This window comes from Halonatronomonas betaini, assembly GCF_015666175.1.
Lineage (GTDB): Bacteria > Bacillota > Halanaerobiia > Halanaerobiales > Halarsenatibacteraceae > Halonatronomonas > Halonatronomonas betaini.
In genome coordinates this window covers 519,044-576,714 of sequence record NZ_JADPIE010000001.1, presented here as the reverse complement: position 1 = coordinate 576,714, position 57,671 = coordinate 519,044, and the positions used below count along the sequence as shown (strand labels likewise).

Here is a 57,671-nt window from a genome sequence, read left to right as displayed (position 1 = left end):
TAATTTCATATTATTCACCTCTTTTTGTGTGGTGAATAATATTTCTTCCTATAACAAAATATTCCTGCATAAAAAGATAAAAAACCTAACCTTTTTTCAGGTTAGGCTAAAATTTAATTTACTTTTAAATGGCCCTTTATCTTTTCAATTAATAAGTCATTGGCAATTTCATTTAAACCGCCATGGGGAATAATTATATCTGCCCTTGATTTGCTAGGTTCTACAAACTGTTCATGCATCGGTTTAACTGTTGAAAGATATTGCTTTTTCACTGATTCCAGGCTTCTACCTCTCTCATTGATATCCCTGGTTATCCTTCTTAATAATCTAATATCACAATCAGTATCTACATAAATCTTTAGATCATAATGTTCACAGAGTTTTAAATAATATAACGAGAGAATTCCTTCAACAATTAAAATTTTTGATGGTTTAACAACCTTTGTCCTGTCTAACCTCCGGTTTGTTTTAAAACTATATACCGGCCTATCTATCTCTTCACCGTTTCTCAACTTATTTAGGTGTTTAATCAATAAATCTATCTCAAATGAATTAGGGTGATCAAAATTAATTTCATCTTCCGGGACATCAAAGTGATCCAGGTCATGATAATAATAATCAAGCCTTAAAATTGTCACATCATCTTTAAAGGATTCCTTTAATATTCTTGCCAGTGTCGTTTTCCCGGACGCAGACCCCCCTGCAATACCAATAAGTAATACACCCATCTGCCTTTATCCTCCTATATATCAATTATATTATACCTTTTCAATGGTTTTTTTATTACCATTCTTTATTATATGATAATAACCCACTGTTTGTACAGTGTTTTTTTCAAGAAATTTTTTGATCTCTTTTATTTTTTTTATATCAAATTCAACTCCAAAACCACAATCTGCTGATATTGATGGAGGAATCGGGCGCATTTCCACTGAATAATTTCTATCTTTCAATAATTTTTCTGCTTTAATTGCATAATGAGTATTGTCAAAGGATATTAGACCATATTCATCTCCAATCATTAAAACCTCTCCATTCATTATATTACTGTAATTCTTGTTACCTCATCTGTAATTTCACCAATGATTTCTGCATCTTCACCACTATCTTTAAGCTGATTTACAAGGGAATTAGATTCAGAAGGTTTAACAGCAATTAAGAGCCCACCAGAGGTCTGGGGATCATATAATAAGTCAGAGAGATTCTCATTACCATCATTTTTTAAATTAACAACTTTAGAGAATGCCTTTTTATTTTTATAAAGGCCTCCAGGAACCATTCCAGTATCCATCATATCCAGTGTATCTGGAAAATAATGAATCTTATTAAGCTCCAGTCTGGCTCCAACTTTACTCCCATTTATCATTTCATTTAAATGACCTATTAGACCAAACCCTGTTATATCAGTGCAGCTACTAACATTATAATCTTTCATAAGTTCTGCTGCATTTGCATTTAATCTGGCCATACTTTTGACAGCAGGATGGCCGGCCTGATCATTTATCATATCAGCTTTAATTGCTGTTGAGATAATCCCTGCACCTAAAGGCTTGGTTAAGATTAATTTATCTCCAATTCTGGCTGTTGAATTAGCCCTAACATCATCAGGATGAGCTAAACCGGTAACTGCCAGGCCGTATTTAGGTTCTTCATCTTCAACAGTATGGCCACCGCCAATAAAAGCACCTGCTTCCTTAACTTTATCATTACCACCCTTTAATATCTGATTTAATACTTCCCCTTTTAGACAGTTTGGGAAGCCAACGACATTCATTGCCATAAAAGGTTTTCCTCCCATAGCATATATATCACTCAAAGAATTTGCTGCAGCGATCTGTCCAAATAAATAGGGGTCATCTACAACAGGAGTAAAAAAATCTATAGATTGGATCATAACTCTATTTTCATCTAACCTGTAAATAATCGCATCATCACCATTTTCTAGACCGACAATCAGGTTCTCATCATTAGAGCTAAAATCTATACCCTTTAAAACCTCGGCCAGTTCCTCTGGCCCAAGTTTAGATGCTCAACCAGATGATTTGCTATATGAAGTTAACTTTAGTTTATCAGCCATATTAAAACCTCCATTACATAAGAAATTTATATTGAATAAATAAAATCTAATTATAATTATAGCAGTTTAAATATATGATAACAAGCTAAAATATATGATTACAAACAAAAATCCCCTCCTGTTAAAACAAAAGGGGATCAAATTACTTTATCAGCCCCTGCTGAGCATTTGTAAAACTAGATATCAGCGGGGCTCAACAATAAATTTAATCGCTGTTCTCTCTTCTCCTTCAATTTCAATATCTGTAAATGCAGGAATACAGACTAAATCCATACCTGACGGAGCCACAAACCCTCTGGCTATTGCTACTGCCTTAACTGCTTGATTAATTGCTCCTGCGCCTATTGCTTGAAGCTCGGCACCACCTTCTTCTCTTAAAACACCGGCTAAAGCACCGGCTACAGAGTTGGGACTAGAATTTGCTGCTACTTTCAGTACATCCATGCTGCAAGAATACCTCCTTATAGATTTAAATGGTATTTTGCCCGGGGCCGGGGCTGATATTAATATAATTATCTATAGGTTGATAAACTCCTGCATCATTTCTAGAAAAAAGATAAAATTCTCAATATTATTTTGGTTTATTGATTAAGCAGCATATATTACCAGTAGTTTTTACATTTATTTTCTCTGATTTAAAATTAAAAATAGGTTTGACTGGAACAGCAAAAAAGCAACCACCATAACTGATGGTTGCTCTTATCCCCAATAAATTTATTTTCATTTGCTTAATATTTTTGTAATTTTTGGGTGGAATGATCTCTTGCTCTTAAGAAAATCATCAATTTTTCTGAGACTAAAAAATGATATTATTAATAAGGTTAGAGCACCTAGCATTCCAGCTGGTTCTACTCCTATTTCAATAATTCGGGGCAGATAAGCTCCAAAGATAAAATACCCGGCAAACATAAAGAGTAATGGTAATAGATAGACTAAAAGGGATGCAAAGTACACCTCTTTATTCCCCATTTCCAGGGCTACCCTCTGGCCTGCTTTTGCACCAATTGGATTTTCAACTTCCACCTCTAATTCTTTAATCTCATGGCTATCCCCTGCCAGTCCACAATCATGATCACAATGCTGACAGGCAGATTGTTTAACCAGTCTGACCTCTGCTTTTCCGTTTAAAGACTTGACAACAACTGCTTCTTCTTCCATTTAATCACCTACTTAAACAACTATATTTACCAGCTTATCTGGTATAACAATTACCTTTTTAACTTCTTTTTCACCGACATATTCCTGAACTTTTTCTTCTTTCAAAGCCTTATTTTCAAGGGTGCCTTTATCAAGCCCTGCTTCAACTTTCATATGCTCCCTGACTTTACCATTTATCTGAATAACAATCTCAACTTCATCTTTTTCCAGAGCTGATTCTTCATATTCTGGCCATTCCTGCTGATGAATACTAAAATCATTTCCAAGTTCAGCCCAGATTTCTTCGGTAAAATGGGGTGTAAATGGAGCTAGCATTAATAAGAGATTTTCAACGACATTTCTAAACAGGTTAGGATTAATCTGATCATTATTTAAATAAGAGTATATTTCATTGGTTAATTCCATGATAGCACTAATTGCTGTATTAAAATTAAATCTTTCTCCAAGATCAATTGTAACTCTTTTTATGGTCTCATGGAGCTTTCGATATAATTTCTTATCCTGATCTTCAAATGAATCTGGATTAATTTCAACTGAAGCATCTTTTAATAGATCCAGATTATCAATAACTGCTCTCCAAACCCTATTAACAAATCTGGCCTGACCTTCTATGCCTTTATCGCTCCATTCAAGATCTTTTTCCGGAGGAGCTGCAAATAGAATAAAGAGTCTGGTTGCATCTGCCCCATAATTAGATAGGATATTTAGTGGATCTACAACATTCCCTTTGCTTTTTGACATCTTGCTGCCATCTTTTAAAACCATTCCCTGTGCTAAATAATGATCAAAGGGCTCAATAGTTTCAGTTAGATTCAAATCCTTCATAACCTTTGTAAAGAAACGGGCATATAAAAGATGTAAAATAGCATGTTCAACGCCACCGACATAGGTATCTACAGGTGTCCAATTATCAGCATTCTCTTTTTCAAAGGGAATCTCTTCATTGCTGGCATCTAAATACCTCATGAAATACCAGGATGAATCCACAAATGTATCCATTGTATCTGTCTCACGCCTGGCATTACTGCCACATTCAGGACAGGTTGTATTAACAAATTCATCAGATTTCTTAAGTGGTGATTCTCCACCTTTTCCTAATTCTATCTCATAGGGTAATTTAACAGGTAAATCATCTTCTGATACTGGCACAATCCCACATTCATCACAATAAACCATAGGAATTGGTGCCCCCCAGTAACGCTGTCTGGAGATAAGCCAGTCCTTTAGCCTATAATTAACATTCCTCTGCCCAATTCCAGCTTCTTCTAAATATGCAGCTATTTTATCAAATGCTTCATCAGAATTCAAGCCATCAAATTTACCAGAATTAACAAGCACTCCTGGTTCAACAAATGCTTCTTCCAGTCCACCAGGTGTTTCACCGGCCTGATCTTCTGGTCTAATAACCTCACGGATATTAATATCATATTTCTTTGCAAAATCAAAGTCCCTCTGATCATGAGCAGGAACTGCCATTATAGCACCTGTACCATAATCCATCAAAACATAATTAGCAATAAAAATAGGGATTTCTTCTCCAGATAGAGGATTAACAGCCTTAACCCCTGTATCTATTCCTATTTTCTCTGAATCTGGAGAGGTCCTCTCTTCCTCTTCCTGCTGGCTAACTCTCTCAATAAATTCATTTAATTCAGCTTCTTTTCCAGAAACTTCAAGGAATTTATCAACAAGTGGATGTTCCGGTGCTAATACCATATATGTTGCACCATAAATGGTATCTGGCCTGGTTGTAAAGACTTCAATCTGATCATCTGTAGCCGGTACCGGGAAATTTATCAATGTACCTTCACTTCTACCAATCCAGTTTTTCTGCATTGCTTTAACTCTATCTGGCCATTTATCCAAAAACCTATGGTCATCAAGCAATCTATCAGCATAATCAGTGATTCTTAAAAACCACTGGGCCAATTTCTTTTTCTCTACGTCTGTTTCGCAACGTTCACAGGCATCATCAACAACCTGCTCATTTGCAAGTACAGTTTCGCAACTCGGGCACCAGTTAACTGCTGCTTTTTTCCTGTAAGCTAAATCGTTCTTAAACATTTGAATAAAGAACCATTGAGTCCAGCGATAATAATCCTCACTGGCTGTTGTAACTTCTCTATCCCAATCATAACTTAAACCTAGACTTTTCATCTGCCTTTTCATTTCAGTTATATTATCCCAGGTCCAGTCTTTAGGATGAATATTTCCATGTTCAATTGCTGCATTTTCTGCTGGGAGACCAAAAGCATCCCAGCCCATTGGATGCATAACATTATAACCCTGCATCCTTTTATATCGGGCAATTACATCGCCAATTGAATAGACTCTAACATGGCCCATATGTAATTTCCCGGATGGATAAGGGAACATTTCTAGCACATAATGTTCAGGTCCCTCCTTGATATCTACTTTGTCCAATTCAGCATTCTCCCATTTTTCCTGCCATTTCTTATCAAAGCTTTGAAAATCATATTGTTCTGCCATTAATATCATCCCCTTGTTTTATTATTATAAATAATTAAAACCCCATCCCAGAAAGAAAAAGGGACGAGGTTTATATACCCGTGGTACCACCCAGATTAACCTTAATAAATAAGGTTCACTCAAAACATTAACGCTGTTAACGTCAGAAGCTAATTTATTCACCTCTGAAACTCAAGAATGAGTTCAGCACAGGGACTGATGCCGGATCCCAGCACCTCCGGCTCTCTTCGATCAGTATGATACCTACTAATTTCTATCATCGTTTATAAGATATTTATATATTAAAATTATATGATTATTTAAATTGACTGTCAAGGAATTTTTTATGCATCTTCTAATAATTTTTTAGCATCTGCCCATAATCTCTCAAGATCATAATACTCTCTTTCCTGGTGATGAAAGATATGAACAATAATATCCTGGTAATCTAAAAGAATCCAGCGTCCCTGATCCCTGCCGGCAATTTTATGAGGTTCTATACCATCTTCAGCTAAACTATCTTCTATCTCTCTGGCAATAGCCTGAACCTGATTTTCATTCTGACCACTAACTATTACAAAATAATCAGCCATTGGTGTAAGTTCATTAACTTCTAAAACTGAAATATTCTGCCCCTTTTTATCATCTGCTATTTCTGAAATTCTTAAAGCTTTTTCCTTACTACTTAAACTTTCCATTCAATTCATACCCCTTCCTCTTCCTGGTCTCTTTCTAAAAAGTCATGTCCTATAATTATTTCAATCTTGCTTTTATTTATCTCTGAATCTTCCTCTTCATTATCAATAAAGATGGCTTCGCCACCTATATAATTTAATAAATTATTAACAGCAGGCCTTTTCTCATCAGAGTAATACCTTATTTCTGTCTCTTCATAATTAAAGTGATCAGCATTGGTTATTCTCTTGATATTAAAGCCAAACCTTTCTAACTCATTTGCCAGATTTCCAGCAACTCCTGCTGTTCCATTGCCATTACTTATAACTAAATCAGTCTGATTGTTAGCAATATATTCTTTGCTATGGATTAGCTTATGCACTAAAGCCTCTGTTTCTTCTTGATCTGGAACCCAGTAACTTGCTCCTCCAATATATTCAGGACTACCTGGAACCATGGCAGTTTCCAGATTGTTTAAATCAATATCTTTGGCCAGAAATAAAAATGATGATATATCAATTAATGGAATATTGGTATCGACTGCCCTATTAATTTCCTGGTAGATAGATGGCAATCTGGCTATTGTTGAAGGGCTTAAAGCCTGGCTAATTACAGCATTGACAAATTTCTGCTGCCTTTCAACCCTGCCAATATCTCCTCGAGAAGATTCTCTATATCTAACATAATCAAGAGCATTCTCACCATCCAGGGTCTGCTGACCTGCAGGAATACTTATATTAAGGTCACCGGCTCTATCAACATAATCTAAGTCTCTCTCAACATTAATATCAACACCACCAATAGCATCTATGATTTTAATAAAACCATCGAAATCTAAATCAGCATAATAATCAATATTTATATCTAAAAAATCTTCTATTGTTTCAATGGTTAAATCTATTCCACCAAAGGCATAAGCTGAATTTATTCGGTTAATGCCTCTACCAGGTATACTTACCCGTGTATCCCTCGGGATAAATACAAGGCCAGCCTGCCGGGTCTCAATATCAATACTTGCAAGAATGATTGTATCAGTTCTGCTAACCCCATAGTGGTCATCATCATGGCCTGTTATTAATACATTTATTTTAGAATCAGGAAATGGGTTATTTTCCTGAGCAGAAAAGTTAGTAGTCAGATATTGGCTGGCAATCCCGCCAAAAAATATTATAATAATAATCGCTATAACAAATAATTTCCCTTTGAGAGGAATTTTTTTATTCATTATTATTTCTACCTCCCAAAATACTATTTCTTAATAAAATCAAATTTGGATGAATTTCAATATTTCTATTCATCAAATATTCCAGATTATGATTAGTAAGCTTTAAAATGGCCTGTTCAATATCATCTAAAGCAAGCTTATAGATTTCTCCTCTTCCAGGATAATCTCGCCCAGGTTCGATTTTATCTGCCAAAAAAATAATTTTGCCAATTAAACCCAGGTCCGGATGACCGATAGTATGATATCTAATTGCTTCTAAAATCTGGTTATCGGTGATATCAAATTTTTTTTCTGTTAAATAAGCAGAGGCAGGTCCATGCAATAATGAAGCTTCTTTATATTCAAAAGACTTTAAAGGCCAATTAGAGTTTTTTACTAATCTCTGCAATTTAGATTCCGGGTATCCCTTACAGAGGTCGTGACAGAGAGCTGCAATTTTTACTTTCTCTAAATAGTCTTTATTACCAGCTATATTTGAAGCCGTTTCAATGACTCTTAAGGTATGTTGATATCTATCATCAGACATATTATTTTTTAAATAATTATCAATCTGTGCAAATTTAGTCTGATCAACTGTTTCTGATTTTAAATATAATCTCTTTCGAACAATATATTCCTCGACCTCAAAAGGTGTCATATATTTAATCCTTTTGTTTGATTTTATTCGTTCTCTAATCTGACTTGATGAAAAATCTATTCTGCCAACAGCTAATTTATTAATATTATCTATATATTTTTTGTATTTATCTTTAGTTAAAATTTTATCTATATTATAATTTTTCCTTGGAAGAACAAGTAACCTGCTATTTGCTAAAATATATTCTGGATCCTTCCAGCTAAATATTTCATCCAGTGAATCAGCACCAATAATAAAAGATACATTAAAACCTTCACTTTTAAAATACCTTAAAGTCTTTGCTGTATATGACAGACCTGTCTGTTTAATCTCAAAATCAGACACATTAAAATATGGATTATCTTTGACTGCAAGCCTGACCATATTTAATCTATCTCTAGCATCAGTTATTTTTTTATTTTTTTTATGGGGAGGATCACCGGCTGGTAAAAAGATAACCTGCTCAGCACTCTGCTCCCTCCTGGCAGCCTCTGCTAAAAAAAGATGGCCCAGGTGAGGAGGATCAAATGTTCCACCATAAATTACACAATTCTTATTTTTTTCAATCAAACCTTATCACCAGCCTAAATTCATGATATCATTATATTAAATGATATGTTTATATGCAAGTAAAGAATATATAAAGGAGGCCATAGTATGAATTACTCTTATAATCAACTAGAACCAGAAATTGACGAATCTGCCTATATTGCTCCAGGAGTCAGATTAATCGGTAACATAAAAATTGGAGCAGATTGTAATATCTGGCCAAATGTTGTAGGTCGTGGAGATATGGATAAAATCATTATTGGAAGTGGTACTAATATCCAGGATAATTCTACTCTCCATGTTGATTTTGACCAGCCTTTAATAGTTGGTGAAAATGTAACAGTTGGCCATTCCGCTATCCTGCATGGTTGCGAAATTGAAGACGAATGCCTGATTGGTATGGGAGCAACTATTTTAAATGATGCAAAGATTGGCTCTGGCAGCATCATTGGTGCAAATGCCTTAATCCCTGAAGGCAAAGAAATCCCGCCAAATAGTCTTGTTGTTGGGCTCCCAGGAAAAATTATTAGAGAGACTACTGAAGAAGAAAGGAAAAAAATAAAAGAATCTGCTAAAACCTATATTAATTTAGGTAGAGAGCATAAAAAGTCTCAAAAAAATAGTTAACTTCTTTTACTTTTCATGATTTCTTCATAAGCAGCCTGTATCTCAGTGAATTTTTCTTTGGCCATTTGCACAAATTCATCTGGTAAGTCTTTAGCTATTATCTTATCTGGATGATATTTTTTAGCTAACTCCCGATACTTCTTTTTGACCTGGCTTTTATCAGCACCAGGTTCAAGGTCTAAAGTTTTATAAGCTTCTTTTAGCCGGTTCCTGCTGGACATCCTTCTGGAGCCGGTTCTATTATTTCTATAACTTCTACTGTCCTGATAATTTTTTTCATGACTGAGTCTGAATATAAATTGTAACTCATCTAAAAATTCTTCCTGCTTTTTACTGGGGCCATCATTGGCATCACTTAAACGGAACAATAAATTCATAATAGAATTTAAAATATTTGGATTATATCTAACTAACTTTGCAATCTTTTCTGCATAATATTTTAAATCATAACCATTTCTTTTAGCCTGATCAAAAAATTTAATGGCCATCTTTCTATCCTGCTCACTTAAATTCAATTCATATCTAACAAAATGATCAACAATATCTATTTCTTCTCTTGTAACAACACCATCCCCCTGAGCAAATACTGCTAGCAATCCAAAAAGATTTTTGTAAAATTCCTGTTGTTGAAGATTACGGCTATTATATGAAAATCTTCTACTTGAACCACCTGAATTGCCTTCAAATAAATAACCTATTAAGGCACCAAGTATTGCTCCTGGAATATTAAAAAATAAAAAACCTATTATTGCCCCTGTCAGGGTAAGACTACAACCCAAAAGAAAAACCTCCTTGTAAACTATAAAGCTAAAATACCATCATCTTATATTATAACATAACAAACAGAAAAAGTTTAATCTAATTACAATATATTTGCATACTAGATAATTTATTGATATTATTATTATGTGGAGTTTTTTACCCATTTAGCCTGGAAGGAGAAATTAAATGAATAAATTATTGAATTTTATACTTTCTGTTTTAGGTCTATTATTAATAATTGTCGCAATATTTGTAATTGGCTTGACTGTCTTTACCAATATAATTCCAGAACACTCTTTAATTTATGTTTTAGATATTCCTGAAATAGCTGTTGTCACTGGAATTGTATTTTCATCTTTTTTATTTTTATTATTACCAGGTTTAATTCTTATTGCATTTACAAGAATAATTAATCTCCTGGAAGAGATTACTAACCTTTAATTATGCAAGGAGTGGATAAAAAATGGAAAAAAACTTAGATGAAAATAGGCAAGCTGCCTTAAAAAGAGCCAGTCAGCTTAAAGATACTATAGATGATTATTTACAGGTAAAATCTAAAATTAAAACCGGTATAAAAATGAAAAATGAGATAGAAAATAATAAAAAATTAATTATGTCTAAGTTGAAAGCTACTGAAGATAACTGGAATGATTGGAAATGGCAACTGGATAATAGAATTACCGATATTAATGATTTAAAAGAGCTGATCAATATCTCAGATGAAACTCTTGAGGAAATAAAACTTGCTGAAGACAAGTATCGCTGGGCAATTTCTCCTTATTTTTTAAGCCTGATCGAACCTGGTGATCCAGATTGTGTAATTAAAAAACAGGCCCTCCCCTCTTCATTAGAATTACAGAATAATGGTGGAAAATTAGACCCGATGAAAGAGGAATTAACAAATCCTGCTGGGACAATAACTAGAAGGTATCCTGATCGTCTTATTATCAAATTAACCAATATCTGCGGAATGTTTTGCAGGCACTGTCAAAGACGAAGGGAGATTGGCGAAACTGATCAGCATCACAATCAAAAAGAGATTAATAAAAGTATCGAATATATTAAAAATAATAAAGAAATTAGAGATGTTTTATTAACTGGTGGAGACCCTTTAACTTTAACTAATGAGCAACTTGAAAAAACACTTAAAAAACTAAGAGCTATTGATCATGTTGAAATCATAAGAATCGGCAGTAGAATGCCTGTATCAGTTCCTCAGAGAATTACTGATGAACTCTGTGATATGCTAGAAAAATATCACCCATTATATATTAATATCCAGGTTAATCATCCTAAAGAACTGACTGCTGAAGTTTACCAGGCAACCAAAAGAATTAGTAAAGCCGGGATACCGATTGGCAATCAGGCTGTATTATTAAAGGGGATTAATGACAACCCCCATGTTATGAAAAAGCTTAACCAGGAACTATTAAAGGCAAGAGTTAAACCCTATTATATTTTTCATGCTAAAAATGTTAAAGGCACTAAACATTTTCAGACTTCTGTAAGTACAGGTATTGAAATAATGGAAAAGCTTAGAGGTTATACCTCTGGTATGGCTATACCGACATATATCATTAATGCACCTGAAGGCCTTGGTAAAACCCCAATTAACCCTATTTATAATATATCTCAGGGCAAAGGTTATATTAAGATAAGAACCTGGGAAGGTAAAGTTATAAATTATCCAGATATATTATAAGTGATCATACTTTAAAATACTTTGAAAATATTTTTTGGCATATTGATTTTTCTATTGACATTGTTAATTTTTATGCTATTATTTAATCAATATCTATCAAGAAATTACTAGGAGGATGATTAAAAATGCCAAAATCAGTTCAGTTCTCTGTGTTCACAAAAAGTTTTGTTATTGTTTTCTCTTTCCTCTTTTTGGTGATGATCACTTCTGGTTTAACAGTTTCTGCTCAGAACCTGGATTGGCAGCTCAATCTAGAAGATTTCGATGCCCAGTCAATAGTTGTAGATGCTGAGGGCAATATTTATATCGGTACTACAGATAATTCTGTTAAAAAATTGGACTCTGATGGCAATCCGATCTGGGTATTTGATGGCCATAGAGGTGTAGTAAATTCAATTACCCTTGACAATAACGGAAATATTTATAGTGGCAGTTCTGACAATACTTTGCGAAAAATTAATTCTGACGGCCAGGAAGTCTGGCAGTATGATCGCCACTGGTCTAATGTAACATCTGTTGCTGTTGATAATTCTGGCTACATCTATACCGGCAGCAGGGATGGTCTTGTCAGGAAGTTTAACCCTGAGGGTACCAGGCTGTGGACATTTGATGGCCATACCGGACCTGTCCATGCTGTTGCTGTAGACTCAGAGGGAAATGTATTTAGTGGCAGCACAGATAATACTTTGAGAAAGATAGATGCAGACGGCAACCAGGTCTGGTATTATGATCGTCACTGGGATGCTGTTACAGCTATTGCAGTTGATGCTGAGGATAATATTATTTCTGGAAGCAGGGATAGTGAGGTTAGAAAATTCAATCAGGATGGCAGAAGATTATGGACATTTAAAGGCCATACTGGGACAGTCCAGTCTCTAGCCACAGACTCCCAGAATAATATCTATACTGCTAATACTGATACAAAGATATTCAAACTGGATCCAGAAGGGTCAGAAATATGGAGATTTGAAGATTTAAGAGACGGAATTTTCTCGATTAGTCTAGATAATCAAAATAATATCTTTATTGCTGACAATAATATGAGAATTAAAATGTTATCTCAATAAAATAACTAAAATTAAGGGCCGATTAAAATCGGCCCTTTAACTCTGTAATACTATTTATATAATTTATTTGCTCAATATAAAATCTGAAACCAGACTTCTAAATTGTTATAATGATAAGAATCAACTGAAAATATAGAGATTAATCTCTCCCTTTTCTCTTAAAAGATCAATTGCAGGCTCTACTCTGTCTAATAAATCTATGCAGTTCTCCTGGGGCCGTAAAGCTGTAACACCAAATTTGAAATTAAAATTACCTATACCATCAAACTTCTGTTTATCAATTTCCCTGCTAATTCTTTTCCCTAAATTAATAGCTGAATTCAATCTGGTATTGGGGTTAATAATTATTAGAATATCCCGACTCCATCTGGCTAAAATATCTACCTTTCGAATTTTTCTGGAGATTATCTCAGAGAGTCTTAAAAACATTGTATCCCAGTATCTGTAATTAGATTTTTCTTTTAAACTTTTTAATAAGTCAAAATGCAGGATAATTAATGAAACATTACCATTATATCTAAGTTGCCGATTAATTTCAGTTTTCAGTTCCTGTTTCAATTTACTCTTATCGCAAATTAAATTGACTTCTTTTTTAAAATCTAATTCCTGAATAAAATCCCTTGAGAGTTCTCTATAATCCGGGTTGATCTGGTAATTATAAATTAAATTCTGGCATTCCGGGTCTTTTTTAAGTGATTTCTGAATTTCCTGATAGATTTCAGTGATATCTTGATAATCCAAAATATTCCCCTCCTTTTTCAAAGTTTATTATAAGACCGAATTATATATAATAATTTTTCTGGAAGGGAACTTATATATTATACTATCATTATACCAAAACCCATCTACAAAATGAAGATTATAATAAATTTATAGACCTTTTACCTGTTTTAAAGTTAAAATTTATTAAATAATGCAGGTAAATAGGTCATACATCAAGAAGTATATCGATAAGACTATTGGAGGTGGTGATATCTTTGGAGATAAAATATTTAGTTGATGCAAAGGAACATTTACCTGAAATTAGTATCTGGTTATATAATCAATGGGGAGTCTATTATGAAGATTCCAGTCCTTTTCAATGGTACCAGGATTTAAAAAGCCGCTTAAATAAAAAAGAAGTTCCAACCTGTTTTGTTGCTCTAATTGATGATAAACCTGTTGGAACTGCATCATTAATCGAAGATGATATGAAAACCAGGCCAGAATTAAGGCCCTGGCTGGCAGATGTTTATGTATTGCCTGAAGAAAGGGAGCAGGGAATAGCAACACAGTTAGTATCTCGAGTAAACCAGGAAGTTAAAGATATTGGTCTGGACAAATATTACCTCTTTACCAGACATGCAACTGGATTATATTTAAAACTGGGCTGGGAGATAATCGAGAATACTACCTATAGAAATAAAAAAGTTGATATTATGGTTTATCATTTAAATTAAGCTAAATTTAGATATATAGATATCTTTTTAAATATAAGGCTAATTAATAAGGCCAATAAAGCTCCTATAATTATATCTAGCGGATAATGAACTCCAACCATAATCCTTGATAAACCGGTGATTGCTGCTAAAAAAAGTGTGTATTTGCCTAAATCTTTATTTACGTAAAATAATATAGATATAGCTATTACAAAAGCACTGATGGCATGTCTACTGGGCATTGAGCCACTGGCTGAATGGTAAATCAAGTTTTCTATATTCAAAGTAATAAATGGCCTTGGTCTATAATATAGTATTCTAATTATTTGCACTGTTATTAATGATGTAATAGGCGCTAATAAAAATGGAACAATTTTTTTGCTTTTATTATATATAAGTACCCCGATACCAGTTATGTAAATTAAAGCAAAGATTATTGAAGACCAATCTGTAATTATAACCATCAACTCTCCAATTAATTGGTATTCTAATGATATATTAAATAACCATTGAAATAAAATTCTGTCTAACTCAAATAACATATTGTATTAACTCCTTTTTTGGACTAAAAATTAATTGTAAACTATATTAATTATTTTATCAAGATTATATTTTGAAATTATTGTATGTATTTTTTTAGACCTCTGATGAAATTCATCAGAGGTCTAATATTATTCAATAGTTAGACAATATTAGTCTGTAAATATTACTGCAGCTCATCCAGGGTTAGTTTTCCATCCGGGATATCATAATCTAGTTCTATCTCATCTATCTCATAGATAGTCTCAGTATCTTCAAGCAGTTTATCTTCCATTACCATTTTAGTTGGAAGCCAGCGATCATCATCAATTTCAGTAACTTCTTTTATAATCATCTCTTTAAGCAGGCGTTCATCTCTGGAATACATCTCTTCATGAAGGATTACAAATCTTTCAACATCAACCCAGAGTTTCCGCTGATAATAAGCTGGCTCTTCATCTTCTTTAGCAGTTGCAGATATTAAATATGCCTCTCTTTCATTTATCGTTTCTCTATCAACTTTTTCAAACTCATATAATTTAGTTAACTGTTCTGATTCCAGTAAATCCTGATAGGAAAAATCACTCCCCATCATTCCCTCTTCGAGCATATGGCCTGAGATCCTGACTAAGTCTTCAGCATCAGGGAAATACATCCAGAGCTCATCATCCTGCATGAGATACCTGGTTCCACGGTCTCTAGGATTATGAAATTCAGTTAATGCATCAGTTATTTCTCCATCACTTCTTATATATGATTTCATCTCTTTTACACTTTCTCGATCACCATCTATAATCGTCATTTCTGAAACGACTCTAGCTGAGGCTAAAAATTGATTATCATCAACTAATTCCATAATTTCTTCTCCTGTCAGTTCATCAGCCAAAATATCTTGGTTAAATAATCCAGAGACTAAAATCAATATTACTGTTAATACAATTATTAATAGTTTTTTGTTCATTGATTATGCCCCCTTCTATTTATATTATAGCATTTCATAAGTATTTTAAAAGAGAGCATTATAATTGTTTTTTAATATTAATATGTTATAATGTTAGGGATGAAGGAATAAATATAATTTCAGAATCAGGTGAGTAATTTTTATGAATTTTTATTTTAAAGAAAAAATAAAGTCTAATTTATTGAGGGGTCTTCCAGAATCGAAAGCCGATTTAAAGGCAGATTTTATATCAGGTTTATCGGTAACTGCATTGGTCTTACCCCAGACAATGGCATATTCTTTAATTGCCGGTCTCCCACCTGTCTATGGTTTATATTCTGCCATTATTGGGATGATTACTGCATCAATTCTTACATCCTCGAAATATTTGATTGTTGGGCCTGCTAATATAACTTCCCTGGCTATTGCCAGTGTCCTCTCAGGTATACCAGAGGAAAATTATCTCCAGGCAGTATTATTATTTACTTTTATGGTTGGCATCATGCAGATGCTAACAGGTCTTTTAAAATTAGGTGAGTTGGTTAAATATATTTCTAGATCAGTAATTAATGGACTGTTAACAGGAGTCGGCCTCCTGATTATAAGCGGACAATTAGGTTATTTTTTCGGTTTTAAGCACCCATCTGGTTCAAATATATTTATGGAATTCTATTATTTTATAATTAATATAAATGAGATTAATATCCATGCCATTATAATTTCCAGCCTCAGTTTAATTCTTATAATTTTTATCAAAAGATATAAAGCCGATATAGCTTATCTCATACCTATGACTATTTCAGTTATTCTTGTTTATTTTCTAGGCTGGGAGAGTAATTTAGAGGTGGCTGGAGCATTTCCACCTGGAGTACCAACTTTTAACCTATTTGAATTTGAAAGCAGTTTTATGCTTAATTACTGGTCAGCAGCTTTATCTACGGCGCTGTTAGGTTTGATGTATACCTTAAGTACGATTAAGGCATTAAAGTTAAAAACAGGCCAGGATATAGATTTTAATCAAGCATTTTTAAATCAGGGTTTTGTTAATATAGCCTGCTCTTTTTATGGAGGTTTTATGACCTCTGGCTCAATGACAAAAAGTTTTGCCAATCTCCAGGCCGGGGCCAGGAGTAAATTATCTCAACTTATTTCGGCTATAAGTATATTACCAGTCTTGATATTTTTCCGATCCCTTGGAACCTATATCCCAATACCGGCTCTAGGAAGTATTGTAATAGTAGTTGCAGCTGGAATGATTGATTTTGATGAAATAAAAAATAGCTTTCAGAATAAATTTGATGGCATTATCTTTACAATTACTTTTATTACAACAATTTTTGCGCCAAGAATCGACTATGCAATTTATTTTGGAATTGGAATTTCATTAATTTTAGTTTTAAAGAATTCAAGCGGTTTAAATTATTCATATTTAACTTATCAAAGTCAAAGTGATGAATTTATAAGCAATAATACCTGTTCAACTTTAAATAAAGAATATATATTAATTAATCTTTCAGGTAATATTACTTTTAATTCTATTAATCGCTTAAAAAAAGAATTCAATAACCATGAAAGTTTAAAACAAAAATTTATTATTAGAATGCAGGATGTAGAAAATATTGACCTATCTTTTATCAAAGAGTTAGAGTATTTTATAAATAAAGTTCAAAGAAATAACGGAAAGGTAATATTTGCAGGCTTAAATGAAAATATTGCAAATACCTTAAAAGATTATGGTCTGGACAGTCTAATAGGTAAAGAGAATATTTATTTATCTAAAGATAAATTGTTTGCCTCAACTAAAATGGCTATTAAGCAGGCTACAAGAATTTCTTTATCAAAATCTAATAGTTAAATTCTCTATTTAATTACTTGAAAGGCTGGTTATAATATCTAATGTGCTTTCTAACTCATCTATTTCAGCCTGCATTGAGGAGATGGAGTTGAGTCTGTAATTCTTTTTTCTTTGCAGTTTATTGAGCCGGTCAGTTATTTTTGATTTAAATAGTTCCAGTTCATCTTCAGTAAACTTTTCTGCTTTAATATCCAGTTCTCCTTTTAATTCATCTAAATCAAGCTCGGAGACTGCATTTTGCTTAATCTCATCGAGCTGCCCCTCTGCTAATTTTATATCCAGATGATTTTCTAAACCTCTAAAGAAATCAAGGGAGCTATACATATGGAAGAGAGTTTTTCTTTCTTCCATCTCCTTTTTCATAAAATAGGTTGGTCCAAAATTAAGGCCACCTGCCTGCTGCCACCAATCTCCATTTGTTTCATCTGTTATAAATATAATTGGCTTCTCAGTTGTTTCTGCTTTTTTAAGAATCTGTTTCCAGATAATGAGATCGCCATATTTTCTATTATCATCAAAATTATAATCTAATTTGCTGTTTTTATTTTTATCCTTATAACCAGGGGAAATTCCCTTTTCATATCTGATCTCCCCCTCCTGGTAAATTTCTTCTAATTCTTTCTCTGTAAGTTTCTTTCCGATTCTACCTTGAAATATTTCTGAATAGCTGGAGCGTATATCATCATCTCTGAATCTATCTGGAAGCCTTTCTACCTGGGCCTTAATGTTATCACTGAATTCTGATTTCATCTTTAGGATCATGTCTTCTATCTCATCCCAATTTAGAACTGGGTTATACTGATCTCTATTATCAACTAGCTTCGATTGAATATAATTGGTGAAACCTTTGATTAGATCGCTTTTTAGATTTTCTGTTTGTTTATAAACTGACATAATTACATTTAATCTATTCTGATGATATTCATAGAGGACATTATAGGGAAGCCAGATCCTCTCCTTTAATTTTTCAAAAATATTGAGTATCTCCTGGCTGGTTTCCTGGCTTAAATTGTATAAACTCAATAATATATTGGTATCAAAGATAAATATACCTTCCTGCCAGATTTTATTAAGCTCTGATTCAGTCGGATAATAAAACTCAGAAAATTCTTCCTTCATCATAATTCTCCTTTCAGTAAAGCTTAAAATTTTGATAGCTGTTCTAAAATTTAATAAATTCTATAATGATTAATAGTTACTTAAAATCTTTAAAGAGCAGGCTTTTCTGGATTCCCTGATTGTTCTGATATTTCCCACTTGAGTATTTATCATAATCGCCCTCGATCGTATGATAATAAATCTGGCAGATCTCTATATCTGGATAGATTTTAACTGGCTGAATGCAAAAGATCTCCAGAGTCCAGAAACCACTAAAGCCGATATCACCAAAGCCTGCTGTAATATGAACAAATAGACCGAGGCGGCCAATGGAAGACCTGCCTTCCAGCATCGGCACATATTTATCTGTACTTGTATATTCTACTGTTCTGCCTAAATAAAGTTTTCCAGGCTCCAGAATTAAACCATCCTGAGGAATGGTTATTGTTTCTGTTGAGTTTTCTTCTTTTAAATCTAAAACCTCGTCTTTATAGACAAGCAGTTGATTATGGAGTTTTAAATTGTAACTATTTGGATTGACCTGGTCTTCTGAAAAGGGATCGATAATTATCTCATCATCTATTTTCCGTTTAATCTCTCTACCTGAAAGTATCATGATTATTCACCAATAATCTTTACAAGGACCCTTTTTTCTCGCTGTCCATCAAACTCACCATAGAAAATCTGCTCCCAGGGGCCAAAATCAAGCTTGCCATCGGTTACAGCAACAACTACCTCCCTGCCCATGATTTGGCGCTTTAAATGGGCGTCTGCGTTATCCTCAAAGCCGTTATGGGCATACTGTGAGACTGGTTCATGGGGTGCAAGTTCTTCCAGCCATTCGATATAGTCCTGATGAAGACCACTTTCATCATCATTAATAAAGACACTTGCTGTTATATGCATAGCATTGACAAGACATAAGCCATCCTTAATTCCGCTTTCTTTCAAGATTGATCTCACCTGACCGGTAATATTGATCAGTTCCATTCTGTTATCGGTGTTGAAGTATAGATATTTTCTGATTGATTTCAACTTCTATCACTCCCTGATTATATATTTAAAAGCTTAATTATATTATTAAAGATCAGAATGGTTTTATCCTTTATTTGATATCAGATTCATTTATAAAATATTGATTTTGATTGGATGAATGTAGTGTTGATGTAGGGTTGGTGTAGGAGGGATATAATATCAAAAAAGACCCAACCCTATTTAGGATTGCGCCTGGAAAATAAATATTATTTAAAGTGGTACCCCCAGTAGGAATCGAACCTACGCTCCTGGCTCCGGAGGCCAGTGCTCTATCCACTGAGCTACGGGGGCTTATTAATGTAATTCCTTAATAATATTAACAGATAACCTCCTTTATGTCAAGATGATACGGGAGCTTAAATAACCTCTTCCCACTGAGAATACAGCTGATTGAGTTCATTATCTAACTCTTTCTTTTTCTGCTCGAGATTATTTAATTTTTCAATATTACTATTATAACTGGCTGAAATCATTTCTGATTCAATTTCTTCTTTTTTATTTTCAAGTTCTTCAATTTTACTTTCGAGCTGGTTAATCTTTCTCTCTCTTTTTCTTTTAGCCCTCTGTCTTGCTTTTTGTTCATAATAAAATTTTTCATCTTTTCCAATCTTTTCACTTTCAATCTCTTCAGTATTAATATCTTGATTATTATAGAGGTCATCTCTTTTTCTGAGATAATAATCATAATCACCAAGAAACTTAATCATTTCTTTGTTTTTAATTTCATAAATTTTATCAACAACTTTATTTAAAAAATAACGATCATGGGAAACTACAAGAACTGTTCCCTGATAGTCCTTTAATGATGCTTCAAGTATCTCCCGTGAATCAAGATCAAGATGGTTGGTTGGTTCATCTAATATTAAAAAATTGGCTTTACCGTGCATTAATTGTAGAAGACGCAATCTAGAAATTTCCCCACCACTTAATGCTCCAACTTTTTTATATACATCTTCACCTTTAAACAAAAATTTAGCTAACAAATCTCTGGCTTCACCGGTTTTAAGACCGGTCTTCATTTGCAATGCATGTAACATTGTATCATCAGGGTTAAATACTGGCTTCTGCTGGGCATAATAACCTATTTCTACTCCATGTCCAATTTTTACTCTTCCAGAATCAGGCTCTAAATCTGATAAAATCATCTTTAAAAGAGTAGTCTTACCAGACCCATTGGGCCCAATTAAAGCAGTTTTTTCTCCCCTAAAAAGTTCTAAATCCACTCCATCTAAAAGCTTTTCTCCTGGAAAACTAAACTCCAGGTTTTCAATTTTTAAAACTTCATCTCCACTTCTAGTTGATGGCTGTAAATTTAGTGATATATTATCTTTTTTACGGGGCTTGGGAATTAGTTCCATCTTTTCAAGTTTATTTTCTAAACTTTTTGCCTGTCGATGAAATTTTTCATTGTCCCCGGCTCCAGCATTACCGAAAACTCTATATTGCTCAATCTGTTCTTTAATTTTCTTAATCTTTTTTTGCTGTTCCTGATACTTTTTAAGACGGATTCCATATCTACGTTCCTTTTCCTCTAAATAAAATGAATAATTTCCTGGATAATCCTCATTCTCTCCAAATTCAATTTCAACAATCCTGCTTATAGTTCTATCTAAAAAATATCTATCATGGGAAATTATAATAACTGAGCCTGGATAATTATTTAAATATTCTTCAAGCCATTCAACTGATTCAATATCAAGATGGTTTGTAGGCTCATCAAGTAATAATAAATCTGGTTCTTCTAGTAATAATTTAACGAGGCCAACTCTTGTCTTTTCACCACCACTTAACATTTCTATTGTTTTATCTAATTCTTCATGTTTGAAACCAAGACCAATCGCTACCTGCTTTATTTTACTCTCATAACTATAACCAGCTGATTGTTCAAATTTTTCCTGAATCTTACTATACTCTTTTAATAAATTGTTTGTTTCTGTTTTTGAGTCTGAAGAGGAGATTTTTTCTTCTAGATTGCTGAGTCTTTTCTGTAATCTAATTTCTTCAGCAAATACAGTTAGACATTCTTTAAAAATTGTATTATTTTGATTTAAATCTGGTTGCTGACTTAGTAATCCAATTTCGATATCATTATTAATATTTATTTCACCTGAATCTGGTTCTTCCAGGCCAGCTAATATTTTAAAGATAGTGGTCTTACCAGTTCCATTTCTTCCAATTAAGCCGATTCTCTCTTCTTTTTGAAGGGATAGACTAAAATCTGTTATTACCTCCTCGATTCCAAATGATTTTTCTATAGATTTTAATTCAAAAATCAACATTTCATTCACCTCAGAAATTTTAAATATATTAATTATTTGCTTGCATTTATTTATTAAAAGATATATAATTATAAAAGATTTTAATCAGCATCATTGAGGAGGATAATTTTGACTCAACTTGATAATAATCAACACTTAATCCTAAATGGAAACATAACAAAAGCAATCATGATTCTTGCTGGGCCTATAATGATGAACAATGTTGTCCAGTCTACTTATGATATTACAGATACTTACTTTGTCAGTCAACTTGGCTCAATACCAATGGCAGCTATGACTTTAGTCTGGCCAGTGGTTTTCTTCTTTTTAGCCATTGGAATGGGTATGAATATAGCTGGAACTTCTTTAATAGCTCAGTATATTGGCAATGGCCGAAAAGATGAAGCTAAAAGGACAGCTGGAGAACTGATTTCTATCTCAATTATTCTTTCATTAGGTTTAGGTATCCCTGCTGCTTTAGCCAGTCATAGAATTGTCAGTCTAATGGGAGCAGAGGGCGAAGTCCTGACAAATGGAGTAGCCTTTTTAAGGATTATGCTATTTGGAATGCCAAGCCTCTTTTTATTTTTAGCCTATGCTGCCATATTACAGGGCCAGGGCGATACGATGACACCAATGAAATTAAAATTAACATCTTTAATCTTAAATATTATTTTAGACCCTTTACTAATCTTTGGTTTAAATTTTGGAATAGCAGGGGCTGCTATTGCCACAGTATTTTCTCGAGGAATCTTTGCAGCCTACGGTCTTAAAACATTATTTAATGCTCAAGATGATAAACTAGTGCTTAGTTTTAAAGATTTAATACCAAGTGATCGGATTATAAGTCTCTTTAAAGTTGGTTTACCTAATTGTATTGGACAATCAATGGCTGCTTTCGGTTTTATGTTTTTAAATATGTTTATTATTGCCTATGGCAATGAAACTATAGCTGCTTTTGGAATCGGTAATAGAATCTCATCTTTTGTTTTAATGCCAGCTATGGGTATTGGAACAGCCCTGGCAACAATAGTTGGTCAAAACCTGGGTGCTGATCAAATAGAAAGAGCAAGATCTGCTATAAAAAGAAGCGCTTTCTTATCAACAGTAATAATGGGCGGTGCTGGCTTATTATTTTATAATTTTATTCCTAATTTAACAGGCTTTTTTACTGAAGATATAACTGTATTTAATCAAACAGTGGATTATCTCCAATTAATAATTCTAACACTTCCTTTAATGGGCTTCTTTCAGGTATTTATCGGTACATATCAGGGTTCAGGCCATACTATTTATTCAATGATAATGATGGTAGGCCGGTTATGGGCTTTAAGAATACCTTTGATTTTATTCTTCAGAGAATTTACAAACTTTGGGCCTACCGGTGTCTGGTATTCTATGATATTAAGCAATTTTATTATCACTTTAGTTGGGCTGGGAATTTACCATTCTAGAGTCTGGGAATCAAAGGTCATTTCCAGCGAAGCCAGAGATCTTAAAAGTAAAAATGTTTATCAAAATTAAATTTAAATAACTACTGGCTCAGCAATTTTTTCTTTGCCTCTAAAGAAAACTGAAACAGTGCCTGGGCCAGCATGAGAACCAATTGCTGCTCCAATTTCTCCAATTAAAAATTCTTCTGTACCAAATTTATTTTCTATTTTTGACTTAATTTTCTCAGCAAGCTCCGGGCTGGCTGAATGATTTATCCCAATCATTTCTTTGTCAGGTCTTTCTCCGGCTTCCTTCATTTCATCTATTAAAAATTGCATCATCTTCTTTTTTCCCCTTACTTTTGAATATGGTAATATCTCACCGTCTTCAAAGTGGAGTATTGGTTTAATATTAAGGACGTTAGCTATCATAGCCTTTCCTCCTGAAATACGCCCTCCTCGCTTTAACATTTCGATAGAACCAACTGCAAAGATATGTTCCATATAAGCAGCACTATCAACAGCTATCTCTATTAACTCAGAGAGTGTTTTACCCTCTTTAATAGCTTTTGCAACTCTTAATACTGTCATTCCAAACCCTATCGATGCACTGCGGGTATCTACCACTTTAATATCATCACTTCCAATATTCTTTTTAGCTAAAGCGGCAGATTGAAAAATACCACTTAATTCTCCTGAAAAACAGAGAGCCAAAACCTGATTGTCTTTTTTTAATTCTTCTCTAAATACCTGCTCATATTTACCTGGTGAAATCTGAGAAGTAGATGGCATAGCACCATCTTCTAATTTTTGATAAAATTCATCTGTACTTAAAGTTTCTCTATCAAGAAAACTTTCATCACCTATATGAACTGGAGTCGGTAGCATCCTTATGTCATATTTTTTAATTATATGATCCGGGAGATCTGAACAACTATCTGTGACTATTTTAATTTTATTCATTATAAGCCTCCTTTTATCTATGCTACCTTAATTATTCAAGCTAACTCCAAAAATTCCTCCTTATTGAGGTATATTATATCCAGATATTTCGGGATTTTCTCTATAAAGTAAAGCTACATGACCAATTACCTGAACTACACTGGAATCTGTTTCATCTGCTAATTTATGGGCTGATTCCCTGGCTGATAATTGATTATTATCAAGAACTCTTATTTTAATTAATTCATGATCTGTCAAAAGTTCTTCAGTCTTTTCAATAGTTGACTCTGAAAGACCATCTTTTCCAATCTGTAAAAGTGGGTCCATGCCATGGCCTTCTGCTCTCAAATAACTTCTATCTTTGCCTGTTAATTCCATTAATAACACCTCCTATTTTATAGTATATAATCAAACTCAAGTCCCCCAACTCTAACTGTGGCTCCAGAAGGAATGTTTTTATCAGCTAAAATTTCATACAAACCTTCTTTTCTTAATATATGAAGCATTCTTCTAACGGCTGCATCATTACTCATATCAGTTCTACTTACAAGTCTTTCAACTAATTTACCCTTAACTTCATAATATTTATCCCTGATCTTATTTACAATTAATTCAGGTTCTTCATCTTCAAAGTCAGGAGTAATAACAACCATATCATCTTCTTTTGAATCAATGGTTTCTTCAGGCAGTTCATATTCATTAATTAATCTACCTAATTCTTTTTTCAAAACTTTTATTCCCTCTCCAGTAATTGCTGAAACAGGATAAACTTCATAGCCTCCGTCCTGAAAATACTTCATTAATTCAGCAACTTCCTGTCGATCGTTAAAGAGATCGACTTTATTTAAAACCACAATTTGGGGAAGTCTTGATAACTTTTTGCTAAAACTTCTTAATTCATTACTTATTTTTTTAAAATCATCTTTTGGATCTCGTCCTTCAAGTCCTGAAGCATCTAGAACATGGGCTAGGATTTTTGTTCTTTCTAAATGACGTAAAAATTCATCCCCAAGACCTTCACCTTGATGTGCTCCTTCAATTAAGCCAGGAACATCTGCTACTACATAGGAAGAATACTGATCATATTCTACAACTCCAAGGTTTGGAGTGATCGTTGTAAAGTGATAGCCTGCAATCTTTGGTCTGGCAGCTGATATCTTTGATATAATTGTAGACTTGCCAACATTAGGAAAACCAACAAGGCCAACATCAGCTATAAGCTTAAGTTCCAGTCTAATATTTTTTTCTTCTCCAGGTTGACCCTCTTCAGCAAATTTAGGGGCCTGTCTTGTTGAACTTTTAAATCTAGCATTTCCACGGCCACCCTGACCTCCTCTGGCAATAACAAATTCTGATTCTGGTTCAGTTAAATCTATAAGTTCTTTTCCGGTAGAATCATAAACTATAGTTCCAGGAGGAACATTTAAAATTAAATCTTTACCTTCTTTTCCAGTTTTGCCTTTTTCCTGGCCTCTTTTACCATCTTTAGCTTTATATATATTGTTATATCTTAAATGGCTTAAAGTATTCAAGCCTTTATCGACTTTTAATATAACATCGCCGCCATCGCCTCCGTCACCGCCATTAGGGCCTCCTTGAGGTTCATATTTTTCACGGCGAAAACTAACTGCTCCATTTCCTCCTCGACCAGCTTTTACTTTAATTTCTATATTATCTATAAACATATAATCACTCCTGTTAGCTCGATATAAAAATCCCCCAGCACCATGTACTGAGGGAGATAAAAAGTCTATTCAAAACAGTACTTACTGAGCCATTGCTTCATACTGTTCTGGAGTGTAAACGCTTATTGTACGCTTCTTCTTACTTTTTCTTTCAAAATTAACGTAACCGTCTACTTTGGCAAAGAGGGTATCATCATTGCCTCGTCCAACATTAAATCCAGGGTGGAATTTAGTACCACGCTGTCGGACCAGGATGCTGCCGGCAGTAACAAATTCTCCACCGAATTCTTTTACTCCAAGTCGTTTCGATATGCTATCGCGACCATTCTTAGAACTACCAACACCTTTTTTCGTTGCCATTTATCCTCACCCCCTGTATCTGAATATAAAATTTATTAAAATTGTTTTTATTATCCATTAATTGAATCTATTCTAATTCTGGTGAAAGGTTGTCTATGTCCAGTCTTTGTCCTTTGACGACTTTTTGGCTTATATTTAAAAACAGTAACCTTTTTGTTTTTACCATGTTCTAAAACAGTTGCTTCAACCTTAGCATTTTCTAAATAAGGCTGACCAACATTTAAGCCTTCATCATTGGAAATAGCTAATACCTGATCGATATCAAGCTTCTCTCCTTCTGGAGTGGTTAGCTTTTCAACCTTTAAGATATCACCTTCATTAACACGATACTGTTTACCACCAGTTTTTATAATTGCATACATAAAAATCCACCTCCTTTTCCTCAGACTCGCCAGTTCAGGGAGAGATCTCTCTCATTTTAGTTAGCCCTTTCCTGCGCGGTTTTGGTCAGGCAGGCACTAATTTTAGTCCCTACAGAATAAAATATTATCATATAAATCTGTTAAAGTCAAGAATTAGATAATAGTTCTGCTTTAGCATAAGTTCTATGAACTGAATCAATTTTGACCCTGCATTCCTGGCCTACTCTATCACCAGCTTTTTCTACGATTATTATATATCCTTTATATCTGCTAATACCTGCGGAGCGATTTTCAGAATGCTGATCTTCTATCTTTAAACGATATTTTTGGCCCTCTTTTACTGGTAATGCCAGTTCTTTCAACTCTTCTTTGCTACCTTTTTTAATCACTTCAAAATCTTCACGATGTAATTTATTATTTCCTCTTATATAAATATCTTTATCAAGATCTTTTTCTAATTGGTTTAATTTTTCTCCACCATTACCAATTAAAACTGCAGCAACATCTGGATGGACTTCGCATAAAATTGCTTCAAAATTCTCCCTTGAAGCCAGTGAATTTAATTCTCTAATTACTTTAAAAGCCATTGTAGTTTCAGCAACAATCCTACCTGTTCCATCACAATATGGACATTCTTTTTGAACTAACTCACTTAATCTTTCTCTTACTTTCTTTCTTGTCATCTCAACTAACCCTAGCTTAGTTAAGCCTAATATTGATGTTCTAGTTCTATCTCTTGCCAGTTCCTGTTCCAGTACTTCAAGAACTTTGTTCCTATTAGACTCAATATCCATATCTATGAAATCTATAATTATTATTCCACCAATATCCCTTAACCGTAACTGTCTGGCAATCTCTTTTGCAGCTTCTAGGTTAGTTTTAAAAACAGTATCCTGTAAGTTCTTTTTACCGACAAATTTTCCAGTATTGACATCAACAGCTACAAGAGCTTCTGTTGAATCAAAAACAACATGACCACCTGATTTAAGCCAGACTTTACGACGCATTAATTTGTCTAGCTCCTGCTCGATACCATAGGTCTCAAAGATTGGTCTTTCTCTTTGATATAAAAATATTCTAGAATTAATATCTGGATCAAGTCTTTCAGCAAACTCAGAAAGATTTTTATAATCTTCTCTATCATCAATAACAACTCTGTCAATATCGGACCCTAAATGGTCTCTAACAATCTGATGAATTAAATTTATATCACTATGGAGAAGTTTCGGAGCTTTTGATCTTTTATAGCGGGATAAAATTCTCTGCCATAACGAATTCAAAAAGTTATAATCCATCTTTAAAATTTTCTTTTCTTTATTGGCAGCATTAGTTCTTATAATTACCCCTGTGTTACCGTTCTTTAAACCTTTAGTTATATTTTTTAATCTACCCCGTTCTCCATGATCTCTTATCCTTCTAGAAATATTAATCCTATTTTCATTTGGAAGAAAAACATAATATCTTCCTGGAAGACTTACTCTACATGTTAATTTCGGACCCTTTTCCCCAATAGGTTCCTTTGTCACCTGAACCATGATTTCCTGGCCAGGACTTAAAACATGATTTATCTTTAATTTTCTCTGGGAAAATCTTTTTCTTTGCTTTTCATTAAATAATGGGTAAGCATCGTTTATATGAAGAAAACCATTACGCTCACTGCCTATATCTACAAAAGCAGCCTGCATACCAGGAAGCACATCTTTAACTTTTCCTCGATAAATACTCCCTTCATTACGTTCATAGGTGTCTCTTTCAAAAAATAGATTATCTAAATTGTCATTTACTAAAATTGCTGCTCTCTTTTCTCGAATACCTGAATTAATTAAAATCTTCTTACTCACATCTTATCTCTCCTCCAATACCTGGTCTGTTAATGGGGAAATTATTTTATCCCCCTTCTCCACAAAAAGTCCTGACCTATAAAAATCAATTACAGAATGGTCAGGAACCTCTGGTTCTAATGTCTGTAAAGCTTTAACAATTTCTTCAGGACGGACATTGCCTGAACTGCCCGTGCTTACTATAAAAGATATTTTATTATCTTTTAAAACTTTTGCTTCAAATATTAGTGGCCTAATATCATATTCTCTATCAGGCTTATTTCTCCTTTTCCTGATTACTATTATTTTATTTTTTGCCATTAATTTTTCAATTAATACTTCTCTTTTTTCCTTTAATTTACCCCTGGCACTAATATGATATTCAGCTCTATTTAAGAGGGCCTGCAAAGACTTTAATCCAGTCTGATCAGGAATATATCTGGCATCTAATATCTTTAAGCCTTCTGGTAAAAAAGAATTCAGCCTGGCTTTAAAACCCTCTCCATTAATTGGTCTTGTTAATTCTAAGTCTAAATACTCTCCTCCGCCAGCCATACCAACAGGCAAAGGTTGAGAAAGTGAAAGGTTCAATGTTGGATTAAAGCCCTGACTATATGCACCTGGTAGACCGGCTCTCCTGATTCCTTTTCTGAAAGTATCCATTATTTCCAGATGAGAAATGTATCTCAAATTATAATCTCTTGCAAACTTAGCTCTAATTAACATTGTCAATCACCTGGTTACTCTCTAAACAAAGTTCTGAATATGGTTTATAACATACTCCACAGTCACTGCAATAATTCCAACGACAGTCAGGAGTTTCTTCAGACAAAAATGATTTCCTATATTCTTCCTTTAAGAACTCTTTGTTAACTCCTGCTATCAAATGATCCCAGGGCAACGGTTGATCTGGGCTTTTTTCACCAATTATACTTTCAATTTCTATATTATATTTATCTAAAGCTTCAAACCATCTTTCAGGATAAATATGCTCATTCCAGCCTTCCAGGCGACTTCCCTGCTGCCATACATGATATATTACCTCTGACATTCTTCTATCACCTCTGGCAACTAAACCCTCAAGTCTACTTACTTCAGGATCATTCCAATCAAAATTTATACCTTTTTTCCTTAAATTTTTCTGTAGAAAGTTAATTTTATCTCTGATCTCCTCCATTGATGCCATCTTAACCCACTGAAACGGTGTAAATGGTTTAGGAATAAATGTAGTCACATTTACCTGTACTTCTACTTTTTTCATTCTACGATCAGTGTTTCTTCTGATTTCCTGACCAATATCCAGGACATTTTTTGCCATATTAGCAATGCCTAATAAATCTTCTTCAGTTTCTCCAGGTAAGCCCAGCATAAAATAAAGTTTAATTCTGTGCCAGCCATAAGAAAAAGCGGCCTTTACAGATTTATACAAATCTTCTTCTTTTATTCCCTTATTTATTCTTTCCCTTAATTTATCGGTTCCTGCTTCCGGGGCAAAGGTCAAACCACTTCTTCTAATCTCTTGAACGTTTTTAGCCATTTCTACAGAAAATTCATCCACCCTTAATGAGGGCAATGAAATACTAATATTACTGGAATTATAACGTTCAGTTAACTGGTCTAATAACTCTTTAATTTTAGTATGATCAACTGTACTCAAAGAAGCCAGGGCAAGCTCATCATAACCTGTGCTTGCAAGGGTCTTATCTGCTAATTCAATGATTTTTTCAACAGATCTCTCTCTAGTTGGCCTGTAGGTCATTCCTGCAGCACAGAACCTGCATCCACGCTGACAACCTCTAGAAACCTCTATAACGGCTCTATTATGGACTATTTCCATATAAGGGACTATATAATCTGTAGGACAATACGCATTGTTTAAATTATTAACCCTCTGTCTTTTAATCTCAGGTTTAATACTATCTTTTAAAGGTCTAATACCACTAAATTCCTGTCCATCAAACTGAGTTTCATATAGTGATGGAACATATACTCCAGATAGTTGGGCTAATTTAAATAGTATGTCATCTCTATTCAAATTTTGCTCTTGCCATTTTTTTAATGATTTTACAACGTTCAATAAATTCTCTTCTGCTTCACCAATATAAAAGAAATCTATAAATGGAGTAATCGGTTCAGGATTAAATACTGTTGAACCACCAGCCATCACAAACGGATCTTCTTTGCCTCTTTCAGAGCTATATACCGGTATCTTTCCTAGGTCAAGCATATTTAAAATAGTTGTATAACTCATCTCGTACTGCAAAGTAAAACCAAGCAAATCAAAATCCATAAGCTCTCTTTTATTTTCTAAAGAAAAGAGGCCAATATCTTTTTCTTTTAAAAGATCTTCCATATCGGTCCAGGGAGCAAAAACTCTTTCACATAAGAACTCATTTTCTTCATTCAGCATATGATAAATTATCTTCAAACCAAGATGGGACATGCCAATTTCATAAGTATCTGGAAACCCAACACATATTTTAAAATCAGTGCTATCCCAGTCCTTAACTATCTGATTCCATTCCTGACCGATGTATCTTTCAGGACTATCCACTTCTATTAAATAATCATCAATTTGACTAAAAACTTCAGCCAAAAAAAACACCACCTTAAAACTCTAAAATATAATCTTTTTCCTTCTCATATTAATATTAATCACAAGCCCAATTGAAATTAAAGATATAACCATTGAGCTCCCCCCATAACTTATAAACGGCAAAGGTATACCTGTTATAGGCATAATTCCAAGTACCATGCCAACATTTTCAAGAACATGGAATAAGAAAAGTCCCATAACACCAATTGCTATAAGTTGACCAAAACCATCTTTGGCTCTGGCAGCAACTTTTAATATTTGTAATAAAAGAAGTAAGTAGATTATTAACACTACTGCAACTCCTATAAAACCAAACTCTTCTCCTAAAACAGCAAATATAAAGTCTGTATGTTTTTCTGGAAGAAAATTTAACTGAGTCTGAGGTCCTGAAAGAAATCCTCGACCAGTTAATAATCCTGATCCTACGGCTATTTTTGACTGAATAATATTATATCCAATCCCAAAAGGATCAATATTTGGATTAACAAAAGCAATCAATCTATTTAATTGATACTGTTGCAAGAAGGGTAATGGAGTTTCAAAAATAACATGACTTGTTATAATTAAAACAACTATTAAAAACCCCCCACCAAAAACTAACAAAATATGTTTTAACTTCCCTCCTGCAGCATAATACATTACAACAAATATAAACATCAATACTAAAGCAGTTCCTAAATCATTCTGCAAAACAATTAAAATAAACGGTGGGAAAATAAATAAAAGACTTTTAAAAAGATCTTTTAAAGTATTTAATTTATTTCGATTTCTATCTAAATATGATGCTAGAAATAAAATCATAAATATCTTAGAGACTTCAGAAGGTTGAAAATTTACTGGTCCAATTGAGAGCCAGCGCCTCCCCCCTGAAACAGTTATACCTAAAATAAATATAAAACCAAGCATTATAATTGTTAAAGCATAAATAATTATATCGTAATCCTTAAAGATTCTATAATCCAAAAAAAGTAGAAGAATTATAAAAACTATTCCTAATACAGTAGCTGCTATTTGAGTTCTAATAAATGGCTGATGATTACCATCAGCCATCCCGGTAGCACTACTAATAACAAAAAGGCCTATGATTATTAAAGAAAGCACCAGAATGGGAATATAGATGTTTATATGTTTTAATAATTTTTTATTCCAGTGCATAAGTAAATCTCCTTACTCCCTTTTCTTTAACGGAAAATTAGCAATCATTGCCATCATTTCTTCTTCTCTAGATATATCCATTTCAATATCATTATCATCAACATCAATATATTTTTTAATAACATCTAATAATTCCGCTTTCATTTCTTCCATCTGCTGTGGTGAAAGTTTAATTCTATCCTGAACTAAAATAAATTGAAGGCGCTCTTTAGCAATATTTTTACTACCTTCTCCTTTAGTTTCAGTTTTCTCATCTGATATAAACAACTCTTTTATCTTTTCAAATATACTACTAATATTAATCGCCCCCTATGATAGACCAACAATTCTCTTAACTTTATTAAATAAAGATTCTTTCTCAATTGTCATCAATGGTATATCCTGACCCTCAATCCTTTTAGCTATATTATTAAAAGCCTTACCAGAATAAGTCTTATCTTTTAATACTATTGGTTCTCCCTTATTAGTTGAAATAACAATATTTTCATCTTCTGGAATTACACCAAGAACTTCAACAGCTAAAATTTCAACTATATCATCAATATTCATCATATCACCACGACCAACCATATCTCTTCGCAGGCGATTTATTAATAATTGTGGATCGTTTAGGCCCTCAGCTTCTAACAAACCAATTATTCTGTCAGCATCTCTAACCGAAGATACTTCTGGCGTTGCAACAATTAAGCCTAAGTCTACACCTGCAATTGCATTCCTAAAACCCTGTTCAATTCCTGCAGGAGAGTCAACAAGAACATAATCCATTTTTTCTTTAAGTTCCTTAATTAAATTTTTCATCTGTTCTTCACTAACGGCGTCTTTATCTCTTGTCTGGGCAGCAGGGAGCAAAAATAAATTAGGATTTCTTTTATCTTTAATCATTGCCTGTTCCAACCGACAATTCCCTTCTACAACATCAATTAAATCATAAACTATTCTATTCTCTAAACCTAAAACTACATCCAGATTTCTAAGACCTATATCTGCATCTATTAAACAGACCTTCTTATCAAGCATTGCCAGGGCTGTTCCTAGATTTGCAGTTGTTGTAGTTTTGCCAACTCCACCTTTTCCTGATGTAATAACAATAGCTTTTCCTTCCAAAATTATCCCTCCTGCTTATCTAAAAATCAATCTTTTCAACAATAATTCTTTCTTCTTTAATAAATGCTTTCTCAGGGCTAAATATTTGGTCATCATTATCCTCTGGTGGCCTTGAGATCTTATTAGCTATTCTAATCTGAGTAGGAGCAAGCCTTAATGCTGCAACTTGAGCCTCTTTCTTGCCTCCTGCCCCTGCATGAACAAGTCCCATTAACCTGCCAAAAACTATGATATCTCCTCCTGCTTTAACTTCAGCTCCAGGATTAACATCTCCCATAATCACCAGATTATGAGGATGTTCAACTGCCTGTCCAGATCTAATTGTACCTTTAACCAGGACAGTATCTCCTTTAAAAGATACTTCTTCAATTATAGCTTCTTTTTTAGGTCTGTTTTCTTTAGAAATATCACTACTCTCTTTATTATCTTCTTGACCGACAAGATATATTCCTGTTTCTGAACTCAAAAAATTCTCTGCTATTTCAAATAATTCCTTAAAGTAATTTAATTCTAATTCATTTTGCCCTACTTTAAAAAATAAATCAGTCCCTTCATAGAAAGAACCAGCTTCTTCAAAGTGACTTTTAAGAGAATCTTTAATCACATCAAAATCATATTTCCAATCAAAGTCAATTATTACACCTTTAGCTGTCATTTTCGTATTAATAATTTGCATTAATTATACCCCTTTGCTTACTCTTCATCTTCTAATTCTTGATCTTCAGGGAAGAGATCAAAATAATAAGAGAATATATCAGCTGCTACCGGTACAGCATTCGAGCTGGTCTCTCCCTGATCAATGAATACAACAACTGCTATTTCAGGATCTGGAACAGGACCATAAGCAACGAACCAGGCATGACTTGTTCCAGTTCCTCCAATCTGAGCTGTACCAGTTTTACCAGCTATATCAATTGGAAAATCAGAAAAAGGAGTTGAAGCAGTTCCCCTTTCATGCATTACCGTCTCTAACATTCCATCTTCAATAATTTCAAAAGTATTATTAGAATATGGCATCTGGCTCACTAATTCAGGTTGATATTTATTAATTACCTCTCCCTGGGCAGTTCTTATTTCATCTACTAATCTAGGCTTATAAATATTACCTCTATTTGCTACGGCAGCTGTCATTTGAACTGCTTGTAATGGAGTTAGAAGGATATCTCCCTGGCCTATTGACATATTAACCGAATCACCAGGATACCAGCCTTCTCCTCTTGTTTCTCTTTTCCATTGACCATCAGGTACTAAACCATCCCTTTCCTCTGGGAGGTCTATACCTGTTTTCTTGCCTAAACCAAATTCCCTTGCTGTCTCTATTAATTTTGAACCACCAAACTCCTCATATAATTCATAGCCTAATTTATAAAAAATAATATTATTGGATCTAGCCATAGCTCTGGTAAAACTTAACTCGCCTTCTCCATATCCAAGCCAGTTTGTAAATGCTCTACTCCAACCTGGGATATTAAATCTTCCTGTGCTATCATTAAATTTGGTATCTGCTTGAACTCCCAGATTTTCAACAGCTGCTGTACCAGTTACTAATTTAAAGATTGAACCAGGTGGCTCTGTAGTCATAATATTTCTATTTATTAAAGGTCGTAGAGGATCCTGAAATAACTGGTTAACATCACTGGACCTAAAGCCTTCAGCAAAATAATTAGGATTAAAATCTGGATAACTTACCATTGATAGAACTTTACCTGTATCAACTTCCATTACAACTGCAGAACTTCCCTGAGGCATTGCTATATCATCATCTTCTTCAGATTCTTTCTGTAACTCCGAAAATTTATCAGCTAAAATTCTTTCAGTATATTGCTGAAGTTCCCAATCAATGTTTAAAAAAAGATCATGCCCAGGCTCTGGACTTTTTTCATCTATAAGTTCTGTCCTATGCCCTAAATGATTAACCTGTATAGATTCAAAACCTTTATTTCCTTTTAAATATTCCTCATATTGCCTTTCCAAACCTGTAATTCCAATGATATCTCCTCCAGAATAATCATGCCCAAGGTCAGTGAGATTTCGTAAATCTGCCAACCCAATTTCTCCTACATAGCCGAATATATGAGAACCAGTATTATCAAAAACATAATCCCTTAATGCAGCTTCTCTAACATCTATCCCAGGTAAAATATCTCTATTTTCTTCTAATTTAACCATAGACCGATTATCTAGATTTCTCTTTATAAGAATGCCTTCACCAGGGCTACTTCTTTCTCTTCCCCTTTGAAAATCCTCTTCTAATTCTTCTCTAGAAAAATCTGTTACACTAGCCATTCTATTAAAAATATCATCTCTAGTTAAACCAGGAGGTAATTCATTCGGTTGGTAATAAAGATTATATGAAAGCTTATTAGATACCAGCGTCTGGCCTTCAGAGGAAAAAATTCTACCTCTTGGAGCATTTACCGGTCTAATTGATATTCTATTATTTTCAGCAAGCCGAAAATATTGAACTCCCTGTATAACCTGCAATTGAAAGGCTCTCCCAATCAAAACAACAAAGATTATTAAGATTAATATTTTGAAAAGCCTAATTCTTTTGTTCATCCTGGAATCCTCCAACTGGAATCAAGTAAATCATTAAAATATAAAGCAACATACCTACCAGCATATTATAAAAACTTGCAGGCAAAAGCCTATTTACTAAAACAGTTTGAAAACCAACTCTTAAAATCACCTGTTCTGAGAGAAGAAAAATTAATATTTCATGAAAAAATGTTACAAAAAATAGAATCAAACATAACAAAGCCAAACTTTCTTTATATACATTGCCTTTTAAAAGCCCTGCAGCTGCGCCGATCAACATTCTTGAAATAGTATATAAGCCAAAGCCACTACCTAATAAAATCCCCTGAAGGAAACCGGCTAGAAATCCAATTGCTATTCCTGTCTGACTTCCTGATAAAAACCCAGCGGTGAAAACTACTACAAGGATAAGATCTGGTCCATAAGAAGCAGCAGGAAGCCTATGGAAAAAGGTTGTTTGTAAAATTATAATTAAAAATAATGCTAAAATATAAAATGCTTTCTGGCGCATTAAATTCACCCTAATATTCTAAAATAATTAATAATTCTTCTAGATCCTGATTGCCCAGATTATAATCTATGTATGCAGATTTTGATAATCCAAAATTATCAGAGAAAACTTCTACAACTTTTCCTATTGGCAAGCCCCTGGGATATTGATCAGAGATTCCTGAGGTTATAATTAAATCCCCTTCTTCAATATCAGCATCCCAATCTATTCTTTCCATTATAAGCTGGCCTGTTTCTCCTGGCTGACCTCTAACTACACCTGTAGCCCTTGATGTTTCCCTTAATACTCTTGCACCAACAGAAAAGTCTGGATCATTAACCATCATTATTTGGGAAGAGTTAACACCGGTATTAATAATTTTTCCAACAAGATGACCATTAAAAGATATAACCGGGAACCTTTCTTCAACCCCCTGATTACTTCCTTTATTAATCATAATTCGTTGTTCCCAACTTGAAGGAGCCTGACCAGTAACCCTACTACCTAAAAGATCTAAATCATCTATATGGGCAGAATCCAAATTATACATTTCTCGCATTCTTTGGTTCTCTCTTGCTACCTCATTGAGACTTATATTTATTATTACCTGCTCTGAAAGTTCTTGCCTTAACCTCTGGTTTTCTTCGAGTAGCTCTCTGGATTGGAAAAATGACTGATATATTCCACTTAAATAATTGCCTGTAGAGTCAAGAAGATTGAAAAAAGGTGACATTATATTATAAATTCCATTTTCTAACCAGGTGAAAATATAAAAATCAAGCTCAAAAATATTCACTGCTAATATTGAAATTAAAACCAGAAGAAATATTATAATTATTTTTATTCTGAAATCATTAAAAAAATCCATTATTTAATACTCCCTATCTATTTCAGGAAATTTTCTTTGGAGTGATAAGAACACTCTTTAAGGAATCTATCTCTTCTAAAGCAATACCAGTCCCCTTAGCCACACAATCAAGTGGTTCATCAGCAATATGTACCGGTATCTGAGTTTTATCTGAGAGCAACTTATCCATGCCATGTAATAAAGCTCCACCACCTGTTAGAACAATACCAAAATCCATTACATCTGCTGATAATTCTGGAGGGGTCTTCTCAAGTGTAATTTTTACAGCTTCAACAATACTCTGAACAGGCTCCGAGATAGCCTCTGAAATTTCTTCAGAATTAATATCGATATTTTTAGGTAAGCCACTGACTAAATCTCTTCCCCTGATTTCCATAGACTCACTTAAATATTCAGGCCTGGCTGCACCTATTTCCATTTTTATCTCTTCAGCAGTTCTCTCACCGATCATTATATTATATTTTCTTTTTATATACTGAATAATAGACTCATCCATTTCATCTCCACCAATTCTAATTGACCTGCTACTAACGATACCACCAAGTGAAATAACTGCTACTTCAGTTGTTCCACCGCCAATATCTACAATCATATTACCTACAGGTTCATTAACTGGTAATTCTGAACCAATAGCAGCTGCCATAGGTTCTTCAATTAAATATGCTTTTCTAGCCCCTGCCTGTTGAGCTGCATCCAGAACTGCTCTTTTTTCCACTTCTGTTACACCAGAGGGCACACAGACAATAATCCTTGGTCTTACTAATCTAGTTCTTTTATGAGCTCTGGTAATAAAATACCTTAACATAGCTTCTGTTACATCAAAATCAGCAATTACTCCATCTTTCATTGGGCGAATAGCTGTTATATTACCTGGAGTTCTACCTATCATTTTCTTTGCTTCTGCTCCTACTGCCATAACATCGCTGCTACCCTCTTTTAAAGCTACAACTGATGGCTCCCTAATAATTATTCCTTTGCCTTTAACATACACAAGAGTATTTGCAGTTCCTAAATCTATTCCCATATCTCTGGAAAACGGTGCACCTAATAACTTACTTAACATTATATTTTCACCTTCCTGACTATAATAAAAACTTAACAATTAATCAAACCTTCTTCTCTCATACTCAAATAACTATTATCACCAATAATTAAATGATCAATAACTTTTATTCCTATAATATTTCCTGCTTCTATTAATTTATTAGTAATATTAATATCTTCAGAGCTAGCTGTTGTATTTCCACTGGGGTGATTATGACCAAGTATTATACCTGCTGCACTGGCTCTTATTGCAGTTTTAAAAACTTCTCTTGGATGAACTATAGATTTAGCAAGCCCTCCTTTAGAAATTTCTTCAACTTTTATAACCTGACTCTTAATATCGAGAAGAACAACTAAAAATATTTCTTGCTTTTTCAGCTTTAACCTGGATTGCATATAATCAACTGCATGAATAGGAGATCTTAAAATAGTTTTTTTGGCAGGGGAAAAGTCTGAAAGTCTTCTCCCTAGTTCAAAGGCTACTTTTAAGCGGCTTGCCTTGCTCTGGCCAATCCCCTTTTTCTGAGTTAATTCATCAATACTCAGGTCTGCAAGGCCTATTAAACCACTAGATTGACATAATATATCCTGTGCCAGCTCTATCGCTGTTCTCCCTCTGGTTCCACTACCTAAAAGAATTGCTATTAATTCAGAGTTTGATAATTTTGATTCACCATAGGAAATTAATTTTTCTCTCGGTCTGTCTTCTAAAGGAAGCTCTTTTATTGTATAATTTGTCTTTCTCAAAGAAATTGCTCCTATAAATTATGAAAGTTCCTCAAACTATGTCCGTTTAGATTTTTTATATAAATCAATATTAAATTCTGGTAGGATTTCTGCTAATTTATGAACTGGAAAACCCATAATTGTAAAGTATGAACCCTTTATCGCTTCTACCAAAAGGCTGCCATAGCCTTGTATAGCATATGAGCCAGCCTTATCTTTATACTCGCCTGTATTTAAATAGCTATTTATCTCTTTATTATTATAATTCCTCATTTTTACTATTGAATAGTCAAGATCAGATATTATTTCTATAGTTTTATCTTCAATTATGTTAAATGCGATACCTGTATATACTAGATGTTCTGATCCAGAAAGTTTTTCTAACATATCAAATGCATCTTTTTTATTTTTGGGTTTCCCTAAAACCTGGTCATCACAAATTACAATTGTATCAGCAGCAATAATTATAGCATTATTATATTTCCTGCCTACATCTTTTGCTTTTTCTTTCGCTAATAACTTAACTAGTTCCGAAGGAGTATCTGCTGTATATTTATCTTCATTTATCTCACTGGGATCAATCTTAAAATCAAGAGATACCCTATTTAATAATTCTTTTCTTCTTGGAGATGAAGAAGCCAGGATTATAAGTTTTTTTTCTTTCATTTTACAGCAACTACTTCTTTGGGTAAATAATTCTCAGTAAATTGAACTATTAAACCAATGCCAATACCTGAAGGAATTGCCAAAAGAGTTAAATAAGGAAGATAGTACAAAAGTCCAAAATTACTAATAATGAATGAAGCTGCAATTATCTGACCAAAATTATGAAATACTGCACCTATAATACTCACACCTATTAAACTAAAATAATTGTCAAAAATAAGATAAATTATGCTCATTAATATAAAACCAGCTACTCCACCACTTAAACTCATAAAAAAATTAAAAGAGAGAAAAGTTCCACCTAGCAGAGATCCTGCTAATATTCTAGCAAATAAAATTAACAAACCTGCCTTAAAACCAAAGATTATAAGCCCTAAAAGGCTAGCTATATTAGCTAAACCAATTTTAGCACCAGGCACAAAAAAACTTAATGGCAATAAGCTTTCTACTACATGAAGAACTAAACCTACAGATATTAAAAGGCCTAATATTACAATCATTCTTACACGGGTACGTCTCATTTAGTATAACACTCCTAATTTAATTTAACACCTATTATTGTAACATTTATAGCCTTTATTGTCCATAAGTATTATATATTAAAGGCCTGGCCATAAGAGGCCAGGCTTTATACTTTAATTTAATACAATTTTAAATTAATATTCTTTTTCAATGGCACCATCTACTTTACAAACATCATAGCAAATTCCACATTTCACACATTTTTCTTGATCTATAATATGTTTTTCTTTTAATTCTCCACTAATAGCATCAACTGGACATTCAGGAGCACATCTAGTACAGCCTACGCAATCATCAGTGATCTCTATATGTTTAATCTTCTCGCCATAAAAATCTATTGTGTTTGTAGGACATTTTTCTGCACAAAGACCACAATTAATACATTTTTCATAATCCAGTACAGCCAGATTATCCTGCATCTCTATTGCATCTACTGGACAAACTCGAACACACTGAGTACAGGCTATACAGCCTACTTCGCAGATTCCACGTACAAACTTACCTCCATCATGGGATGAACACCTAATATGATTTTCCCCGGAAACTGGAGCAAGTACAAATAAATCATGGGGACATTTTTCAACACATTTATTACAGGCAGTGCATTTATCAGGATCCACTTCAGGAAGTCCATTATTATTCATTTTGATGGCATCAAAGGGACATACATGAGCACAATCCCCAAGGCCAAGACAACCATAACTACAACGTTTTTCACTGATACCAGCTACACTTGCGGCTGTACATGTTTCTATTCCCTCATATTCAGCTGCTCTAGCAGTCTCTTTAGTACCACCTTTACATAGAACCTGAGCAACTTGCTCCTCAGACTCTCCAGCTTCTGCCCCCATAATTTCAGCCAGTCTTTCAGCTACACTTTCTCCTCCAACTGGACAACCAGTTATCGGAGCATCTCCGTTAGCTACTGCTTCTGCAAAGGCATCACAACCAGCATATCCACAGGCTCCACAATTTGCCCCTGGGAGAGCTTCATTTACTTCATCAATTTTAGGATCCCTTTCAACATGAAAGGCCTTAGAAGCAATACCAAGACCTAATGCTAGCAGGGCTCCCAGTCCGCCCATACTAAGAACGGAATAGAAAAAAGTCGATTGCATCAATTCCACCTCCATTTAATTATATAGTAACCAGACCGGCAAAGCCCATGAAAGCCATAGCCATGATACCTGCCAGAATTAATGTTATTGGAACACCCTGTAAAGCTTCAGGTACATCTGAAAATTCTAGTTCTTCTCTTAATCCAGCTATTAAAACTATTGCCAGTGTAAAACCAACTCCAGCACCAAAACCAAATACTATACTTTCAATAAAGTTATATTCGTTTAATGGTATTAAAAGTGCCATACCCATGATTGCACAATTTGTTGTTATTAAAGGAAGATAGATACCTAATGCTTTATAAAGCACAGGACTGGCCTTTTTAATGAACATTTCAACAAACTGAACTAATGAAGCTATTACAATTATAAATGAGACATATCTTAAAAATGGTAAATCAAGAGCTACAAGAATATATGAATTTATAAAATATGTAGCAAAAGCTGTAAGAGTCATAACAAAAGTTGTAGCTAATCCCATACTAAAAGCTGTATCTACATATCTGGATACTCCCAGAAATGGACATATCCCTAGAAATCGGATTAAAACAAAATTGTTAATTAAAACAGTACTTATGAAAAGAAGTAATATATATTGTACACTATCCATTCTGAGATTCCACCTTTCTATTTATGACATTCATAATTCCAACCAGAACTCCTAAACTGATAAAAGCTCCACCAGGCAAAATCATAATAATCATCGGCTGATAAGCAGCTCCTAATATTTCAAATCCAAAAAATGTGCCCATACCTAAGATCTCTCTAACAGCACTTAACAATACTAAAACCCAGGTAAAGCCAATTCCCATTCCTACACCATCAAAAATAGCTCGATGAGTTGGGTTCTTAGAAGCAAAAGCTTCCTGGCGTCCTAAAATCAAACAGTTAACTACTATTAAAGGAATAAATAAACTTAATGAATCAGCTATTTCAGGAAAGAAAGCTGCAAGAAAATAATCAGTAAATGTAACAAAGGTTGCAATGATAAGAATAAAACTTGGTATCCTCACATTATTAGGAATCCATTTCTTTATAAGAGATATTACAATCTCAGATGAGATTAACACAAATGAGGTTGCAAGACCCATTGCAAGGCCATTTTCAACTGTATTTGTTACAGCAAGGGTTGGGCAAAGACCAATTACAAGCTTGATAATTGGATTCTCTTTCCATAATCCATTAGTTAATATTTTTAAGAGGTTCATTTAATTTCCACCTCCATAGTGTTCTTCAAATGTAAAACCGGCCTCAGAAACAATATTTTTAACTGCTCTGGCTGAAATAGTTGCTCCAGCTATTGTTTCTACTTCATATGGTTCGGTTGGCTCTCTACTAACCAGTTCATATTCACCTATAGGTTTATTAGCGAAATTCTCTTTAAATTCTTCTTCAGTGATTCTAGCACCTAAGCCAGGGGTTTCTTCATGATTTAATACCGATATACTTAAAATTTCATCATTAGCCGGGTCATAACCAACCATGATTTCTATCGCCCCCTGATAACCAGATCCTGTAGCTATAAATGATACACCAACTAAGTTTCCGTCTTCATCAAAACCTTCAAAAAAAGTAATCCCATTTCTAGTAGTCTCTTCATAATCAACTGCACCCTCTAAAACACTAAAAATAGCTTCTTCTCTTGCCCTAGCCTGATGTTCTTCTATATATGGTGTTGTCCATTGATAAACTACAGCCAGTGCTAATGCAGAAATAACACCAATAATTGTTAGAGTAATTACCAATCTGGATAAATTGTTATTTTCCTGAGCCATCTATTTCACCTCTCCCAGACTACGAGGTCTTGTATATTTATTTAATAAAGGTACAGTCATATTCATAAGAAGTATTGCATAAGTTACTCCTTCTGGATAGCCGCCCCAAATTCTTATAATAATTACTATAGCTCCAGCGCCAATACCAAATATCCAGCGACCAGTTTTAGTAATTGGACTTGTAACCATATCAGTAGCCATATAAAAAGCACCGAGAATAAGACTACCGGCAAATAAATGGAATATTGGGTCCTGTCCAAATACCCAGCTTAAAACTACAACAGTAGATATCATACCTGCTGGAATTCTCCAATTCAAATAGTTTTTATAAATTAAGTAAGCAGCCCCTATTAATAAGAAAAAAGCTGAGGTTTCACCAATAGAACCTGGAATATTACCAATAAATAATTCCCAATATGGTGTAGCTTCGCCCTCCATTAACATCAAATTTAGAGGTGTAGCCTGTGTTACACCATCAAAAGTCCAGGTTGTCATAATCACTGGATAAGCTGAGGTAATAAAAGCTCTACCAACAAGAGCTGGATTAAAAGGGTTATGACCAATTCCTCCAAAAACCTGCTTTCCTAAACCAATAGCAACTATAGCTCCGACAACTACAACCCAGTGAGGAATGGAGGGTGGCAACGTCATTGCTAATAATAAGCCTGTTAATACTGCACTACCATCAAAAACAGCAACTCTCTTCTTCCTTATCCTCTGAAATATATATTCTGTCAGCAAGCAGGTTGCAATACTAATACCTACAACAGTTAAAACTCTTAAACCAAAAATATATGTAGCTGCTAATAAAGCAGGTAATAATGCCATTACAACTGACCACATTATTTCTGCTACTGACGATTTATCCCTGACATGAGGGGAAGAAGTTACAATAAGATCCTGACTTTGCATTAATTGACCTCCTTATTCTGATTTATTTCTAGCCGTTACTTCGGCTTTACCAATTCTAATATTATGGACAAGCGGCCTTCTAGATGGACAAATATAGCTACAGGAACCACATTCAATACAGTTCATTACCTGCATCTCTTCCATCCTATCAAGCTTTTCTAATTGAGCTAATTTAGCTAATTTTGTAGGCACCAAATTAGTAGGGCAAACATCAACACATCTTGCACAATTTATACATGGTACTGGTGAATAGTTTTCAACCTCATGTTTTTGAAGAACCAGGATACCTGAGGTTCCTTTTACAACATGAACATCCAATGAAGGCTGGGATTTACCCATCATAGGTCCACCCAGGATTACTTTTCCTACCTCTCCATTAAAACCACCGGCCTGATCAATTATTTCACTAACTGGCGTACCGATTTTAACTCTGATATTCATAGGCTTAGTTATCCCTGAACCTGTAATAGTCAAAGGTCGATCTATTAATGGTTTTCCTAACTTCACAGCTTCATAAACAGCTGCTGCTGTTGAAGTATTATTTACAACAACTCCTACATCAAGAGGCAAACCCCCAACTGGAACCTCACGATTTAGAAGAGCTTTTATAAGCATCTTCTCTCCACCTTGAGGATATTTTGTTTCTGTTTCTTTTACCTCAATATTTGTTTCATCAGCCACAAGAGATTTTAATGTTCTGATGGCATCTGGTTTATTATCCTCGATACCAATAAGGCCTTTGGGAGCACCTGTTGCCCTCATCAATAGTTTCAGTCCTTCTACAATTTCTTTAGCCTTTTCTATCATCATCCTGTGATCTATAGTCAGATAAGGCTCACATTCTGCTCCATTTAAAACTACATATTCAACTTTTTTCCCATCAGGAACAGCTAATTTGACATGAGTAGGGAACATAGCTCCCCCCATTCCGGCTATACCAGCTTCCCTCACTCTTTCTCTAATATCATCAGGGTTTATATTTTCTGGTTTAGCAGTTAAAGGTTCCATAAAATTATTTGTATCTTCTTCAGATACTTCAATTTTAATAGCCTCAACTCTTCCTCCACCAGAATCGTTGACTTTTTCAATTCCTTTAACAACGCCAGAAACTGAAGAATGTACTGGTGCTGCAACAAAACTATCAGTATCAGCAATTTTTTGTCCTCTATCTACCTGATCTCCTCTCTCTACAAGAGGTTTGAGGGGGGCGCCGATATGCTGTTGCAATGGAATAAAAATCGTATCTGGTCTTTCAGCATCTACTATTTCCTTATTTTTCGTTTTTTTCTTATTATAAGAAGGGTGGATGCCCTGCTTAAAAGTTAACAAGCCCATATTATTTCACCTCACAATAAAATTTCCACTACTATTATAAACTAAACATATTATAATAGCAAGACGTTACATCAGTAACATATATAAATATTAAAATAACACGAAATTGATTGTCCAAAATTTTACTGACTAATAATCAAAGTTTCAAACCCAAGATTCTGTAATTCAGATGCGATTTCCTCTGCACTATTTCTATCATTACCGCCAGCAACCTGTACTCTAAAGGGTTCTGTACCTTCAACTCTTGCCTGAAAATCTCTATTTTCTAAATCATTTTTCAGGTTTATGGCATTTTCTTCACTGCCAAAAGCTCCTACCTGAATATAATAATTTGAAGTTGCATCTTCTTCTATAGAGCTTTCTACTGGCTGCTCCTGATCATCTGGCTCATCATCAAGGACAGCTTCACCTGGAATATCATTATCGTCCTCTTGAGAAACTATCTCTTCTTCAGTTATATCTTCTTCAATTCCATTATCTTCTATCTCTTCAGCTTCAGGGACGGCCTCATAAATTTCCATGTCTTCTTCTTCAGTTGCTACCTGACTGGCAAAAAAACTGTTGCCTATCTGAAAACCTAAAAATACTGCAATCATTGAAAGTAATATTAACAAAACTATAAATCTAAAGTTACTTTGTTTATTTTTTCTTCTGTCTGTTCTTCTACCCAAGCTATTCACCCCCTGATTCTATTTAGAAGATGCTCTCTCAACTCTATAATCGATGAAAGAGATCCAGTAATACATAAAATTTCATTATCTACCTGTTTTTCTAACTCCTGATCTACTGTCTCTAAAAGCTTTTGATTACTTTTAATTATATTAACTTGAGATTTAATTTTAAAATCACTTACTTTTAATGCCCTAAATGAATTGTTTTCTGTAAATATAAGCTCAACTCCTGGTCTAAATAAGAGCTTATCTATCATTGACTCAATATCTTTATCTTTTAGGACGGCTAATATTATTTTAATCTTATGATCCTCTGAAAAATTATCTTTTAAAAAGTTTACTAATTCCTCTATACCAGCAACTGTGTGCGAACCATCAAGTATTACTGGTGGGGCTTTCTTTATAACTTCCAGCCTGCCAGGCCAGCTGACATTTTTAAACCCTTTTTTCATTGATTCAAAACTAACAGGATATTCTCTTTGAAGTAATTCAGTTGCTGATATTGCTACTTCTGCATTTTTAAGTTGATACCTGCCTTTAAGGGGCATAGATAATTCATAGGTCTTATTATGATATTTAATTTTAAATATTTGTTTGTCTAAATTCTCAGTAACAGGGACTAGACTAAAAAAATCCTTGCTTTCATAAAAATTTGCAGATACTGAAGCTGCTTTATCTCTAATTACTTTTAAAGCTTCCTCTTCAATTTCTCCTACCAACACTCTACTGCCTTCTTTTATTATACCAGCTTTTTCCCTGGCAATTAAAGCTAACTTATCTCCTAAATATTCAGTATGTTCCAAAGTAATTGTTGTTATTATTGCCAGTAAAGGACTAGGTATTACATTAGTGGCATCAAATCTACCCCCTAATCCTGTTTCTAATAAAATCAGATCTGGTTTTTCCAGATAAAAATGATAAAAAGCTAAAACAGTAACTACTTCAAAAAATGTTGGCTTGCCAATATCATGCCAGTACTTATCATTATCATAAAGAGGTTTAATCTCTTTAATCAGTTTAGTAAGTTCCTTATCAGTAATATCCTGCCCGTTAACTTGAATCCTTTCATTGAATGATCTGACATGGGGTGAAATGTATCTTCCTACTTTATAACCAGCCTGATTATAAATAGAATTTAACATTTCTATTGTAGAACCTTTTCCATTACTGCCAGCAACATGAATAAAATCAAGGGACTTTAGATCAATATTTAAAAGTTCAATTAACTTGCTAACTCTGTCTAAGCCAGGTTTAAACCCTTCTTCTGTACCAAACATCGGTAATGAGTTTATAAAGTCTATAGCTGAATTCATCTTTTCACCTATCTTTTTTTAATAAATACTAATATAGCCTTGTCAATCTCACTTATTATATTATAAAATAGTATTACTATCAACTTTTAAATTTATAAAAGAACTTATAAATTCGGAGGTATTAATATTAAATGCAACCTTTAACTGCCGCTTTAACAGCTTTATTAATAGCCCAGGCTTTGAAAATATTTACTGTCTTCCCACCAAGGTTTTACAGAATCATTGGTTCAGGAGGAATGCCCAGCTCCCATGCTGCCTTCGTAACAACTTTGACTACAATGATTGGTATTGAATATGGTATTAATTCTGATTTGTTTGCTATAGTTACAGTTTTTTCATTAGTTATTATATATGATGCAGGTGGAGTCAGAAGAGCAGTTGGTGAACAGGCTAATGTTATCAACAGACTAATTCAAGATCTTGATCTCAGTAGATTGGAAGAAGAAAGAGAATACATTAAAAGTGAACTAAAAGAACTAGTTGGTCATACTCCATTCGAAATATTTGCTGGAATTATCCTGGGAATTATTATTGGATTTCTTGCAAGCTAATATTTAAATGAAAGTTTGAATTTCCAGGGTATAACCAGTTGGATCTTTCAGGAAAAAGTGATAGATCCCAAATTCTCTATTAAGTTCAGGTGCCCCTTCAGTTTCGACCATGGCTTCTTCAAATCTTTCATAAATTCTATCAACAGAGGCTTTACCCTCTGTTAGAAGGGTAATAATTGGGCTTTTCTCAGAGACAGTTATATCCAAATGTTTGCAGAAGCCTAGATAACCACCTCCATCAACACTGAAAATCAGGCATTTACCCTGATCCTTATAAATTTCTATACCAGGGATCTGAAGATAAAATTCTGAAACTGCTTTTAAATTATCTGTACCATAAAAGCTTATCATTCCATTTAATTTAGCCATTTTAAACTCCCCCTAACTAATTTAAGAATTTAAGCTTAATTCGATCGCCTGACTTTAATCTATCTTCAAATTCTCCTTCTTCTCCATTAATAAGAATCTTTGCATTCTCTTTCATCTTCTCTGAAAGACTATAATTAATTAAGTCTAAAGTTTTATCTAGTGTCAGATTTTTTTTGAAAAACTCTATTTTGTCACCATTTTTTAAACTATAATTATTGTCTACATTTTCTCCATTAATCTTAATAGATGCAATTCTGTTATCAAGCTTTAAACGATTGCCATTAAAAATTATTTCTGTCTTATTGCTTTTAAAATCTAAATAATCAACTAGATCTTTAACTGTTTCAACTTTTTCTTTTCTTTCAATTACAAGTTTTTGATGAGATTTAAGTGGTTTTGAAAGATCTAAAGGTTGAGAACCATCAGTAATAAACCATTCACTCTGTGGTAAAAATTTGTCTTTTCCAGAAACATTAACTTTAATTAAATTATTTTCAGGAATATAATCTAATTCAAGTAGATTTCTAACTGCCTGACCTATTGTTTTTACAGGAAAAAACTCTATCTCCATTCCATCCTCTACCCTTAGATCAGGTGCAACCTTTTTGTCATTAATTTTTATTTCTGGTTCTACAGATATCTCTTCACCCTGGTATCGGATGATTTTTTTCTCTAACAAATCATTAGAAAACAGATCTCTAATTCTTGCTCTTGCATCATTACCTTTACGACCTGCTTTAAATTCTATTGAATCTCCATTTTTAAGCTCCTGATCAAGCTCAACTTCATTTCCATTTAATTTAACATAGCCAGGAGAGCCAAATTCACCAGGAATTGTTTTTAACTCACCATTAACAGTACAGGTTATACCTTTACCTGGTCTGCCCTGGATTGATTTAGGATCAACACTTGCTGATATTAAGGCATCTCTTACCAGTGGCTGTTTCAAAGAAAATAAACGAACATCTTCACCATTAACTGAGACTCTAGTAAAAATTGTTTTCTCTCGATTCTGATCTGCAACTATACCAATACCTATAGGAGTTATAGTCTGGGTACCTGCAATATCTTTGACCTTCCCCTTAATTTTTCTTAAATCATCTGCATCCCGAATACCTACCCTATCAATTGGTAAGTCAAGAAATTCTGCCAATTTATCTGTGAAACCAGGAGTTAAACTACCTCCACCAATACAAATTACTGCTTTAGGAGATTCAGTATTTATCTTTAAAATCTCTTCAGCTATCATGCCTGCCATTGCTTCTATCTGCCCGGAAATAACTTCATTTATTTCATCTTTTTGAATCTCAGTAGTCATACCAATAGCATTTTTTACTTCAAATTTATCAGAAGAAGCAAGGTTACATTTTATTTCTTCGGCTGAATGATAATCGATCAAATAATTTTCAGCAATCTTTTCAGTGATCTCATCTCCAGCAACAGGAACCATACCATAACCGATCATAGATCCTGACTTAGTTACTGCTATATCAGCAGTTCCAGCTCCTATATCAACTAATGCCAGGTTGAAATTATACATATCCCGTGGAATAACAACTTTTGAAGCAGCTATAGGCTCTAAAGTTAAACCTGAAACTTCCAGACCTAATTCATTAATAACTGCCAGCAAAGAATCTACTACCACCTGAGGTAAGAAAGTAACAATTAAATCTGCCTGAATATTACTGCCTCTCTGCTGATTAAGATCAGTTAAAAACATATCATCTAAACGAAACTCTCTGACTGAATAACCGACAAAGTGATAATCTGCTTTGCTATTTTTATCTGATCTTTCTACAACTTTTTCCTGGGCTTGCTGGATAGCAGAAAACTCCAGGGCATTTATATCTTCAGCTGTCACTGTTTTTTTCTGATTGAAATCAATCTCTCCTGTAACAGTAGCTGTTTCTAAAGCTCTACCTGCAGCTGCCAGGGCAACTTTATTTATTTTGAGACCAGATTCTTCTTCTATATCAGCAATTAGTGAGCTACAACGGTTTGCAACCTCCTGGATATTATGAATCTGGCCATCCATCATTGCTCTGGTTGAATGATAAACTACTTTAGATGTTAATACTTCATACTCTTCCCCTTCTCTTACCATTAAAACACCTATTAAAGTCCTGGTGCCAATATCTAAAGCAAAAATATAGTCGTCCTGTTCCTGCTGGGCTGTCAATTCAATCATTCCTCCTTGAAGTTCATTGGAATATTGATTATTTCTAAAAGACTAAAAATCCAATGAAATTATAATAATATAATAAAATAATAAAAGCTGATCCTACAAAAATTAGAATTAATTGAGATATAAATCTTTTTGAAAGTGGACCAAACTTTATTAACTGATAGACCATTAATAATAATAACAAAATCATTAAAACTGGAACTAAGCTTAATAAACCTGTATATTCTGGCCAGCTAAAAGGATTCTCCATTAAATATAGAAAAGTTCTTGTCTGGGTAATACTATAGGCTAAACCTATCACTGAAAGAATAATCCCTGGCCACGCTGGTATTTTATCTCTTTCACCAAAAGACGATACCTTTTCATTTTTAAATAGCAAAATTAAATTAGAGATAGGAGTGATTAAAAATACCAGTAAAGCAAACCCTAAAATTGATAAGTGGAGACGACTTGATTCTAACAAAGAAACCTTTGTAAAAACATTTGTAGGATTATTTTTATATGCAAAATAATCTATTGAGCCATCTTCATCCCTATAAAATTTAATTTCTGCATCACCTGATTGATTAATAAACCTGTCTTCTTCTAACTTGTAGTACTTATCCTTTTGATGACCATCCACAATTAGATGATTATCAACGACAGAAATTCTAATCTGAGAAAACCGGGAAATTAACTTCTCAGGAGTTGAATAATTTCTTCTTGATGGTAAATATTCTCCCTGATAATCATTGCTGTCTATTTCTTCACCACCGACAACTGGTTGATAGCTTTCACTGGCAAAATACTGTCTATCAAGTGCATTTATTAGATCGAGCCTGGCCATAGTTCCACCTGGACCATTATAAGCAACGAAAATTGCTTTTTCCTCTTCAGGTATAAAAAATATTCCTGTATGGAATTGGAGGGTATCTCCTCCATGCCAGTAAATTGTCTGATTTTTAAGATTAAATTCCATTAAGCCATGGGTCCAGCCTGCCATCTCTTCATCAATTGAAAAGACTCTCTCAAATAATTTATCATTATATTCCTGGCTTAAAAACCTCCAGCCCAGTAACTCTCCATCATTTAAAATGCCAAACATAAGATTGGCCATATCATATCCTGTTACAGTATGGCCACCTGCTGGATATTCCTGAAATATCTCAAATTCTCCTGGCTGTAAAAACCTATTATCACTAAAATAGCCAGTAGAGATATTTGATGCAATCTCTGAATCTGTAAAAATATCCTGGCGGGAACTTGCATTATTCATTCTTAGTGGTCTAAAAATATTTCTCTCTAAATATTCATGATAACTGAGCCCGGTTACTCTCTCAATAATATAACCTGCCAGAGTAGTTCCATAATTAGAATAAGCTGGAACTTCTCCTGGATTTCTAACGATTTCTGGCCTTGTATCCCCTAGATAATCTTCTAAACTAACTAGATCTTCTATTGAGGAAACCAGAATGCCCAGTTGAATATCTTCAAAACCTGGGGTATGGGTCATAAGGTCGATTACTCTAATTGGTTCATTTTCATCATAATCAAATTGAAGATTTTCCGGTAAGTAATAGTTAATATCTTCTTCTAGGTCAATATTTCCTGCTTCAGCCTGCTGTAATAAAGCTAACCAGGTAAATATTTTGCCAGTCGAGCCTGTTCTCATAAGTGTCTCACCTGGATCTAACTCTTTATTTTCTGCAAGATCAGCATGGCCAAAACTATTGCTGTATATCAAACCATCTGTATCTACTGCAACAGCTATAATTCCAGGTATATCAGAGTCTTCCAGTTGTTGCTGGAAGACTCCATCTAAAAAATCCTGAAACCCATTATTATGAGAATTAGCTTCTAATATTTCTGAGCCACTAAATAATAATAGCAAAGCTAGAATTATAATGAATGATATTTTCAGATTCTTATTTTGCACATATATCTCCACCTGACTAATTTTTTTCAGAACTACTCTTCTAGGTTATCTTTTATATCTGCAACTATATTGTCAACTGAAAAACCATAATCTTTTCCTACTTCCTCACCTGGAGCACTCTTACCAAAGGTTTCAACAGTATAAAGCAGATCCTGAGAGCCCAGGAACTTAAACCAGCCCTGACCAACACCGGCTTCAAGGACAACTCTAAGAGCTGTTTCTGGTTCAAGGAGAGAGCTGTCTTCTGAGAGAGTTTCAGTGAACTTCTCTCTATCTGGAACTGAAATAACCCTGGAAGAGATCATATCCTGTTCTAATTGATGAGCAACATTAACAGCTAGTGAAACTTCACTCCCACTGGCCATCAGAATTACATCTGGATCATTTGAATCTTCAACAGGGTAGCCCCCCTTTTTATAGCCCTCTGGATTTGATTCATCTAACTGTTCTAAACCCTGTCTGGTTAGAACAAGTGCTGTTGGACCAGATTTATTTTCAAGGGCCTGCTGCCAGGCTAAGGCTGTTTCCCTGCCATCTGCAGGTCTTAAGACAGTTAGGTTAGGAATTAACCTTAATGACTCAAGGTGTTCCACAGGTTGATGGGTTGGACCATCTTCACCAAGATAAATAGAGTCATGGGTAAAGACATAAATAACTGGCTGTCCCATTAATGCTGCCAGTCGGATTGCCGGACGCATATAATCAGAAAACACAAGGAAGGTAGCTGTAAATGGTCTTAATCCTCCATGTAAGGCAAGGCCGTTAGCAATAGAACCCATTGCATGTTCCCGGACGCCAAAGCGGAGATTTTGTCCATCATAACTGTCTTCCTGAACTTCTCCATACTCTTCAAAATAAGTCTTAGTAGAAGGAGCTAGATCTGCTGAGCCACCTACTAAATAATCTATCTCTGCAAATAATTTTTTAAGAACTTTACCACTGGCTTTCCGGGTAGCCTCTTTGCCAGTGAAATCAAAATCAGCTATTAGTTTATCAAAATCAGCTGGAAGATTACCTTCATAGGCTTCATCCCACTTCTTTGCAAGCTCAGGGAATTCATCTCTCCATTCTGAATATAATTCTACCCAGTTATCATAGGCTTCCTCTTTTGCAGCAACCTGTTGTTGCCAGAATTCTTTAACTTCATCTGAAATATAAAATTCCTGGTCGACTGGAAGACCGATATTTTCCTTTAAACCTTTAACTTCATCTGGTCCTAAAGGAGCTCCATGGGATGAAGCTTTACCTTCCTTTGTAGGAGAACCATGGGCAATTTTTGTTTTAGCTACAATTAAGGTAGGTCTATCCTGATCTGCCTTTGCTTTTCTAATAGCATCTCTAACTTGATCAAAACTATGACCATCGACATCATCTATAACCTGCCAGTCATAGCTCTTAAATCTTTCAGCAACATCTTCAGTAAAGGCCAGTTCCGTACTGCCTTCAATTGAAATCTGATTGGAATCATAAAATGCAATTAGTTTGCCAAGTCCAAGATGGCCTGCCAGGGAAGCAGCTTCACTACTTACACCCTCCATCATACAGCCATCACCAGCAATGGTATAAGTATAATGATCTACTATTTCATAACCTGGACGATTGAATTTTGTTGCCAGCATTTCTTCAGCTAGAGCCATTCCTACAGCATTGGCAATACCCTGGCCTAATGGACCGGTAGTTGTTTCAATACCAGGGGCATGGCCATATTCTGGATGACCAGCAGTAGGTGAATTGAGCTGTCTAAAATTCTTTAAATCATCAAGGCTAAGATCATAGCCACTTAAATGCAAAATACTATATAATAACATCGAACCATGACCTGCTGAGAGAACAAATCTATCTCTATCTGGCCAATCTGGATCCTGGGGATTATGTTCCATTACCTCTGTATATAAGAGTGTTCCAATTTCAGCACAACCAACTGGCATTCCAGGATGGCCGGACTGAGCTTTTTCTACAGCATCAACAGCTAAACCTTTAACTATGTTTGCAGATTTCTGTAACATAAATTATCTTACCTCCTATTAAATTATATCTAACTTTCTTCGTTCATTATATCATTAATTTCATTTTCATCAAAACTATATGATTGATTGCAGAAGTGACATTGAATTTCAACTTCTCCCAGTTCTTCTAGCACAGAATCTATCTCTTCCCTGGATAAACTTCTTACAATTGATGAAATTCTATCTTCACTACAGCGGCAGTGATATTTTACATCTGTCTTTTCTAATATCCGATAATAAATATCTCCCATCACTAAATCTAAAATTTCTTCTGGACTCTTACCTTTACTGATATGACGACTTAAAGAACCTATATTTGCTATATTTTCTTCAAGTAAATCTATATCTTCATCAGCAGCATCTGGCATTACCTGAAGCAGAAAACCCCCGGCTGCTTTAACAGATGAATCTTTATCAACTAAAACTCCAAGTCCAACTGAGGATGGGATCTGTTCTGAGACAGTAAAATAATAAGTCAGGTCTTCCCCAATCTCGCCACTAATAAGCTTTGTACTACCTTCATAGGGTTTCCCATCAGCAAGCATTTTTCTAACAGTTAATTCACCCTGGCCAACTCCACTGGCGACATCTAATTTCCCATCTTTAAGGGGGAGATTGGCACCTGGATTCTTTAAATAGCCCCTTACCTCTCCTTTATAATTTGCTTCTGCTACAATTTTACCTAAAGGGCCATTTCCATCTATAGAAAGGGATACTTCATGGCCTGACTTTAAAAGTGAAGCAACAAGCAAAGCGCCTGTAAGAGTTCTACCAAGTGCTGCAGTAGCAAGGGGTGAAGTTTGATGTAATTTTCTTGCCTCTTCAACTAAATCAGTCGTTCTGGCAGTCAAAATTCTGATCTGTCGGTCTTTAGTTATTGCTCTAACTAATCGGTCTTGATTATCTTTCATTCTATCACCTACTTATTTTGGGTTTGCTAACTTCTTATTCTGTTTATTTCTGCGCATAGTATATAATAGTCCATAAATTATAAAAGTACCACCAACTATTGTTAGAGGTGGAATTTTATCTCCTAATAAGATCCAGGCCAATAAACTGGTTAATACAGGCTCTCCGATTATTGTCGTTGAGACTAAAGTAGCCGGCACATATCTTACAGCTAAATTTAAAACTGAATGTCCAATTACTGTCGGCCCTAAAGCAAGACCAATAAATAATAGCCAGTTTGTCTGACTGTAGCCTGTAAAACTATAGCCGCTAAAGATAACTGCAATTAATAAAAAGGCTGTAGCATAGGTATAGACAGTATAAATATAAGGAAAATAATCCAGTTTCTTTCTTAAGCTCCTACCTGAAAATAGATAGAGACCAGCAAAGAAAGCAGCCATAATAGCCAGAGTATCTCCTCTTATACTGGCAAAAAGATTATTAAGGTCTCCAGCACCAACAATTATACTGCCTGTGATTGCAATAAATAACCCTCTATAAATACCTGGCCTCAGGTCTTCTTTAGCCCATAACCTTTCAAATAACAGGGTGAAAAGTGGCTGGAGGGCTATAAAGATTACTGCATTGGCCACAGCAGTATATTCAAAGGCTGTTACCCAGAGAATAAAATGAATAGCCAGAAAAAAACCAATAATAACCGGCCTTCTATCAAAGAACAATTCAAGTCTGCAGTCTTTACGATAGATAAAAACAGGTGTAAGAACTGCAATAGTAAAAAACATTCTATAGAAAGCAATAATGATTGCCGGTGCATCTGCCATTGCTACAAACACACCTGCAAATGAAATTACAAGGATTCCTGCTGCCAGTATTAGATAAATTCTCTTTTCTATAGATTTATTTATCATCTTTATTCCCGCCAGGGCAACTGGCTAAAGTCCCTATTATCAAAATTATATTCTCTACCTGGTTCTAGATCATACCTTTCGCCGCAATGATGGATATAAAGAGGTTGATCAGAATAAAGTCGATAACTGGTCTTTTCTGGTCCTACTTTTACTCTTAAATGCCTGCCTTTAAAGAAGATTGTAAATTGATATCCCTTTAGTTTTTCTGGCAAATAGGGGTTAAACTGAATCTCGCCATCATAATTTCTCATTCCTGCAAAACCGTAGACCAGAACCATCCAGGCACTCCCCATGCCTGCAGTATGAAGTCCCTGATGGGCATTTTCATTGAAGTCATCAAGGTCAAGCCGGGCTGTCTGGATAAAGTAATTATATGCTTCATTTAAATAACCGACCTCAGAAGCTATAATACTATAAACTGATGGTGATAGTGATGAATCATGGGTAGTCTTTGGTTCATAATAATCATAGTTTGCCTTCTTTTCTTCCAGACTGAATTTATTGCCCATCATCAACATCAATAATATTACATCAGCCTGCTTAATTACCTGGTATCTCCAGATAGTAAGCGGGTGCCAGTGTGCTACTAGAGGCATTTCTGAATGGGGTATATCCCTATCTATATCAATTGGATCCTTTTCCATAAAGGAATCATCCTGGGGATGAACACCTAATTCTTCATTAAAGGGAAGAAAAACCTTACTGGCTGCCTGTTGCCATTGATCTGGCTCTTTGTCATCTAAATTAATTTTATTCTTTAAGTTTTCATATCTTTCTGGTGCATCTTCCTGCATCTCTTTTAGTGTCCTGGCAGCATACTCAAGATTGAATTTAGCCATATAATTATTATAGCAATTATTATTGACACCTGGTTTATATTCATCTGGTCCAGAAACTTCATTAAAACAGAATTTACCACCGTTTTCATGGATATAATTGCCTCTACTACACCACATTCTGGCTGTTTCAGCAAGAATTTCTACTCCTTCTTTATAAAGAAAGTCCATATCCTCAGTAGCTGTAACGTATAGATAAATTGCGTAAGCTATATCAGCATCAATATGAAATTGAACTGTTGAGCCCATAAAAAAGCCAGAAGCCTCTTCACCATTAATTGTTCTCCATGGGAAAAGGGCACCTTCAAGTCTAACTCTACCTGCATTCTTTCTTGCCTGTTCTAAAGTATTATATCTATATTTCAATAATTTTCTAGCCATTTCAGGACGGTTAAAGATATAAAAAGGGATAATGTAAGTCTCAGTATCCCAAAAATAATGACCTTCATAGAATTCTCCTGTTAAACCCTTTGCTGCAACATTATTATATTCATCCTGGCCAGTTGA

At 34.3% G+C, this 57,671-nt stretch carries 60 protein-coding genes, 1 tRNA gene and 1 other annotated feature (2 of these 62 running past the window's edge); of the genes, 8 read left to right on the top strand and 53 right to left on the bottom strand.

Features of this window, described 5'->3' with window-relative positions; translation table 11 throughout:
* The 10 genes from I0Q91_RS02845 to nadD form a co-directional block, all read right to left on the bottom strand.
* Positions 1-9, bottom strand: the 5' portion of a protein-coding gene (locus tag I0Q91_RS02845; protein ID WP_270452743.1) for a helix-hairpin-helix domain-containing protein. The gene continues 585 nt to the left of window position 1, outside the view; the window shows 9 of its 594 coding nt (coding positions 1-9); its start codon is at positions 7-9; the stop codon falls past the left edge of the window.
* Between the two features lie 104 nt (positions 10-113).
* Positions 114-728 carry a uridine kinase gene (gene udk, locus I0Q91_RS02840; protein WP_270452742.1) on the bottom strand — a complete coding sequence of 205 codons (615 nt, stop codon included), beginning with the start codon at positions 726-728 and terminating at the stop codon, positions 114-116.
* Between the two features lie 30 nt (positions 729-758).
* Positions 759-1,022, bottom strand: a complete 264-nt coding sequence (locus tag I0Q91_RS02835; protein WP_270452741.1) for a putative Se/S carrier protein — start codon at positions 1,020-1,022, stop codon at positions 759-761.
* Positions 1,023-1,039: 17 nt separating this feature from the next.
* Complete coding sequence (gene selD, locus I0Q91_RS02830; protein WP_270452740.1) at positions 1,040-2,077, bottom strand: selenide, water dikinase SelD; 1,038 nt, start codon at positions 2,075-2,077, stop codon at positions 1,040-1,042.
* Between the two features lie 183 nt (positions 2,078-2,260).
* A complete protein-coding gene (locus tag I0Q91_RS02825) occupies positions 2,261-2,521 on the bottom strand; it encodes a stage V sporulation protein S (protein ID WP_270452739.1) in 261 nt (86 codons plus the stop codon).
* A gap of 276 nt (positions 2,522-2,797) precedes the next feature.
* Entirely contained in the window at positions 2,798-3,235 is a 438-nt protein-coding gene (locus I0Q91_RS02820; RefSeq protein WP_270452738.1) for a SoxR reducing system RseC family protein, read from the bottom strand.
* Between the two features lie 12 nt (positions 3,236-3,247).
* Positions 3,248-5,725, bottom strand: coding sequence for a leucine--tRNA ligase (gene leuS, locus I0Q91_RS02815; RefSeq protein ID WP_270452737.1), 2,478 nt, complete (start codon positions 5,723-5,725; stop codon positions 3,248-3,250).
* 56 nt (positions 5,726-5,781) lie between these two features.
* Positions 5,782-5,994 (bottom strand) — a binding site (T-box leader).
* A 54-nt stretch (positions 5,995-6,048) separates the two neighbouring features.
* Complete coding sequence (gene rsfS / locus I0Q91_RS02810) at positions 6,049-6,402, bottom strand: ribosome silencing factor (protein ID WP_270452736.1); 354 nt, start codon at positions 6,400-6,402, stop codon at positions 6,049-6,051.
* A gap of 5 nt (positions 6,403-6,407) precedes the next feature.
* Positions 6,408-7,604 (bottom strand): LCP family protein, encoded by a 1,197-nt coding sequence (locus I0Q91_RS02805; protein WP_270452735.1) that lies wholly within the window; start codon positions 7,602-7,604, stop codon positions 6,408-6,410.
* Positions 7,597-8,790 (bottom strand): nicotinate-nucleotide adenylyltransferase, encoded by a 1,194-nt coding sequence (gene nadD, locus I0Q91_RS02800; protein WP_270452733.1) that lies wholly within the window; start codon positions 8,788-8,790, stop codon positions 7,597-7,599. The genes I0Q91_RS02805 and nadD overlap by 8 nt, the downstream gene beginning before the upstream one ends.
* Positions 8,791-8,877: 87 nt before the next feature.
* On the opposite strand from nadD, the gene I0Q91_RS02795 reads away from it, so the two are divergent.
* Entirely contained in the window at positions 8,878-9,396 is a 519-nt protein-coding gene (locus I0Q91_RS02795) for a gamma carbonic anhydrase family protein (RefSeq protein ID WP_270452731.1), read from the top strand.
* On the opposite strand, the gene I0Q91_RS02790 is transcribed toward I0Q91_RS02795, so the two are convergent.
* Positions 9,393-10,175 carry a DnaJ domain-containing protein gene (locus I0Q91_RS02790; protein WP_270452730.1) on the bottom strand — a complete coding sequence of 261 codons (783 nt, stop codon included), beginning with the start codon at positions 10,173-10,175 and terminating at the stop codon, positions 9,393-9,395. The two genes, I0Q91_RS02795 and I0Q91_RS02790, sit on opposite strands and share 4 nt — an antisense overlap.
* A 169-nt stretch (positions 10,176-10,344) precedes the next feature.
* Between I0Q91_RS02790 and I0Q91_RS02785 the strand changes: the two genes are divergently transcribed.
* The 3 genes from I0Q91_RS02785 to I0Q91_RS02775 all read left to right on the top strand — a co-directional run bounded on the left by I0Q91_RS02785 (position 10,345) and on the right by I0Q91_RS02775 (position 12,927).
* On the top strand, positions 10,345-10,599 hold the full coding sequence (locus I0Q91_RS02785) for a hypothetical protein (protein ID WP_270452728.1): 255 nt from the start codon (positions 10,345-10,347) through the stop codon (positions 10,597-10,599).
* A 22-nt stretch (positions 10,600-10,621) separates the two neighbouring features.
* Positions 10,622-11,860, top strand: a complete 1,239-nt coding sequence (locus I0Q91_RS02780) for a KamA family radical SAM protein (protein ID WP_270452727.1) — start codon at positions 10,622-10,624, stop codon at positions 11,858-11,860.
* A 125-nt stretch (positions 11,861-11,985) separates the two neighbouring features.
* Positions 11,986-12,927 (top strand): WD40 repeat domain-containing protein, encoded by a 942-nt coding sequence (locus I0Q91_RS02775; protein WP_270452726.1) that lies wholly within the window; start codon positions 11,986-11,988, stop codon positions 12,925-12,927.
* Between the two features lie 120 nt (positions 12,928-13,047).
* Here the strand turns inward: I0Q91_RS02775 and I0Q91_RS02770 are convergent, their stop codons facing one another.
* Positions 13,048-13,668 (bottom strand): diguanylate cyclase domain-containing protein, encoded by a 621-nt coding sequence (locus I0Q91_RS02770; protein WP_270452725.1) that lies wholly within the window; start codon positions 13,666-13,668, stop codon positions 13,048-13,050.
* Positions 13,669-13,904: 236 nt separating this feature from the next.
* Here I0Q91_RS02770 and I0Q91_RS02765 point away from each other — a divergent pair, with 236 nt between their 5' ends.
* On the top strand, positions 13,905-14,366 hold the full coding sequence (locus I0Q91_RS02765) for a GNAT family N-acetyltransferase (RefSeq protein ID WP_270452724.1): 462 nt from the start codon (positions 13,905-13,907) through the stop codon (positions 14,364-14,366).
* On the opposite strand, the gene I0Q91_RS02760 is transcribed toward I0Q91_RS02765, so the two are convergent.
* Complete coding sequence (locus I0Q91_RS02760; protein WP_270452723.1) at positions 14,363-14,887, bottom strand: phosphatase PAP2 family protein; 525 nt, start codon at positions 14,885-14,887, stop codon at positions 14,363-14,365. The genes I0Q91_RS02765 and I0Q91_RS02760 overlap by 4 nt on opposite strands.
* A 164-nt stretch (positions 14,888-15,051) precedes the next feature.
* Positions 15,052-15,825, bottom strand: coding sequence for an outer membrane lipoprotein-sorting protein (locus tag I0Q91_RS02755; RefSeq protein WP_270452722.1), 774 nt, complete (start codon positions 15,823-15,825; stop codon positions 15,052-15,054).
* Between the two features lie 142 nt (positions 15,826-15,967).
* Here I0Q91_RS02755 and I0Q91_RS02750 point away from each other — a divergent pair, with 142 nt between their 5' ends.
* Positions 15,968-17,659 (top strand): SulP family inorganic anion transporter, encoded by a 1,692-nt coding sequence (locus I0Q91_RS02750; RefSeq protein ID WP_270452720.1) that lies wholly within the window; start codon positions 15,968-15,970, stop codon positions 17,657-17,659.
* Between the two features lie 9 nt (positions 17,660-17,668).
* On the opposite strand, the gene I0Q91_RS02745 is transcribed toward I0Q91_RS02750, so the two are convergent.
* The 5 genes from I0Q91_RS02745 to abc-f form a co-directional block, all read right to left on the bottom strand.
* Positions 17,669-18,778 carry a PIN-like domain-containing protein gene (locus I0Q91_RS02745; RefSeq protein ID WP_270452718.1) on the bottom strand — a complete coding sequence of 370 codons (1,110 nt, stop codon included), beginning with the start codon at positions 18,776-18,778 and terminating at the stop codon, positions 17,669-17,671.
* A gap of 76 nt (positions 18,779-18,854) precedes the next feature.
* Complete coding sequence (dcd, locus tag I0Q91_RS02740; protein ID WP_270452717.1) at positions 18,855-19,373, bottom strand: dCTP deaminase; 519 nt, start codon at positions 19,371-19,373, stop codon at positions 18,855-18,857.
* Positions 19,374-19,375: 2 nt separating this feature from the next.
* Positions 19,376-19,792 (bottom strand): secondary thiamine-phosphate synthase enzyme YjbQ, encoded by a 417-nt coding sequence (locus tag I0Q91_RS02735; protein ID WP_270452716.1) that lies wholly within the window; start codon positions 19,790-19,792, stop codon positions 19,376-19,378.
* A 216-nt stretch (positions 19,793-20,008) separates the two neighbouring features.
* A tRNA-Arg gene (locus tag I0Q91_RS02730) sits at positions 20,009-20,083 on the bottom strand.
* A gap of 65 nt (positions 20,084-20,148) precedes the next feature.
* Entirely contained in the window at positions 20,149-22,071 is a 1,923-nt protein-coding gene (abc-f, locus tag I0Q91_RS02725; protein WP_270452714.1) for a ribosomal protection-like ABC-F family protein, read from the bottom strand.
* 108 nt (positions 22,072-22,179) lie between these two features.
* On the opposite strand from abc-f, the gene I0Q91_RS02720 reads away from it, so the two are divergent.
* On the top strand, positions 22,180-23,574 hold the full coding sequence (locus tag I0Q91_RS02720) for an MATE family efflux transporter (RefSeq protein ID WP_270452713.1): 1,395 nt from the start codon (positions 22,180-22,182) through the stop codon (positions 23,572-23,574).
* A gap of 2 nt (positions 23,575-23,576) precedes the next feature.
* On the opposite strand, the gene I0Q91_RS02715 is transcribed toward I0Q91_RS02720, so the two are convergent.
* The 27 genes from I0Q91_RS02715 to I0Q91_RS02585 form a co-directional block, all read right to left on the bottom strand.
* Positions 23,577-24,446, bottom strand: a complete 870-nt coding sequence (locus I0Q91_RS02715; RefSeq protein ID WP_270452712.1) for a DegV family protein — start codon at positions 24,444-24,446, stop codon at positions 23,577-23,579.
* 60 nt (positions 24,447-24,506) lie between these two features.
* The gene (locus I0Q91_RS02710; RefSeq protein ID WP_270452711.1) at positions 24,507-24,803 is read right to left on the bottom strand and encodes a YhbY family RNA-binding protein; all 297 of its coding nucleotides are present in this window, start codon (positions 24,801-24,803) and stop codon (positions 24,507-24,509) included.
* Positions 24,804-24,820: 17 nt separating this feature from the next.
* Positions 24,821-26,110: a GTPase ObgE gene (gene obgE / locus I0Q91_RS02705; RefSeq protein WP_270452710.1), complete on the bottom strand. Its 1,290-nt coding sequence runs from the start codon at positions 26,108-26,110 to the stop codon at positions 24,821-24,823.
* Positions 26,111-26,191: 81 nt separating this feature from the next.
* A complete protein-coding gene (rpmA, locus tag I0Q91_RS02700; protein WP_270452709.1) occupies positions 26,192-26,470 on the bottom strand; it encodes a 50S ribosomal protein L27 in 279 nt (92 codons plus the stop codon).
* 50 nt (positions 26,471-26,520) lie between these two features.
* The gene (rplU, locus tag I0Q91_RS02695; RefSeq protein WP_270452708.1) at positions 26,521-26,832 is read right to left on the bottom strand and encodes a 50S ribosomal protein L21; all 312 of its coding nucleotides are present in this window, start codon (positions 26,830-26,832) and stop codon (positions 26,521-26,523) included.
* Between the two features lie 146 nt (positions 26,833-26,978).
* Positions 26,979-28,673 (bottom strand): Rne/Rng family ribonuclease, encoded by a 1,695-nt coding sequence (locus I0Q91_RS02690; RefSeq protein ID WP_270452707.1) that lies wholly within the window; start codon positions 28,671-28,673, stop codon positions 26,979-26,981.
* Positions 28,674-28,676: 3 nt separating this feature from the next.
* On the bottom strand, positions 28,677-29,378 hold the full coding sequence (locus I0Q91_RS02685) for a TIGR03936 family radical SAM-associated protein (RefSeq protein ID WP_270452706.1): 702 nt from the start codon (positions 29,376-29,378) through the stop codon (positions 28,677-28,679).
* Positions 29,368-31,248, bottom strand: coding sequence for a TIGR03960 family B12-binding radical SAM protein (locus I0Q91_RS02680; protein WP_270452705.1), 1,881 nt, complete (start codon positions 31,246-31,248; stop codon positions 29,368-29,370). Before I0Q91_RS02680 ends, I0Q91_RS02685 begins: the two co-directional genes overlap by 11 nt.
* A gap of 21 nt (positions 31,249-31,269) precedes the next feature.
* Complete coding sequence (rodA, locus tag I0Q91_RS02675) at positions 31,270-32,403, bottom strand: rod shape-determining protein RodA (protein WP_270452704.1); 1,134 nt, start codon at positions 32,401-32,403, stop codon at positions 31,270-31,272.
* 12 nt (positions 32,404-32,415) lie between these two features.
* Positions 32,416-32,670: a cell division topological specificity factor MinE gene (gene minE, locus I0Q91_RS02670; protein WP_270452702.1), complete on the bottom strand. Its 255-nt coding sequence runs from the start codon at positions 32,668-32,670 to the stop codon at positions 32,416-32,418.
* Between the two features lie 42 nt (positions 32,671-32,712).
* Entirely contained in the window at positions 32,713-33,507 is a 795-nt protein-coding gene (gene minD / locus I0Q91_RS02665; protein ID WP_270452701.1) for a septum site-determining protein MinD, read from the bottom strand.
* Positions 33,508-33,526: 19 nt separating this feature from the next.
* The gene (minC, locus tag I0Q91_RS02660; protein ID WP_270452700.1) at positions 33,527-34,183 is read right to left on the bottom strand and encodes a septum site-determining protein MinC; all 657 of its coding nucleotides are present in this window, start codon (positions 34,181-34,183) and stop codon (positions 33,527-33,529) included.
* 17 nt (positions 34,184-34,200) lie between these two features.
* Positions 34,201-36,066 (bottom strand): penicillin-binding protein 2, encoded by a 1,866-nt coding sequence (gene mrdA / locus I0Q91_RS02655; RefSeq protein ID WP_270452699.1) that lies wholly within the window; start codon positions 36,064-36,066, stop codon positions 34,201-34,203.
* On the bottom strand, positions 36,050-36,556 hold the full coding sequence (gene mreD / locus I0Q91_RS02650) for a rod shape-determining protein MreD (RefSeq protein WP_270452697.1): 507 nt from the start codon (positions 36,554-36,556) through the stop codon (positions 36,050-36,052). Before mreD ends, mrdA begins: the two co-directional genes overlap by 17 nt.
* A gap of 10 nt (positions 36,557-36,566) precedes the next feature.
* Positions 36,567-37,403: a rod shape-determining protein MreC gene (gene mreC / locus I0Q91_RS02645; RefSeq protein ID WP_270452696.1), complete on the bottom strand. Its 837-nt coding sequence runs from the start codon at positions 37,401-37,403 to the stop codon at positions 36,567-36,569.
* 22 nt (positions 37,404-37,425) lie between these two features.
* A complete protein-coding gene (locus I0Q91_RS02640; RefSeq protein ID WP_270452822.1) occupies positions 37,426-38,466 on the bottom strand; it encodes a rod shape-determining protein in 1,041 nt (346 codons plus the stop codon).
* A gap of 32 nt (positions 38,467-38,498) precedes the next feature.
* Complete coding sequence (radC, locus tag I0Q91_RS02635; RefSeq protein WP_270452695.1) at positions 38,499-39,194, bottom strand: RadC family protein; 696 nt, start codon at positions 39,192-39,194, stop codon at positions 38,499-38,501.
* Positions 39,195-39,230: 36 nt separating this feature from the next.
* On the bottom strand, positions 39,231-39,839 hold the full coding sequence (locus I0Q91_RS02630; protein ID WP_270452694.1) for a Maf family protein: 609 nt from the start codon (positions 39,837-39,839) through the stop codon (positions 39,231-39,233).
* Entirely contained in the window at positions 39,836-40,360 is a 525-nt protein-coding gene (locus I0Q91_RS02625; RefSeq protein ID WP_270452693.1) for a Gx transporter family protein, read from the bottom strand. The genes I0Q91_RS02630 and I0Q91_RS02625 overlap by 4 nt, the downstream gene beginning before the upstream one ends.
* Before the next feature lie 135 nt (positions 40,361-40,495).
* Complete coding sequence (locus I0Q91_RS02620; RefSeq protein WP_270452691.1) at positions 40,496-41,479, bottom strand: RnfABCDGE type electron transport complex subunit B; 984 nt, start codon at positions 41,477-41,479, stop codon at positions 40,496-40,498.
* Positions 41,480-41,498: 19 nt separating this feature from the next.
* Entirely contained in the window at positions 41,499-42,089 is a 591-nt protein-coding gene (gene rsxA, locus I0Q91_RS02615; protein WP_270452690.1) for an electron transport complex subunit RsxA, read from the bottom strand.
* On the bottom strand, positions 42,082-42,687 hold the full coding sequence (rsxE, locus tag I0Q91_RS02610; protein ID WP_270452689.1) for an electron transport complex subunit RsxE: 606 nt from the start codon (positions 42,685-42,687) through the stop codon (positions 42,082-42,084). Before rsxE ends, rsxA begins: the two co-directional genes overlap by 8 nt.
* A complete protein-coding gene (locus tag I0Q91_RS02605) occupies positions 42,688-43,254 on the bottom strand; it encodes an RnfABCDGE type electron transport complex subunit G (protein ID WP_270452687.1) in 567 nt (188 codons plus the stop codon).
* Positions 43,255-44,166: an RnfABCDGE type electron transport complex subunit D gene (locus I0Q91_RS02600; protein WP_270452686.1), complete on the bottom strand. Its 912-nt coding sequence runs from the start codon at positions 44,164-44,166 to the stop codon at positions 43,255-43,257. It abuts the gene before it with no gap.
* Positions 44,167-44,178: 12 nt separating this feature from the next.
* Entirely contained in the window at positions 44,179-45,501 is a 1,323-nt protein-coding gene (gene rsxC, locus I0Q91_RS02595; RefSeq protein ID WP_270452685.1) for an electron transport complex subunit RsxC, read from the bottom strand.
* Between the two features lie 122 nt (positions 45,502-45,623).
* The gene (locus I0Q91_RS02590) at positions 45,624-46,172 is read right to left on the bottom strand and encodes an SPOR domain-containing protein (protein ID WP_270452684.1); all 549 of its coding nucleotides are present in this window, start codon (positions 46,170-46,172) and stop codon (positions 45,624-45,626) included.
* Between the two features lie 5 nt (positions 46,173-46,177).
* The gene (locus I0Q91_RS02585) at positions 46,178-47,485 is read right to left on the bottom strand and encodes a bifunctional folylpolyglutamate synthase/dihydrofolate synthase (protein WP_270452683.1); all 1,308 of its coding nucleotides are present in this window, start codon (positions 47,483-47,485) and stop codon (positions 46,178-46,180) included.
* Positions 47,486-47,616: 131 nt separating this feature from the next.
* On the opposite strand from I0Q91_RS02585, the gene I0Q91_RS02580 reads away from it, so the two are divergent.
* On the top strand, positions 47,617-48,036 hold the full coding sequence (locus I0Q91_RS02580) for a divergent PAP2 family protein (RefSeq protein WP_270452682.1): 420 nt from the start codon (positions 47,617-47,619) through the stop codon (positions 48,034-48,036).
* Between the two features lie 3 nt (positions 48,037-48,039).
* On the opposite strand, the gene I0Q91_RS02575 is transcribed toward I0Q91_RS02580, so the two are convergent.
* The 7 genes in view from I0Q91_RS02575 to I0Q91_RS02545 are tightly spaced (at most 34 nt apart) and all read right to left on the bottom strand, a layout consistent with a single transcriptional unit that may run on beyond the window.
* Entirely contained in the window at positions 48,040-48,405 is a 366-nt protein-coding gene (locus I0Q91_RS02575; RefSeq protein ID WP_270452681.1) for a VOC family protein, read from the bottom strand.
* A 16-nt stretch (positions 48,406-48,421) separates the two neighbouring features.
* Entirely contained in the window at positions 48,422-50,593 is a 2,172-nt protein-coding gene (locus I0Q91_RS02570) for a cell division protein FtsA (protein ID WP_270452680.1), read from the bottom strand.
* 34 nt (positions 50,594-50,627) lie between these two features.
* Entirely contained in the window at positions 50,628-52,505 is a 1,878-nt protein-coding gene (locus tag I0Q91_RS02565; RefSeq protein WP_270452678.1) for a serine hydrolase, read from the bottom strand.
* Between the two features lie 32 nt (positions 52,506-52,537).
* Entirely contained in the window at positions 52,538-54,511 is a 1,974-nt protein-coding gene (gene tkt, locus I0Q91_RS02560; protein WP_270452677.1) for a transketolase, read from the bottom strand.
* A 29-nt stretch (positions 54,512-54,540) separates the two neighbouring features.
* Positions 54,541-55,422 carry an Hsp33 family molecular chaperone HslO gene (gene hslO / locus I0Q91_RS02555; protein ID WP_270452676.1) on the bottom strand — a complete coding sequence of 294 codons (882 nt, stop codon included), beginning with the start codon at positions 55,420-55,422 and terminating at the stop codon, positions 54,541-54,543.
* A 12-nt stretch (positions 55,423-55,434) separates the two neighbouring features.
* Positions 55,435-56,328: a DMT family transporter gene (locus tag I0Q91_RS02550; RefSeq protein WP_270452674.1), complete on the bottom strand. Its 894-nt coding sequence runs from the start codon at positions 56,326-56,328 to the stop codon at positions 55,435-55,437.
* 2 nt (positions 56,329-56,330) lie between these two features.
* Positions 56,331-57,671, bottom strand: the 3' portion of a protein-coding gene (locus I0Q91_RS02545) for a glycoside hydrolase family 65 protein (RefSeq protein WP_270452672.1). The gene runs 1,026 nt beyond the window's last position; 1,341 of the gene's 2,367 nt are visible here — the last part of the coding sequence; the start codon falls outside the window, past its right edge — the gene reads right to left on this strand; its stop codon occupies positions 56,331-56,333.

Bases quoted from the DNA above. Each gene is read 5' to 3' on its own strand.
- I0Q91_RS02585 (WP_270452683.1), bottom strand. From the start codon at position 47,485: ATGAATTCAGCTATAGACTTTATAAACTCATTACCGATGTTTGGTACA.
- I0Q91_RS02685 (WP_270452706.1), bottom strand. From the start codon at position 29,378: ATGTTAATTAGAGCTAAGTTTGCAAGAGATTATAATTTGAGATACATT.
- I0Q91_RS02570 (WP_270452680.1), bottom strand. From the start codon at position 50,593: ATGATTGAATTGACAGCCCAGCAGGAACAGGACGACTATATTTTTGCT.
- I0Q91_RS02805 (WP_270452735.1), bottom strand. From the start codon at position 7,604: ATGAATAAAAAAATTCCTCTCAAAGGGAAATTATTTGTTATAGCGATT.
- I0Q91_RS02825 (WP_270452739.1), bottom strand. From the start codon at position 2,521: ATGGATGTACTGAAAGTAGCAGCAAATTCTAGTCCCAACTCTGTAGCC.
- I0Q91_RS02775 (WP_270452726.1), top strand. From the start codon at position 11,986: ATGCCAAAATCAGTTCAGTTCTCTGTGTTCACAAAAAGTTTTGTTATT.
- I0Q91_RS02710 (WP_270452711.1), bottom strand. From the start codon at position 24,803: ATGGAATTAACAGGCAAAGATAGAAGTTATTTGAGAGCAGAAGGCCAT.
- dcd (WP_270452717.1), bottom strand. From the start codon at position 19,373: ATGATACTTTCAGGTAGAGAGATTAAACGGAAAATAGATGATGAGATA.
- rplU (WP_270452708.1), bottom strand. From the start codon at position 26,832: ATGTATGCAATTATAAAAACTGGTGGTAAACAGTATCGTGTTAATGAA.
- I0Q91_RS02745 (WP_270452718.1), bottom strand. From the start codon at position 18,778: ATGAAGGAAGAATTTTCTGAGTTTTATTATCCGACTGAATCAGAGCTT.
- I0Q91_RS02795 (WP_270452731.1), top strand. From the start codon at position 8,878: ATGAATTACTCTTATAATCAACTAGAACCAGAAATTGACGAATCTGCC.
- tkt (WP_270452677.1), bottom strand. From the start codon at position 54,511: ATGTTACAGAAATCTGCAAACATAGTTAAAGGTTTAGCTGTTGATGCT.
- hslO (WP_270452676.1), bottom strand. From the start codon at position 55,422: ATGAAAGATAATCAAGACCGATTAGTTAGAGCAATAACTAAAGACCGA.
- leuS (WP_270452737.1), bottom strand. From the start codon at position 5,725: ATGGCAGAACAATATGATTTTCAAAGCTTTGATAAGAAATGGCAGGAA.
- I0Q91_RS02785 (WP_270452728.1), top strand. From the start codon at position 10,345: ATGAATAAATTATTGAATTTTATACTTTCTGTTTTAGGTCTATTATTA.
- rsxE (WP_270452689.1), bottom strand. From the start codon at position 42,687: ATGAACCTCTTAAAAATATTAACTAATGGATTATGGAAAGAGAATCCA.
- I0Q91_RS02715 (WP_270452712.1), bottom strand. From the start codon at position 24,446: ATGAATAAAATTAAAATAGTCACAGATAGTTGTTCAGATCTCCCGGAT.
- rsxA (WP_270452690.1), bottom strand. From the start codon at position 42,089: ATGGATAGTGTACAATATATATTACTTCTTTTCATAAGTACTGTTTTA.
- I0Q91_RS02630 (WP_270452694.1), bottom strand. From the start codon at position 39,839: ATGAAAGAAAAAAAACTTATAATCCTGGCTTCTTCATCTCCAAGAAGA.
- I0Q91_RS02605 (WP_270452687.1), bottom strand. From the start codon at position 43,254: ATGGCTCAGGAAAATAACAATTTATCCAGATTGGTAATTACTCTAACA.
- obgE (WP_270452710.1), bottom strand. From the start codon at position 26,110: ATGTTTATAGATAATATAGAAATTAAAGTAAAAGCTGGTCGAGGAGGA.
- rpmA (WP_270452709.1), bottom strand. From the start codon at position 26,470: ATGGCAACGAAAAAAGGTGTTGGTAGTTCTAAGAATGGTCGCGATAGC.
- abc-f (WP_270452714.1), bottom strand. From the start codon at position 22,071: ATGTTGATTTTTGAATTAAAATCTATAGAAAAATCATTTGGAATCGAG.
- I0Q91_RS02760 (WP_270452723.1), bottom strand. From the start codon at position 14,887: ATGTTATTTGAGTTAGACAGAATTTTATTTCAATGGTTATTTAATATA.
- mreD (WP_270452697.1), bottom strand. From the start codon at position 36,556: ATGCGCCAGAAAGCATTTTATATTTTAGCATTATTTTTAATTATAATT.
- I0Q91_RS02575 (WP_270452681.1), bottom strand. From the start codon at position 48,405: ATGGCTAAATTAAATGGAATGATAAGCTTTTATGGTACAGATAATTTA.
- I0Q91_RS02550 (WP_270452674.1), bottom strand. From the start codon at position 56,328: ATGATAAATAAATCTATAGAAAAGAGAATTTATCTAATACTGGCAGCA.
- mrdA (WP_270452699.1), bottom strand. From the start codon at position 36,066: ATGAACAAAAGAATTAGGCTTTTCAAAATATTAATCTTAATAATCTTT.
- I0Q91_RS02780 (WP_270452727.1), top strand. From the start codon at position 10,622: ATGGAAAAAAACTTAGATGAAAATAGGCAAGCTGCCTTAAAAAGAGCC.
- udk (WP_270452742.1), bottom strand. From the start codon at position 728: ATGGGTGTATTACTTATTGGTATTGCAGGGGGGTCTGCGTCCGGGAAA.
- I0Q91_RS02625 (WP_270452693.1), bottom strand. From the start codon at position 40,360: ATGAGACGTACCCGTGTAAGAATGATTGTAATATTAGGCCTTTTAATA.
- I0Q91_RS02640 (WP_270452822.1), bottom strand. From the start codon at position 38,466: ATGTTAAGTAAGTTATTAGGTGCACCGTTTTCCAGAGATATGGGAATA.
- I0Q91_RS02835 (WP_270452741.1), bottom strand. From the start codon at position 1,022: ATGATTGGAGATGAATATGGTCTAATATCCTTTGACAATACTCATTAT.
- rsxC (WP_270452685.1), bottom strand. From the start codon at position 45,501: ATGGGCTTGTTAACTTTTAAGCAGGGCATCCACCCTTCTTATAATAAG.
- I0Q91_RS02820 (WP_270452738.1), bottom strand. From the start codon at position 3,235: ATGGAAGAAGAAGCAGTTGTTGTCAAGTCTTTAAACGGAAAAGCAGAG.
- rsfS (WP_270452736.1), bottom strand. From the start codon at position 6,402: ATGGAAAGTTTAAGTAGTAAGGAAAAAGCTTTAAGAATTTCAGAAATA.
- minC (WP_270452700.1), bottom strand. From the start codon at position 34,183: ATGCAAATTATTAATACGAAAATGACAGCTAAAGGTGTAATAATTGAC.
- I0Q91_RS02600 (WP_270452686.1), bottom strand. From the start codon at position 44,166: ATGCAAAGTCAGGATCTTATTGTAACTTCTTCCCCTCATGTCAGGGAT.
- mreC (WP_270452696.1), bottom strand. From the start codon at position 37,403: ATGGATTTTTTTAATGATTTCAGAATAAAAATAATTATAATATTTCTT.
- I0Q91_RS02755 (WP_270452722.1), bottom strand. From the start codon at position 15,825: ATGAACAAAAAACTATTAATAATTGTATTAACAGTAATATTGATTTTA.
- rodA (WP_270452704.1), bottom strand. From the start codon at position 32,403: ATGCACTGGAATAAAAAATTATTAAAACATATAAACATCTATATTCCC.
- I0Q91_RS02750 (WP_270452720.1), top strand. From the start codon at position 15,968: ATGAATTTTTATTTTAAAGAAAAAATAAAGTCTAATTTATTGAGGGGT.
- I0Q91_RS02620 (WP_270452691.1), bottom strand. From the start codon at position 41,479: ATGCAATCGACTTTTTTCTATTCCGTTCTTAGTATGGGCGGACTGGGA.
- I0Q91_RS02580 (WP_270452682.1), top strand. From the start codon at position 47,617: ATGCAACCTTTAACTGCCGCTTTAACAGCTTTATTAATAGCCCAGGCT.